Below are 57,229 nucleotides of genomic sequence, written 5' to 3' on the forward strand. Positions count from 1 at the left end.
CAGAAGGAGTCAAGCTATTTACTTCTATGCTTCAAATTTTTGACGCCACACCCGATTTAGACGGATTTAATTTAAGTAGCAAAACAAATAAAAGTCAATTTACAAAAAAAGCCGATACTACTACAGTATTAGGCAAGAAAGTTAAATTAGATTCTGAGCGTCCTGTAATTGATTGTTACTTTTACTCTGCCGTTTTGCAATTGCCACTCTTGAAAAAGCCTATTCCATTAGTTACGCGAAATGTAATAGTTTACAAATAAATTGCTTGTTTTAATGAAGGAAACACTAATTTTTATGGTGTTTATTTGGCATTTTACTTACGGAACTACAGTCGGAGCTACAGTGGAAAAGTAACTTTAGGTTAAAAATGCTTGTCACTATTCTGTCTAAAAGAGTAGACTAGAATAAAAGTAGCAAGCTTATTAGAAAGTTCATGACTCAGAATACTGAAGTTAGTATCGGCGGTGATGTTATTACTGGCAACGTCAGGTTGCAAACCGAGGTTAACGAATTTACTAAAAATTATCTAAGGATTGAAGCAATACGACAAAACGTAACAATGGGGCAGTTACTAGACAAAATTATAAAACGGTTGTGTGAGGAAAGCGAACTGCAAGCGTATCAGAAAGCAACTCTTAATTGATACGGCAAATTTTTTAAATTTAACCTCGACTTTATCAGGGTTTTAGTTATTTTAATTTGGAGGTTTATTTGATACGAGCGATTGCTTACTGCCGGGTATCGACAGACGATCAGAATTGCGATCGGCAAGAACGGGATTTAAGAGAGTTTGCTTATCGCGCTGGCTATGAAATTACCGAAGTAGTTCGCGAGACTGCCAGCGGCGCAAAAGCCGATCGCCCGGAGCGAAAAAAAATCATGGCGGCGGCACAAGCTCGGAAAATGTCGGCGGTGCTCGTAACCGAAGCTAGCCGATGGAGTCGGAGTACGATGGATTTGCTCGGCACGCTGCAAGATTTGAACGCCTGGGGGATTAGCTTAGTCACTTTATCGGGGATTAGCTTAGACCTCAACACACCCCAGGGTAAGTTGATGGCGGCTATACTTTCGGCAATTGCTGAGTTTGAACGCGACTTGATTCGGGAGCGGGTAAAGTCGGGCATTGCATCTGCAAAGGCTAAAGGCCGAAAATTTGGACGACCGCGATTATCCGAAAGTGCGATCGTCCTTGTGCATCAATTGCGGACACAAGGCAAAAGCTATTCACAGATTGCAACACTTTCTGGAGTTAGTCGCACTAAAGTAGCGACACTTTGTCGCCAAAATTCTAATTAAGAAATTAATCAAATGACACAACATCAGTTAATTTTTACAATGGGTTTAGCTCAATCTTCAGAGCTAATTTATGGAAATTTGCAGCTAGTTTACCCAGACGGTCGGGCGATCGACTATGTAGCTACTTCTGGCTGCGCGGATTATCAGCGACCCGGTGATCAATGGGTAAGGGGGAAAGGGCCTATTCCTGCGGGCGAGTATGAAATACCCAGCGAGCCGTATTATCTCGAAACTCGCGGTGTAGAGGGCGATTTTTTCCATATCACGCCCGACCCGGTAGTGTCTGAGCATGGCAATGGCATCCGTGCTGAACTAGGGCTGCACTTTGATGCCAATTATCCCGGTAGCGCGGGGTGTGTAGTTTTGCGAAACTGGGAAGGCTGGCGGCGTTTTTGCGATCGAATGGCATCGATCGCAGAATTGGGCGTAAAATCTTTGTCGCTGACTGTAAAGTATTGAAACAAGCGCTATATGTGGTGTTGATGCAGCTTCCTTGCCACACTACATATAGTTTTAATCCCTAATAGGGTTTTATGTGGGGTAGTCTCAAAGTAGAATTATGCAGTTTTTACGGTTTCAATCCCTGGTAGGGATGGGGGAGGCTAGCATCCCGCGTGCTGTGTGCAGCGCTTGTTGCTAGCCACCAAAATAATATCATTTATCGTTGGGGATTCAATCTAGATATTTTCCCGGTTGTTTTAAAGAACAAAATATGAATGTCCCTGTTGTCAGAAAGTAGGTAATAGAAGACCTCGGGGTCAGAGAGCTAATTTCTCCCTATAGTTGTCATCTTTCTTCTGGGCGAGTGACTCCCGCTCCAGCGCTTTACGAGCGCGAAAGCGGTAGGATGAAACGGGGGGAAGGGATACGGCTGTATAATCGATCGCCTCTGGTTGTGTTTGTGAACCGGGTTGTTGATGGAAACTAAGCAATTCCACTCCCATTGCTGGGGTGAAGTTAGCACGCGCCTTTGTTTTCTGAGCTGATTCGCCTAATGGCACGTCCTTAACCCAAATAAAAATGTTTAACCCTTAACGACAGAACAGGGGACTAGCTACGCATCCGCTTGGTGTCATTACTCAAAAAACCTAGACATCAAAGGTCTCAGGCTGGTCAACTGAAAATGAAGTTTTAGGCCCCAAGCCCACTCACTTCCGTGCTGGGTCGTTGACTACTTTCAACAATCTTATTCCAGTATAATATTAATATATAATTTGTTAACTTGTACTTAACACTATCCGGGTAAATGAGCAATCCAACTCAACTCACCCCCGATTTCACGATCGGACATCTGCCGTGTCACGACTTCCAAGTGAGCGCTGCAACTCTAGGACAGGTAGTGGCTGAAAGATTTGAGCAAGAACCAGACCTGCCGGGAGTCATTATTACTCATGAATCACAGGTATTGGGCATGATTTCTCGCGTCAAATTTCGAGAGCAAATGAGTTTTCCCGATCGCGTAGAGCTTTACGGATCACACCCGATTCGAGCCTTGTTAGATTTTATTAGAATTCCGCCTTTGCTGCTTTCGGAAAACTGGAAAGTTGACGATGCTGTCCAAGCCTCTTTCAACAGGCACAAAGACTTGATTTATGAACCCATTATTGTGGTAATGGAAAACCAAAACCACCGCCTTTTGGACGTTCATACTCTGGTGATTGCCCAGTCGAAGCTGTTAGCGCAAGCTAACAAAGTTATCCAAAAATATCGAATAGAAAGACACAAGTATTTGGCACTACTTCAACAAGAACAGGCTAATGTTCACGAATGTAAGGAGCTTTTAAAAATCCAACAACGTCAAACAGAAAAGTTGCAGATTAATCCCAGTTCCCAGCAAATGGCACTGGTTAAACAAGCTGAAGAAATTGCTCAAATGAATCAGCGATTTGTGAGGATTGCGAAACTGATTTCTTCCGAAGGTCGCCAAGCATTTCAAGCTACTTTTCAAGGTGCTAATTCTATTTGCAACAATACAGATAAAATTTTGGGCGTGGGCAAAGCAATAGCTAATGATTTAGAAACGGTTAACCGCACTTCCCGAACCATCCGGGAGGCGATCGAACAAGTCAGGCATTTAGCAGTACAGGTGGCTGTAGTTACCAATCAAATGGGAAGTCAGCCCAGCGGTCTGAGCAAAGTGAGTCTAGAAATTGGCAGACTGGCAAGTAAAACTTTTGAATTGGGGACTCAAATGGAGCAAATTGCCAGCCGGTTTAAACTTCGAGTTCACGAACTCACGGAGGCAGCAAGAGCGGGTGCTAATGTGGCTAAATCCGTGACTATCAAGATCGATCGCGCAGAAATGGCCCTGTTAGAGTTGGAGGAATTAATAGCGGAAAAAGATTTCACTTCACAGACCGTTATCAAAGAACCTTTGGGAGTTATAAACAGTGTTACCGCTGATTCTTTAGTTAAAGAGATAGAACAGGCTGAAGTCGCGGTTTCCGAGTTGGAAGACTTGGTTAAGCATCAAGATTCATCGCAATATCTGATTCAAAAAATTCAGCAGGCGCTGAAGTCCAAAAAGCCCTAAGATTCCAGGAATAATCCGGTAAAACATAGGGAGAGGTTAAAAAAAACAAATAATAATTTACCCTTTCACTATTTCCCGAATACTATTTGTTAGACTTAGGGTGGGAAAAATTAAAATTAACTAGGATTAAGCCTATTTAACCATCCCAATAATTCGATAACAAGTCACAAATAGAGCTTAAATAACAGGTTACGCTTATGAAAATTCTCCTGGTAGAAGATGACACAGTTACAGTCAGTTTGCTGACTCAAGCGCTGAACTCTCACAATTACAATGTGAATGCGGCTGCCGACGGTGAAACAGCGTTGCATTTGGTGCAGGCATACGATTACGACCTGATTGTTTTGGATGTGCTGATTCCTAAACTCGACGGCATTAGTTTGTGTCGGAAATTGCGATCGTCCGGCTGCCAAATGCCGATTTTACTGCTGACAGCGCTAGATAGCAGCAACGATCGAGTCCAAGGTTTAGAGGCTGGTGCAGACGATTATGTGGTCAAACCCTTTAATCTCGAAGAATTAATCGCTCGAATTCGGGCTTTGCTGCGCCGGGGTAAGGCAACTTTGTCGAGTACAAATTTAACATGGGAAAAACTGCAAGTCAACCCGGACACTACGGAAGTAACTTATGCCGAAAAAGTGCTGCACTTGACTCCCAAAGAGTACAATTTGCTAGAACTTTTCCTGAGAAATCCTCGGCGCATTTTCAGTCGCAGCGCCATCCTCGATCGCATTTGGTCGGCCGGCGAATTTCCTCAAGAAGAAGCCGTTACCGCTCACATCAAGGGGCTGCGGCAGAAGCTGAAAGCAGCCGGGATGACAGTAGATTTAGTGGAAACAGTGTACGGATTGGGCTATCGGCTCAAAAGTCTGCCGGAGGAGATTGAGAGCCAACAAGTTGGGCAGGAAACGGCAGAAACTGCTAAGACTCAAGAGACTTTATCTCCTGAATCCAGCGAGTCGAGCCAGGAATTAAACAAAGACGAGCGCCGTCTCAAAGTCTTGAATGCGATTGCCCAAATGCGGGAAAATTTAAAAGCTAATTTTATAGAAAAGGTGGCGATATTCGATCGCGCGATCGCTCAACTGAAAAACGGAAGCTTGGAGGGCGAAGTGCGCGAGGAAGCCCAGGCTCAAGCTCACAAATTAGTCGGTTCTTTGGGAACGTTAGGGCTGCCGAAAGGTTCGGAAGTTGCGCGCCAGATAGAACATTTGTTCAAGCCTGAAAACATCTGGAAACCGGATACGGCTCAGCAGATTGAAGGCTTTCTGCATCAGATCAAACAGATATTCGATCGCCCGTCGCCCGAACCAGAAGGCGATTTGGTTCCTGCGGTTTCCCAAAAGCGCCGAATGCTGATTGTTGAGGATGATAATTTTGGGAGCGATCGACTCAAAACAGTAGCATCCGGTTCCGGCTTCCAGATAGAAGTCGCCAACTCTCCGCAAGCGGCAAGAAATGCGATTTCTCAACAGCCTCCCGACGCGATTTTGCTGGATTTGACATTTTCCAAAGCTCAGGAAAACGGACTTTCTCTCCTAGCCGAACTCCTCCGTGAAAAACCCGAAATTCCGGTGATGGTTTTTAGCGGGCACAATCAATTGAGCGATCGAATAGAAGTTGCTCGTTTGGGAGCTTCGGGCTTTTTACACAAATCTATGCCCCCAGCAGATATACTCAAAGCAGTCGCCCAAGTTCTCGACCAGACCGGCCCTGCTGAAGCTAAAGTTATGGTGGTAGACGATGACGTGCATCTATTGGCTGCACTGCAAGTGATTCTAAAACCTTGGGGATTTCAAGTAACAACATTGGACGATCCCGAAAAGTTCTGGGAGGTACTCGAAACGACTTGTCCCGATTTGCTAATTTTAGATGTGGAGATGCCCGGTTACAGCGGTATCGAGCTGTGTTTGGCAGTTCGCAACGATTTGCGCTGGAGCAAGCTCCCCGTGCTATTTTTGACAGCTCATTCCGAATCGGAAATAGTGCGCCAAATGTTTGTCGCAGGTGCTGACGACTACGTGAACAAGCCGATCGTGAAACCGGAATTGATTGCTCGCCTCCTGAATCGTTTGGAGCGGACTCAACTGAGAAACAGACTGGCTCAGGCACAGCGCTAATCCCATTTTAGATTTAAAAAATTAAAGAATTAAAGAATTGAAGAAGTGGGAATGACTGATGAGATATGGGTTTCGATCGCGTACCTACACTTGTATTCTTTTTTTTTAATGGGATAACTAGGAGCAAATATGCAGTGCGTGTCCGAAACAACTCAGGAAGCCTTAGCCAAGACTGGGGATTGTTAGATTGTGTGATTGCGACGCGGTGCTGTTGATTGATGCTTGCCCGCCGATCGAGAACACAGGCTAATTTAGAGAAGTATTAATCAGATGAAAGCAATGGTATTGTCCTCAGACACAGGCACTCTCAATAACAGCGACTGCGAACTAATTTACGCCCCGGGTTCCATTCAACCTCACGGCATCCTTTTGGTGCTGGAATCTCCGGCGTTGAAAATTTTGCAAGTTAGCAACAATACTTTTGAGGCGATGGGCCTTTACCCCGAACAACTTTTGGATAAATTTTTAGAGGAATTTGTCGAGACTGAGGAAATTGAGGCTATTGAAAAAGCTTTATTTGAAAACGACCAACAACGTAACGGTATCAGATTATCATTCAAAAGTCAAGACCGCCAGTCTTTTTTTGAGGGGACGCTACATCAATCAAATTCAGCATTAATTGTTGAACTAGAGTCGGTGGTTTCCCCAAAAACGAGCGATTGTTTCAATTGTTATAATTTAGTCCAAGAGCCGATCGACAAAATCCACAAAACACCAAACCTGCAAGTGCTGTGTCAGACAGCAGTTGAAGAAGTGCGGAGGATCATCGGTTTCGATCGAGCGATCGTCTATCAATTTGATGCCACCGGGGCGGGACAAGTTGTAGCCGAAGACAAAGTAGAAAGTTTGGCTCCTTTATTGGGACTGCACTATCCGGCTACCGATATCCCCGCCCAGGCAAGAAACCTCTTCCACATGAATTTAATTCGGTTTATTCCCGATATTAACTGTCAGCCTGTAGAACTAATTCCTCACTGCAATCCGCTGACGGGTCGCCCTTTAGATATGGGTGGCTCTTTGTTGAGAACAGTTTCGCCTTGCCACGTTCAATATCTCAAAAATATGAACGTTGCCGCTAGCATGACAGTGACATTAATCAAAGATAAAAAACTCTGGGGATTGATCGCCTGTCACCACCCAACACGAAAGTATGTCAACTACGAAACAAGAACCGCTTGCGAACTGCTAGCCAAGTTTGTAAATCTAGAACTCAGCTACAAAAAAGATAGCGAAGACCGGGAATATGCAATTTATTTAAAAGCACTTTGCCAAAAATTTATTACGGAAATTTATCAAAAAAACTGCTTTGTAGAAGGTTTACTAACATACCGAGATGAATTGCTGGCTTTAGTGGGTGCTACTGGTGGAGTTGTGTGTGCAAATGAAAGTTTAACAACCATCGGGCAAACCCCGGAATTGGTAGAAATCGAAAACTTAATTGCTTGGATAAAAACTCAAATAAATAATGAGGTTTTTTATACAGATTCTCTCTCAAAACTGTATCCGCCCGCCGAGAAGTTTAAAGAAGTTGCTAGCGGTTTGCTGGTACTTGCCATGTCCGAGATGCAAAATTATTACATTTTGTGGTTCCGTCCCGAAGCACTTCAAACTGTCAACTGGGCAGGTCCACCAGAGGGGCAAATTGAACTTAAAGCGGATGGCAGCCGATTGATGTCTCCTCGCATTTCCTTTGAGTTGTGGCAAGAAACTGTGAGGTCAAAATCTTTGCCTTGGCAGCCGTGCGAAATCGAAATAGCCCGAGAACTTCGAGTTGCTATTACTAGCATTGAGTTGCGGAAAACCAATGAGCAACTCAGCTTAGCTTTGTCGGCTACCAAAATTGGATTTTGGGACTGGGACGTGCAGAAAAATCGCATAGTTTGGTCGAGGGAACACGAAGAGTTGTTTGGGTTGATCCCGGGCACTTTTGCCGGAACTTATCAAAGTTTTGCAGCTTGCGTTCACCCAGAAGATTTAAAAAGTATGGAGAATGCTATAAATCAGGCGATCGCCCACCGAGGAGATTTCTGTCACGAAATCCGCGTGGTTTGGCCCGACGGCAGCATTCACTGGATGGAGGGGAAAGGTAAGTTTTTTTACAACGAAGCCGGCGATGCAGTGCGGATGGTGGGAACAGTTACAGAAATTACCGATCGCAAAGCTAGAGAATTACAGTTGCGCCTGTTGGAATTAGTAGTCACCACCACTAACGACGCCGTGTTAATTACCGAAGCTGAACCGATTGAGGAACCGGGCCCGCGAATTCTTTATGTCAACCCAGCTTTCACGCGGATGACCGGCTATACGCTAGAAGAAGTTGTGGGCAAAACGCCGCGCATCTTGCAAGGACAAAAAACAGATCGCGCCAGTCTCCATCGAGTTCGGACAGCTTTGAAAACCTGGCAGCCGGTGCGGGTTGACTCGATCAATTACCGCAAAGACGGGACGGAATTTTGGGTAGAAATGAGCATTGTCCCCATAGCGGACAAAAATGGTGAGTTTACCCACTGGGTATCAGTGCACCGGGATATTAGCGATCGCAAATTTGCTGAAGCCGCCCTCCAACAGCTCAACGAACAGTTAGAAATGCGAGTTTTGCAGCGAACCAGAGAACTAGAAAGCTCTCAAGCAGAACTCCGGGAAAGCGAAGCTTTATTTCGCTCTCTGAGCGAGAGTTCCCCCGTGGGTATTTTCAAAATCGATACTGAGGGGAAATGTACCTATACAAATCCTCGCTGTCAAGCAATTGGTGGCTTCACACCGGCAGCAGCTTTAGGAAACGGCTGGATGCGGTTTGTTCACCGCGAAGACCTCAAACTAATTCTGTCTAAGTGGCCCCAATCGCGATCGCTAGATGGGGAATTTTCCTGCGAATTCCGCCACATCCAGCGAGACGGAACCATCCGGTTTTGTCGGCTTAAAACAGCTCCGATTTTTTCCGACAGAGATCAACTAATTGGTCACGTCGGCACAGTCACAGATATCACAGAAAGTCGGGCAATTGAAAAAATGAAAAATGAGTTTATTTCGATTGTCAGCCACGAACTGAGAACGCCGCTTGCCTCGATTCGCGGTTCTTTAGGTTTGCTGGCGGCTGGGGTACTAAAAAATAAACCGGAAACTGCCAAACAGATGTTAGAAATCGCTTCGAGCGATACCGAACGGTTAGTGCGTTTGGTAAACGATATTCTAGACTTAGAGCGGCTCGAATCAAGCCAAGTTATCCTCGTCAAGCAGTGGTGCGATGCCCAGGTTTTGATGCGGAAGTCTGCAGAATCTGTACTTTCTTTGGCTGCTGAAAATAACATTGATTTGTCGATTTTGCCCCAAACAGCAAAAATTTGGGCTGACCCCGACAGAATCGTTCAACTCCTGGTAAATTTGTTGAGCAATGCGATTAAATTCTCGGCTCCAGGGAGTACAGTAACTGTCAGGGTTGAAGATTTGGGCGATTCCCTACGGGATAGCTACGCTTCACGGGTTTTATTTGAAGTCAAAGATCGAGGGCGGGGGATTCCTGCTGATAAACTAGAAACTATCTTTGGACGGTTTCAACAGGTGGATGCTTCTGACTCCCGCCAAAAAGGAGGTACGGGTTTGGGTTTGGCTATCTGTCGCAGCATAGTACAGCAGCACGGGGGCAGAATTTGGGTCGAAAGTGTTCTCTCAGAAGGAAGCAGTTTCTATTTCACAGTGCCCGCACAGTTGGAAGGCGAAGGGGGAAAAAGTTTGGAGTTTTGAGATTGCTTTCATAAGACATCGCGAAAGCTAACGTTCCTCGCAACGCACGCGGGGAGAATGAGTTTGCAAGGGCTATATATCGATTTTTCTGTTCTCGGTTTAAGTAGGTGAGCGGCATAATATAGCAACCGCGCCCGACGATTAGGACGTTTTTAAGTGCTGAAACTGTTAATTTTATTGCTTCTTCCTTCTGCTATATCTGTAAAGAAACCCGGTTGATGAGGCAGCGTGCGTAAGTTTTTTTTCGGTTTACCATGATTAATTTAAAATTTGAGTTTTAATTATGTCAGCAAAGCGCATTCTGGTAATCGATGATGAAAAAAACCTCTGCAGCGTGATTCAGGCGTGTCTGGAACATTTAGGCGGCTGGACGGTACTAAGCGCGCCCGACGGCAGCCAAGGATTGCTTTTAGCTGAAACTCAACTCCCTGACGCTATTCTGCTAGATGTGATGATGCCGGATATGGACGGACTTACTCTGTTTGGTTTGCTGCAAAACAATGCGGCTACTCGCGGGATTCCGGTGATTTTCCTGACGGCTAAGGTGCAGGCGATGGATTTGAGCGAATTTGCTGATTTGGGGGTAGCGGGGGTGATTGCCAAGCCTTTCGATCCTTTGAGTTTGGCACAGCAAGTGGCGGAAATTCTGGGTTGGGAACCGTTGCTTTAAACTTGGGTAAAATGCGATCGCAGATAGGATATCAAACTCGGCATTTGAAACCGCTACTAGACAAACAAAGTCGGCCCAGCCCGACGGCAGAATCAAAGGGGCATTAAAGCCGGATGACGATCGAAAATCCCCTTTCTCATTCCCTTGATTCTTGCAAAAATCACGCAATTATGTTATTAAACCGGGTTTATGCGTCCAGGAAAGTTCTAGTTTTTCCTGCTATTTTCATAATTTCCTCATTTTTTTGATTTAGCTTTGAGATGGATCGGTGATTGGTTAATTTAAACTCTGATTCCCTAGAAGTTCTAGAGATGATCTCAGGGAGTCGGGGTTTTTTGTTACCTGCAAAGCCGATCGGCTAATACCATATTTACAGGCAGAATAACTCCTCCAGAAGTTACACAGATGGGCCTCAAGAACGATTTTTTTTAATCCGAGATCACAGATGCAGCGAAGTTTTTTGGTAAAAAACCCGGTTTCAGCTTGCTAATCCAAGATTTACGCCGAGTTCCCTCAGAAACCTGGTTTTTTAACCCCGGAGCACAGATGCAGCCAAGTTTTTGGCTAAAAAACCCGGTTTTTGCCTAAGTGTTGTAATCCCTGCTTGAGCAAAAGTATATTTATCAAAAAAAATGATGGTCTTCATAATTTCCTCATATTTTTTAGATAAAGTTTACTCCTAGCTCTGGATCTCAAGGTCGATCGCACTCTCAGCACCATTCCGCTGCCAAAGAGCCAACCTGTTGTCAGGAGAGTTCAGCGCAGTGACGGTACTTTCGATTAACTCGTGCCACAGCACAATTAACCTAAATAAGTCAGGAGTGGCGCACTGCATACCAAACAAACCGGGTTTTTTAACCGGGAAAAACGGGGATTCTGCGGCCGACATCTCAGTGTTGGCAGGATAACTCAATGCTAAAAAAATTAATAACTGAAGAGGTGATTCGCGCTCTCGAATAACACCCCAAAAATAAGTCGGTCGTTTGATCAAGAGCCAAACTCGCAATGGCCACTAACAGGCAAAGCCAAATCTCAGTAAGTTTTTGAAATAGTGTGGAGATTTTTTAAATGTCCGATCAGCTATCTTATAAAGGTAACAACCAGATTCTATGCTATTACGCAAATGTTACCAACCTAGTTCAGGTGGTTCGGATTGGGAACATTCCTAATTGGTACTTTGAAAGAGTGATGTTTCCGGGACAGCGACTGATGTTTGAATCTCCTGCTGAAGCAGTCTTAGAAATTCACACTGGTACGGTGGCAAGTGCTATTTTATCCGACAAGATTCCCTGCTACGTGCTGCGGGTTATAGAAGAGGTAAGTTCCGAGTTCGAGCTGGTGATGACCGAAGACCGATTGGCGGTATTAGCGGGTTAAAATTCATGAGAAATCAGACGAGAGCGAGAACGGCCACAAAAATATTAGTTAACGAGTCTTTGGGGACAGGGAAAATGCAGAAAAATCTTGTCAATATTACCTTAGCTGTAGTCACAGAGGAAGTAGAAATAATCTTGGAGTCTTATCCGAAGCACCCCTACCAACAAGCTTTTTCGTGTTCGGGATTGAGACAAGATTTAATTGCTTATGTGCTCAGCCGAGTTCCTAATAGATATACTGCGATCGACTCCGGCGAGTCTGTGTCCAACCAAACAGTTCAGGTTCGCTGTTCTTCAGAACAGTTGCTGCACATAGAAAATTTGATTCATACTGGCATTCGCGACGTGCTCCACAGCTATCAGAAGATAGATTACCGCGTTCCTGAAGAAGTTAAATTCGATTCCAGAGTTGCTAGTTGGTTGTAATAGTTTCTTGTAATTGAGGGAGACGCCGAGATTCTCGGCTCTCTCGGTTGGGCGAGGTGGAATTGTGTACTGACCGAAAGCATCCAGGATACAAGCCCCCGGATTCATTCCGAAAGCAGACTCAGGACCGGTGAAATAAAAAACCTGTATCCGATAAAGGCGCCCCCGAATTTATCCGTGGGGTCAATGCTTAAATCTAAAATCTAAAATCTAAAATCTAAAATCGATTGACTTGATGGTTCAAGACTTTTGGTAATCGCAGCAGCCGTTGCACGGGCCATTGGGATTGACAGCACAGCGCAGAATTTCCGATCGAGCATTAAAGCGACAGCTAGCATCTCCGATAACCCAGATGCCGCTTACAAAAGTTCTTTCCGTCGGCGGTGTGGCCGACTGCACGTACAGGGCAATTTTTTGCAGTCGGTAGCGGCCGGATTTGAGTTGATAGCGGTGGTGGCGTTCCAAAACAGCGTAGGTTTGTCCCTCTAAATCTACATAGTTCCCCGGTTGTGGCGTCCAATCCAGCCGCAGGCTACCTAAATATTGGCGGGGGTGAGAGAGAATCACCTCTACGGGTAAAGTATTTTGTTCCATGTGGCGGTGCGTTGGCGAACTGAACTAAAGGGGCAAATAGTTGACTCAACCTACATCTTGTTCATCTAGAAAGATAAGTTTTTATAGAGAGAGTAATTTAGGTTTAGGCGCTCAACTTAACTATAGAACCTTTGGCGATCGAGGAATAGGCGACTTATCTTGGGATAGCCGACTCCCTCCACTACGTTCCACCTCACATCTTGCACCATTCTCAATTAGCCTTTTCTTGAGAATGGTGCAAGATGTGAGTTCCACCCAACAGGCGAGGAAATAAACTTCAACTCGCTTGAGGTAACTAAAGTTAAGTTCGATTAGTTTTGATCAAGCAGTACAGGGTGATGGTATCGCAACTCGCAGGTTCGATCGATACGCGGTTGAGATTCCTGAACAGATTTTAACGGTTTGCAGGACTTGGGGTGCTTTGGGTGCGTTTGTACTGAGGACTTGACTGCTCACTACAAACCAAAGGGAATTTTTGGCAATCAAAATTCCCAAAAATATGCCATTCCTTCCATGATTCCCCAAGCGCAAGCATAACCAGCTAAATAATGATTTTCAGTGCCGCATTCGCGATGCCATTCTAAGAGTTCTGACAGAGCATTAGCGACGATTACTCCCCGGACATCCTGTTCAAACATACTGATATCATTGCCAGAATCACCGCAAACTAATGTTGCCTCAGAGGGAATTTGTAGGCGCTTTTGTAAATAAGTAAGGGCATTGCCTTTATTGCTAGTTTGTGGTAAAATATCTACATTACTATTGCTGCTAAAAATGATTTGAGCTGGCAGTCCCGATTCAGTTAACTTTTCCTGCAAAGCCTGGACAGTCGAGCTATTTTCTGCTGCTGGTTCCAGACTATAACTGATTTTCCAAGGATTTTGTTCTTTTGGGGATTGGGGTTTAAGCTGGGAAAACTGCTGCGCTAAAGAGGCGATCGCCATTTTATCCCAGCCTTGAGAAAGATATTCCGCCCAATCTAAATCGAGGATGCCGTCTTTGTAAATTTCGCTGCCTACACCTGCGATCAAATAGTCGGGTGCTAGCAGTTGCTTTTGGGCAATTAATTCGCAAGTTGAAGCATAAGAACGCCCGGTAGCGTAAACCAAACAAATTTGCGATCGCAATTTTGATTGCAAGCGCTGGTTTAAAACTTGAGTTGCTTCGTCATCTCCGACTAGCGTGTTGTCTAAATCTGTAACTAATAAAAACTTCATTTGGGGAATTAGTCAGGAGTCAGTAGTCATCAGTGATTAGTGATTGGGAATCGCTCGCTTCCTAAAATAGTTTTAACTATTTATAAGAATTTGTTAAAAAAAATACATTTATAAGCAAGCTTATCGGTTAAGCTTGGCCAGATTTAATTTTCAACAAGTGGTGTGAGTTTTATGGTGAATAATGCAACCTCGGTTAAAGCTTTTTGGCTGTCTTTCTTGATTTCTGGTGCGGCAGTGCCTTTGGGGCCGATCTCCGCAACAGCTCAAATTCAGGATACCTCAACTCCAGAAGTTGCGCTAGAAGCGAGTGCCGTCCCTACGGCTACCCCAGACGCAGCGCTGGCAGCAGGTAAGATTGAGATACCGCAGTTAGCGGCGATTACCGCAGAGACTAACTCAGCAGTCGATCGTGCTTTACCCGACACAGATGCAGCAACAGTCGATCGTGCTTTACCTCAAACAGATATAGCATGGGTGAATCGTGCTTTACCCGACACAGATGCAGCATGGGTAAATAGCGCTTTACCCCAAACAGATATAGCCACAGTCGATCGCGCTTTACCCCAAACAGATGCAGCAACAGTCGATCGTGCTTTACCTCAAACAGATATAGCATGGGTGAATCGTGCTTTACCCAAACAAGATATAGCCACAGTCGATCGTGCAACAACCACCCCAGAAATAACGGAGGCAATTCGCGAATTGCCTCCACAGAAGTTAGAAATTGCAAACTCTCCTCAGTCTCAACAAGTTGCTGAAGCCAGCAAAGTTGCCGACATCAGCAGCGAGACGGGCACCGCTGATGACCTCAGCATACAAGAAGACGCAGCACAAGTCACTTCTGTTTCCCAACTCTCCGACGTGCGGCCGACAGATTGGGCTTTTCAAGCCTTGCAATCCCTAGTAGAAAGATACGGCTGCATTGCGGGATATCCAGACGGCACATTCCGAGGCAATCGAGCAATGACTCGGTATGAATTCGCCGCCGGATTAAACGCTTGCTTAGACCAAATTACCAAACAACTTGGCGGTTCTACTGGTAATCTAGTCAAGCGAGAAGATTTACTGGCTTTGCAAAGATTGCAAGAAGAATTTGCGGCAGAATTAGCTACATTGCGCGGTCGAGTAGATGCTTTAGAAGCCCGCACTGCCGAATTGGAAGCCAACCAATTTTCAACTACGACTAAACTCAACGGATTTGCTTGGTTTAACCTGAGTGGAGCTTTTGCGGGCAAGGGAGTCAGAGTTGAAGCAACAAATGGAAATGCTGCTCCGCTCGATCGAGTAGCCGGACGCGATCCTGTCACCAACAGACCGATCGTGCAGAGAGTGGACGACCCAGAAATTGCTTTCAGCCACTTAATTTGGTTAACCCTCACTACTTCTTTTACAGGCAAAGACCAATTGGTTACACAGCTAGCTGTAGGTAACGGAAATTCACCAGCAAATCAGTATACTTCTCCGGGTCTTTTTAATACCTTTGGCACTCCTTTTCTCGACCAGACTGCTGGGGTGAATCCCAATGAAGTTATCCTGCGAGAACTTTATTATCAGTTCCCGGTTAGCAACAGGTTGCAATTAGTAATCGGCCCCAGAATTAATTTCTACCGCTACTTTGACAACAATAATTTTAGCTTTTTCGTGGACGGTGCGAGCAGTTTTAATTCTAACAATAGCACTTTGTTAACTGCTACCAAACGCGGCGCAGGTGCTTTGGCTTTGTGGGATATCAGCCGCCGATTGAAACTGCGTTTAGGCTATTTGGGCGAGAGTATGGAATTTTTGCCCAGTTCGGTGTTTAATTCCGCTTCCAATCCGTCTCAAGGCTTGTTTGGTGGGACAAATACGAGTACCGCCGAACTAACATTCAGTCCGAGCGATCGGGCAAATTTGCGGTTTTTGTACAGCCGTTCCAACATCCAGCAAATTGGCGGGCTAATCGGAGCACCGAATGGCAGGCCCCTTAACGGTTTGGCAGATGACGGTTTCGGTGGCCGTCTCGGCAATGCTACTGCCAATACTTATAGCTTTAATTTCGATTGGTCGCTCAGCCGCCGTTTCGGTCTTTTCGGCCGCTACGGCTACGCCGAAACCAATATATTTCCCAAGACTGACCGACCCGACGGCACGATCAAAACTCAATCTTATATGTTAGGATTTGCACTTCCTGATTTATTCAAAAAAGGAGCTGTGTTTACAGCCTCATTTTTAGTACCTTTTGACATTACTGGCGGTCGGAGGTTTCTGGTTTCGGGCGGGGGAAATGGTGGCAACCAGTACGAAATTGAAGCCACTTATTATTTGCCTGTCACCGAGAATATTTCGCTCGTACCGGCATTTTATGCGATCTGGAATGCTAATAATTTCGATAACAACCCGACAATTTTTGTGGGGAATTTGCGGACTCAGTTTAGTTTTTAATTCGACGCATGGCAACCCAGAAATCGGGTTTTTTGACGACAAAAATACTGCGTTGTAGCCCGCACCCAAGGTGAAAAACCCGGTTTCTAAGGAATGAGAATTAAATAACTTCCACTCTTGAAAGTGGGATGGGCGTCCCGCCCGTCCTTTTTGGACGGGCGAGACGCCCATCCCACAATAACAATTAAAATTGTAAGTTATTTAATTCGCGATCCTAAGTATGGGCGGGGCGGGTTTATATAATTTGTTGATAATTGTCAAATATATAGGCGAACCCGGCCCTACACAATTTAACGTCATACAAGTCCGAATCAAACGGACATGACATAAATTTACACACATTCAATAATTAATCCGTGTATTCGTGTTCATCCGTGTAGTGCCTTCCTGATTCCTTCTACTTAATTGGAATTTCGATAATAAATTCACTACCTTTACCGGGTTCTGAGAGGCACTGCAATTTGCCGTTGTGTTTTTCAACGACAATTTGGTGCGAAATTGATAAACCCAAACCTGTGCCTTTACCTACTGGTTTTGTGGTAAAAAATGGGTCAAACAAACGCACAATCTGATCGTCGGGAATGCCCAACCCGTTGTCTTTGATCCGAATTAAAATGCTCTTGTCATCAATCGTTTCAGTTTGAATAGTAATAGTAGGCAAGATAGAATTTGCGGTGTCTTTTGCTTGGCTGCAGCTTTCTTCCAAGGCGTCGATCGCATTTGCCAATACATTCATAAATACCTGATTTAACAGTCCGGGATGACAGTTTATTTGCGGCAGTTCTCCGTATTCTTTAATCACTTTAATGCCCTGCCAGTTGGGTTTGGCTTTCAGCCTGGTGTTCAACATTAACAAGGTACTTTCTAAACCTTCGTGAATGTCGGCAGTTTTGATTTTCGCTTCGTCCGCCCGCGAGAAATTTCGGAGAGTTTGAATAATTTCTACAATGCGCTCGCATCCGGTCTGCATCGAATTGAGCAATTTGGGCAGGTCTTCTGCTAGAAATTCTAAATCTATATCTTCGGCTTGTTGCTGAAGTTTTGCTGGGGGATTTGGGTACTCTTCTTGATAGACTTGCACGATTTCTAACAAGTCGAGAACGTAGCCTCGCACGTGGCAGAGGTTGCCGGCGACAAAGCCAACTGGGTTGTTAATTTCGTGGGCAATTCCTGCTAGCACCTGTCCGAGGGAAGACATTTTTTCGGTTTGTACTAACTGCATTTGAGTTTGCTGCAAGTCGCTCAAAGCGGTTTGCAATTCTTGGGATTTTTGCCGATCGCGATCGGCGGCGGCGGCCCGTTCTTCCTCAACTCCGATCGCCCCGGCAATAATTCCGATCAGCTTGCAGTCGGCTTCTGTGGGCGCGATCGACTCAGTGTTGACAACGCACACCGCACCCACGTAATCGTCGCCCCGCCGCACTGCTTGTCCCAGATAGCTTCGCAGTTGGTAGCGGATGACAGCGGGATCGGTTTGGGCGTAGATCGTGTTCTGCAAATCAGGAATGGCAACAGCCCGATCGCTTCCTTTGCTGCATACGTCGGTGCAGATGTGACCCTCGGCGCGATCGACTAGCGGGTAGTCCGGCGGCGCTTGCCAAGTCCCGATCGCGCGCAGCAGACCGTCACCGACGCGGCTGTAGATGGCGCAGCTTCCGCCCAAAAGCTCGCCGGCTAAGGATGTCAGGCGCTGGATGTTATCAGTGGCGTCGGTGGTGAATCCCAAAAAGCACTCGTTGATTTTGCTGAGGCGGTACTCTGCTTGCCTGCGCGCCGTCATGTCGCGGGAGTTGATCACAATTCCTTTCACAGCGGGGTCTGCTAGCAAGTTGATGCCGACACCTTCGAGAAAACACCAAGAACCGTCAGCGCGCCGGAACCGACCTTCTAGGGCGATCGGATCGCCTGGATTTGCGATCAGTTTTTCGCCGTCGGAAATCACCGAGGGCAGGTCGTCAGGGTGGATCAAATCGAGAGCAATTTGACCGGCGACTTCATCGGGTTCGTAGCCTAAAACTCTTTCTACAGAAGGGCTTTCGTAAACAATGCGACCGCTGGCGTCGAGAATAGTAATGATGTCGGAACTGTTGAGAATTAGCGATCGCCACTTAGCCTCATTTTGAAACAAAGCTGACTCGGCTTGTTTGCGATCGGTAATATCCTCTACCATTTGCAAAATAAACTGTGGCGTTCCCTGACTGCTGTCGATGACAGAGGCGCTGAGGCGTCCCCACCTGATGCTGCCGTCTTGGCGGAGGTAGCGCTTCTCAATTTGGTAAGCTTCGCGCAAGCCCGCGGCCAACTGTTGGCGCAACTCGCGCGACGTTTGTGCGTCTTCCGGGTGCGCGCAGTCGTCGAGGTCGAGACCCCGCAGTTGAGCTTCCGATCGCCCCAGCATAGCTTGAAATGCCGGATTAGTGGCGATCGCAACACCTTCGAGGGTAGCGACTACCATGCCGATCGCAGCGCGTTCAAAAATTGCCCGAAACCGCTGTTCGCTGTCTCGCAAAGCTGCATCCGCTGCCACTTCCTGGGTGATGTCGCGCCCCGCCACTGCCAAACCTTTGCGCGAACCGTCGGGGTTGAACAGTGGCACTTTCCGCACTTCAAACAAATTGCTGCCACCTGTGGGCAAGGGGACAATTTGGCGGCTGGAGGTAAGAGTGCCTGCTTGCCAGGTGGTTTCGTCGGTTTCCTGCCAAGTTAGCAGGATTTCTCTGACTCTCGGATCGGCGGCGGCAGCGAGTTCGGCAGTAGTTTTACCCTGGTAGTCTGCGGTTTCCCAGCCCAAAAGTTGGAGGGCGCAGTCGTTGGCAATCAGCCAGCGCCCCTCGCTGTCTGTGAGGTTGATCGCGTCGGGCACGGCGTCGATCGCGGTTTTCAGCCAGTATTCTTGATTTCGCAGGGCTGCTTCGGCTTTTTTGCGGGCGGCGATTTCGGCGACGGTTCCTTCGTAGTAAAGGATCTCGCCATCTTCGTCGCGGACTTCGCGCACGTTTTCCGAGATCCAGGTAGTGCTGCCGTCTTGGCGGCGGACGCAGGACTCAAACTCTTTCAGGGAGCCGTTTTTGCTGATTTCTGCCATGAAGGAAGCGCGGCGGGTGCGATCGGTGTAAAGGTTTTTTGCCGAACATTTTGCGATCAGTTCTGACGGGGAATCGTAGCCGTACATTCGGGCGAGTGCCTGGTTGGCGCTGAGGTAGCGCCCGTCTGGGGCGGTTTGAAATATGCCTTCGGTGGCGTTTTCAAAGATGCTGCGGTATTTTGCCTCGGCTTGTTTGAGGGCTTCTTCTGCTTGTTTACGATCGGTGATATCAGATTGGACGCCGATGAAGTGGGTAACGAGTCCGCTGCTGTCGCGAACCGGCGAGATGGTGAGTTCGTTCCAGAAGGCGGTGCCGTCTTTGCGGTAGTTTTTCAGAACTACTTTGCAGTCATGCTGTTCTTTCAGGGCCACGCGGATTTGATCGACTGCAGCGCTATCGGTATCTGGGCCTTGCAGGAAGCGGCAATTCTGCCCGATTATTTCGCTGCGATTGTAGCCTGTAATCCGCTCGAAAGCCCCGTTGCAGTAGACTATAGGCTTATCCGGCTGGGTAGCGTCCGCGATCGCGATGCCGTTGCTGGTAGCTGCCAGGGCGCGATCGTACAGCCTCCAGACTTCTTCTATTAAATTCGGTGTGCCACCAGTACGAGTCGGCGATAGCGTTTCAGAAGGAATGCTTATATCTCTCTGCATGAGTTTCTATAAATTGAGTTTATTGTAGATACCGACTGCCAGCACACCCTAGAGTTTAACAAAATTGTCTGTTTTCTGAAGGTTGAAGTTAAAAGGCTATCATGCAGAATTTGGGCGGTAAATTATACCTAAAGAAAATCTGGCTTCCCTCGTTTTTTTTCCTTCTGCCTTCTGCCTTGTGCCTTCTACCTTCAAAGGAATCCTAGTTGTTAATTTATAATAGTTGTTCCCACCATAACTCTATCTCTGGTATAGTTTACTTGGCAGAGTTTGGGCGGCTTACAAGTTCGGTCATTTATTTTTTAACTTAAATAAAAAATACATCATCCGGCTCTCGTAAAAAAAATAATTAAATACTTTATAGTTAAATGATTCAAACTATTCTCATAAAAAACCAGGAAAAATTAATTTTGAACGAACACAGCCAGTTCTGAAATATCGTCGATCGCGAAAGTCGGTTCGAGGGCGAGACACTGAGCGCGATCGCCATATCCGTAAGCCGCCCAACAAACATCTATCCCAGCATTTTTAGCAAACAGCAAATCAATCGCTGTATCGCCAACCATTAAAATTTGACTGTTATCCAACTCCGGGAACAGCGGTTTAATAATCGAGTGAAAAACTGCCGGGTTTGGTTTCATAATTATTTCTCCGTTGTCACCTAAAATTAAATCAAACAAACTGTGAATTTTCAGTTTTTGCAGTAACAAATCCACAAAACTAACGTGTTTATTGCTGAAAACTCCCAGGCTCAATCCCGACTGACGCGCCAACTGCAGCACTTGCTTTGTCCCGGTAAATAACTCTACCTGCTTTTCACCTTCCGTCCGATAATAAGAGCGGTAAGTTTCAACCCATTCAGGAATTGCGCTTTCCGCGATCGCCGGATGGAGGATTTTAAAACTATTTGGTAAATTGATGCCGATCGTACTTATAATAGTATCAGCAGCAGGCGGGGTAATATTGAAAATTTCAAAAGTTTTGGTAAAGCAAAATACAATAGCTTTGTGAGTAATTGCCAAAGTGCCGTCGAAGTCAAAAATAATTAACTTGTACTGACTCATATTATTTAAAATATTCTATATAGCAATGGGAGGTTTTCCACGATATAATAGCATAATTAATCTCTCCTCCACCAATTATAAGTATAATTTTTCAACATTCAAGAGGTCAACATGAGTGTCACCGAAAAACCAGAAATTCTAGCCTCAGATTTCCCAGACCACACTCAATTACCAGACTCCGACGGTACTTTTGTGAAAAACTTTCAAGAACATCCTCAAAGCATCCTGTTAACAACATCAATTAGACCGATTTTAGACCAAGTTCATCCCGACGGGCAATACTGCATCGGTCAAGATTCCGGTATTTATTGGCGGGTAGCCCAACCCCCGGAACCGCCAGAAAGAGGAGCGGAAGCACCTGATTGGTTTTACGTGCCAGACGTGCCGCCAACTCTTGACGGAAATCTGCGCCGTTCCTATGTAATGTGGCGGGAATTAATTCCGCCTCTGATTGTACTTGAATTTGTTTCTGGTGATGGCAGTGAAGAAAGAGATAGGACTCCTCGCCAGGGCAAATTCTGGATTTACGAGCGGATAATTCGGCCTGCTTTTTACGGCATTTATGAAGTCACCAAAGCACAAGTTGAAGTGTATCATTTGGTAGAGGATCGCTTCGAGTTAGTCCCACAAAATCAGCGCGGACATTACGCGATCGCACAAATAGGAGTGGAATTAGGCATTTGGCAAGGGGTTTATCAGGGCGTAGAACTGCCTTGGCTGCGCTGGTGGGATGCCTCCGGGAATTTGCTGCCGGCGGCCGAGGAACGGGCAGAACAAGCAGAATTAGTGGCAGAACGAGAACGGCAAAGGCGAATAGAAGCAGAGCTGCGAATTCAAGCTTTGGAAGCGCGTTTGCGAGAGTTAGAAGGAGGCTAATTCGACTTTAGATTTTAGATTTTAGATTTTAGATTGGGGATGACTGATGATTATCGGGGTTGGGATCTTCATAAGTCATTGGCAATTCTTCAATTCTTTAATCAAAAATCTAAATTCCCATCAGTCGCAGGTTTAGGTAGGGACACGGGTATTCACTGTCCCTAGGAACATCATGTGCTGTAAAAACCCGATCGCCTAGCAGCCTCCTCAGAAACAATATAAACATTCATCGGTTATTATCAAAAATTTGCGTATATTAGCTTAAGTATTGCATCACTTTTTGTGTAAGTCCTATGGCACTAATTGTTCAGAAATATGGCGGCACCTCGGTTGGTACAGTCGATCGCATTTTGGAAGTAGCCAGACGAGTTGTAAAAACAGCACAGCTCGGCAACTCTCTCGTTGTCGTACTTTCGGCGATGGGCAAAACCACCGACGGTTTAGTTAAACTCGCCAAGGAAATTTCCGCAAATCCCAACAAGCGGGAAATGGATATGTTGCTCTCCACTGGGGAACAAGTCTCGATCGCACTTTTGAGCATGGCATTGCAGGAAATGGGACAGCCCGCCATTTCCCTCACCGGCGCCCAAGTCGGCATTGTCACCGAAGCCGCCCACACCCGCGCCCGAATTTTGCGAATCGATCCGAATCGGCTTGAAAGCCAGTTAAAAAGCGGTAAAGTCGTTGTGGTTGCGGGTTTCCAAGGCATCGCCGATGCCGGAGAATTGGAAATTACCACCTTGGGCCGTGGCGGTTCCGACACCACAGCAGTTGCCCTCGCTGCAGCGCTGCGGGCCGACAGATGCGAAATTTATACCGACGTGCCCGGAATTCTGACTACAGATCCGCGCTTGGTTGCCGACGCGCAATTGATGGACGAAATCACTTGCGACGAAATGCTGGAATTGGCGAGTTTGGGCGCAAAAGTCCTCCACCCGCGCGCGGTAGAAATTGCCAAGAATTACGGCGTGCCGCTGGTAGTGCTTTCTAGCTGGAGTGACGCCCCCGGTACCCGTGTCGTATCCCCACCCCCGCAACCCCGGCCTTTGGAGGGCTTGGAGCTCGCAAAAGCCGTCGATGCGGTGGAATTTGACTTAGATCAGGCGGGGGTGTCGCTACTGCGTTTGCCCGATCGCCCGGGAGTAGCAGCGCGGTTGTTTGGTGCGATCGCCCAACAAAACCTCGATGTAGACTTAATTATCCAGTCAATTCATGAAGGAAATACTAACGATATTGCCTTCACCGTGACGCGAAAATCTCTCCAACAAGCTACTGCGGTTGCAGATGCTATTATCCCCACCCTCGGCAAGAATTCTCGCCCAGAATTGGGAGAACCGGAAGTGAAAGCAGAAGAGCGGCCAATAGCTAAAGTTAGCATTGCGGGTGCGGGAATGATCGGTCGTCCGAGGGTAGCGGCGCAGATGTTTAAGACTTTAGCGGATGCAGGAATTAACATTCAAATGATTTCTACATCCGAGGTGAAAGTTAGTTGTGCGATCGATGCTGAAGATTGCGATCGGGCCGTTGCCGAACTCTGCAAAGCATTTGATGTCGCCAACTCCCCTATTGGGCTGCATTCATCATCCCACAAACCGCCCGCAGTCCGCGCCGTTGCGTTGGATCTCAATCAAGCACGTCTAGCAATTCGCCAATTGCCCGATCGACCCGGAGTAGCCGCAAAACTGTTCGGACTTTTAGCCGAGGAAAATATCAGCGTAGATACAATCATTCAGTCGCAGCGCTGCCACAATATCGACGGCATATTAACTCGCGACATTGCATTTACCGTAGCACAAATTGACGCCGAAGCTGCTAAAATAGTCCTCGAAAAAGCCGCCCCCGAATTTGGATGGGGCGAAGTAGCAGTCGATACACAAATAGCCAAAGTTAGCGTTGTCGGTTCCGGGATGGTAGCGCATCCGGGAGTAGCGGCAAAGATGTTTGAAGCGCTTTCCCGCCAGCAAATCAACATTCAAATGATTGCAACTTCCGAGATTAAAATTAGCTGCGTTGTGGATGAGGAACAAGGTGTAACTGCCTTGAAAGCAATTCACGCAGCCTTTGAACTTGCCGGCACCGAAAAAATCCAAGTTCCCGCCTAATTATTGTTTGCAGTCGGGAATTAAGATTGCGTCCGATCGGTTTTTGTATGGCGGTTTTCGGTAGGGATACGGCACTGCCGTGTCCTTGCAAATATCGCGGACACAGCAGTGCTGTATCCCTACAAATATATTCGGATTTGGACACGGCAGTGCCGTGTTCATACAAATATCGATCGACAGTCAACGATCGGAGTTTTGAGTGCAAATTTCACAGGATGAGGCTGTGTTAAAATGAAACTGGCGATCGCCTAAAAGGGATTGAATCTTATGACGGTAGCGAAAGAACAGATTACTGATAGCAGTAGCAATAGCGGTTTATTGAATTTCCGAATCACTGTCGAACGTCTGATCGAGCTTTTAGATTTAGAAGAAGAGGATGAGTACGGAATTTTGAGACCGACTGAATATGCTTTCAGGACAGCTATGAAGTTAGTTGTAGAAGCCTACGATAGCATGGGAAACAGTTTTCCAAAAGCCTCAACAGGTACAGATGACAGAGGCAGTATTACACTAGATTGGACAAGCTTAGAACCAGAGCGTACAGTTCGCCTATTTTGTCCATTCAGTGCAGAGCAACCAGTTGACATTTATCACCATGCAAACAATGAAAATGCGGTCGAAGATATCGTTTCATCATCAACATTAGTTGACTGGTTGCAGTGGTTTAACAAAATATGATAGAACAATCTTCAGCGAGTGCATCAATCGATTTTAGCTTTTAGATTTTAGATTTTAGATTTTAAATTGACCCCACTGATAAATGCGGGGGCTTGAGGATTTTAGATTTGAGATTTTGGATTGATTCCACGGATAAATCACGTGGCGGGTACCACCTTTGAAATTCTTGGTCAGAGTTTGAAACATTACCGGATCGTACACTTGTTTACCGAGCTCTCCGAAAAGGATGGATAGATCGGGATAGATCGATCGTCAAATCGGACACTATTTGCGGAAAAATATAAACGAACAGGGTATTTCTGTCAATTTTTCCATAGAGCAATCTTTGAGTGCATTGAGAAACTGTGAAGGAGTCGCTAGCCTTAATGTAGGGGGAATTCGAGAACTAGGTCTAAAGGTAGTACGTGACTCTTCATCTCATGGGAGTGTTATAGGCTTGCCCTATCGTGAAGATAACCGTCCAAGGGCTGATGAGCTTGCACTTTTATTGGCAAGACAGTCTCGAATTGTATGGGAATCTTCGTCAAGATAGTAAAATAAGTTGTCAGATTAAGTAATAGTGTTAGCTAGAGTTTTGACTTCTTCAAGAAATCGAGATTCTGGGTGTCTTTGTGGTTCCTTCGTTTCATTTGACAATAAATTTTGACTTAATATTTCTTGGGCGATCGCCTCCACCACCGGTACACAAACCGAATTCCCAATTTGCTTGTAACTTTCCCCCGCACTCGGATAACTCTTAAAATCTTCAGGAAAACCCATAAGACGGTAACATTCCTTCAGCGTCAATTTTCTCACCATATCTTGCTCAGGAATGTAGATAAAAAACCTGCCAGAGGTTTCTTGCGAAGGAATAGTCGGATGCACTCCATCTACCGAATAAATGCGATTAGGCTGTCTGTGAACTCTCGATAAATGTTCTGTATTGGGCCTCACGCCAGTTTTCCAAGTACCTTTATTTCTGTAACCTACAAACAAAAGTCCCGAATCTTGCTTTCTCGGAGACTCAATTAGAGTATACTCTGATTTGTCCAATATTTCAAAATCCCCTGTCTCGTCTAGAAATTCCCTGAGTTGCGGAGGAAACTTGCTTTTAAGTCGAGAAAAATTAAATTCTTTACCTTTAGTTGCAATGATAAATATTCTTTCACGATGTTGAGCAATTCCAAAGTCTTTAGCATTCAGCATTTTGTAATTCACGCTGTACCCCAACTCTCTAAGGCTAGCAATAATTACTTTTAAGGTATTTCCCTTGTCGTGATGGATTAAGTGCTTGACATTTTCGAGAACAACTACTTGAGGTTGCTTTATTTTGATAATTTTACAAATATCAAAAAATAGCGTCCCTCTAGTATCTTCAAAACCTAGCTTTTTGCCACAGATGCTAAAAGGTTGGCACGGAAACCCGGCGACTAAAACATCAAAGTCTTCTAACTCAACGGGATTAATTTTACTGATATCTCCAAAAGGAACCTCACCGAAGTTCTCCGTGTAAACTTGTCGGCATTTGCTGTTAATTTCGCATGAAAAAACGCATTCAAAACCCATTTTTTCAAAACCTTGTCTGAAACCTCCAATTCCTGAAAATAAATCTATAAATTTCATTTATAATTAAATCCCAAAATTACTCACCCCAATGATAACTCACCGAAGAGCACTATTCTCAAGAACAGGCAAGATGCCTGTTCCACAAAGAGTGAATTTCTGGTGGTGGGCAGGACAACCCGGTCTTGAAAAGCTGATTGCAAATGGTGCAATATCTCAGTGATAACATATTTTGTTTCTCTCTCTTATTTCACTCTGCGTTTTCTGCGTTCTCTGCGGTTCATTCTATCAAGTTCAACAAGTCTTGTGACAGTCCTCAATCTTATACCACTCATTAAAAGTCGCAGCAGCCACCGCCGGACACGGCAATGCCCTGTCCCCACAGATATCGCGTAGAATGTCGATCGCCCGAAACTTCCCCCCGCATTCAACCAACCAATGTCCCAAACTTGTCCCACAGCCGACTAAACTAGAAATAGCAAAAAAAATATAGCTATTCTTTACTTCCTTTCACCAACCATGAGTCAAACATTGGAAAACCTCACCGCAATCGATGACAAGCTATCCAAACGCCACATCGACCTCGATCCAGGCGGCTACTTCATCATTTATCTCGATCGCGAAACTAGCTTAATCTGTGCCAAACATTTCACCAACATCATCGACGATCGAGGCCTCGCCGTCGATCCCGAAACTGGTAAACCCATCCCCGCCCGCGGCAAGGTAGAACGCACTCAGTCCACACTTTTTACCGGCCGAACCGCCAAAGAACTTTGTGTCAAAATTCTAGAAGAAACCCGCCCCAGTCCGGTGACACTGTTAGATCACGCGGCTTATTTGGGACGGGAATTTGTACGGGCAGAAATTGCTTTGTTGAGCGATCGAGAATACGTTCAAGATTAGTGCAGTCCTGCCTTAATTTCTGGACAAAACCACAACAGATCGAATTTATCAGCACCCGATCACGAAAAACCTTGATACCAGAAATAAGTCACCATCGGAATTACTGTCGCCAACACCAACAGCACAACCACAACAACTGTGGCATTGCCTTGATCTGTTTCTTCAGCTTTTTTAAACGTGCCTTCAACTTGAATGTTGTCAACAACTTCAGGAGCACCCGGATCGGGTTCGCCCGACAAAACAGTTGCTATGCGCGTAGTTGCAGCCGCAAATGCCTCGTTGTACTTATTGGCTTCCCGCAGCGGCACTTGCACGGTTTCCCCAGCTACACTCTGGGCAATTTCATCGGTTAGCAGGGACTTAACCCCTTCGCCGGTGCGAATTGCCGCGCTGTTGGTAACAGTGTCGAGAACGAGTAAAATTTGATTAGTCTGGTCTTCTTTTGCGGGAAACCACTGTTCAAACAGTTGGTCGGTGAAAGTGGCTGCCGTTTCGCCGTAGTCTAAGCGGTGGATGGTGACAAACCTGACTTGTTTCCCTGTTTTGTTTTCCAGGTTGTCGAGCACGCTGCTGATATTGCTTTCGCTGCTGCGGCTGAGCACGTCGCCTTTGTCGAACACCCAAGTTCGATCGCCCGCCGACAACAGTGGGATTTCGTATACCCCCGTCGCCAATGCCGGCAATACCGCCATCTGGGATGCGATTAGGACGATCGCGATCGTCGCGGCCAAAGGTTGGAGATATTTTCTCCAATTAAATAATTGCTTCAGGAGTCTAGTCATGAGGTTAACCGTAAAACTGACTTTTTTCCAAAAATACTATAGAAACCCCCGTAAAATTCATTTTATGCAGGGCAATATTTACAATTAGCTAGCCAGTGGAACTCCCCGCCCGATTATTTTAGGATTCTAACTATGGAACCAGCAGACACTTATAAAGGTTGGATTATTCAATCCCAGAAAGTCTTCTACGTCGAGGTTTGGGATAGCCGCGGCAACCGCCACGTCGCTGTCCAAAATGCCAAGACTGAGGAGGAAGCTTTGGAATTGGCCAAAAAGTGGATAGACAAATATGAGTCAAAACCCGGCAGAATGCCGATCGACGTACCCCATCCTTTCGGAGACATGATCGATATGCCATTTTAACTCAGTTGACTGTTGACTGTTGACTGTTGACTGTTGACTGTTGACTGTTAACAGTTACATTGCAGCTTGTAGGGTGCTCTGCTAGAGAGAAAGCCTCTTCAAATCGAGAAATTATTGGAACTGACGCACCCAAAGACTATGCCAGTTGCGTCCCGGAGTGCGTTTTTCCTGAGATACAATTACGAAATTCCTCGCAATTTCCGCGTATTTTCTACCAAACTTCGAGCAAATTCGTCGAACCTTTCAGACAGTTTTTCATCCAACAATTTACCATCAGGACTAAAAGCTTTCCAAGCTTGCCCGATCGCAATTTGTTCGGGAATTACCCAAGCGTGCACCCATCTCAAAATCACGCGCAAATCGTTGAGTGCGTTGCTGTTAACTTGCCCTCCCAAAACGCTAATCCCACCTGCAACTTTCCCGTCCAAATGCTCAAAACTCATCAAATCCAGGGCATTCTTGAGAGCACCGCTGACGCTACCGTGATACTCCGGCGTTGCCAAAATCAAGCCGTCGGCTTGCTTAACCGCATTCTGCAGCTTTTCCACATCGGGGTAATCGATATAATCATTCTCACCATTGCAGAATGGCAGATTGAGCGATCGCAAATCGAATATTTCAACTTCCGCGCCCAAAGCCTGCGCCCGCTCTGCTGCCACCTTCAACGCTAACTGGCTGTAGGAGCCAGCCCGCAAACTTCCACCAATGCCAACAATTTTTACCATAAAACTTAAAAACAATAACTGCTTGAGTAAAACGTACTCATTACGACTATGATTAAGATAGCAAGTTCGATCGGCAACTGTCAATCGATTTGAGATTTTCGATTTGAGATTTTAGATTTACGGAGGGGGCCCAGAAACCGGGTTTTTTGAGCAAAATCCTTGGTTATAGCCCGCAGATTAGGTAAAAAACCCGGTTTCTTGAGGAGCCGTGGGTAAGTTCAGTGGAGGGGGCCCAGAAACCGGGTTTTTTGAGCAAAATCCTTGGTTATAGCCTGCAGATTAGGTAAAAAACCCGGTTTATTGAGGAAGCCGTGGATTCAAAACCCCCCCTCTTGAGGGGTCTCTGAAGATGCCCACGAGAGATAAACCCATCCAACACCCGCCATCTTGTTAAAATAAATGAACGTAGCAAACCACAAGCGGTCAATCTTGGCACTCTTCAACCTTGGGCAAAGCAATATGAAAAATTCTTGGAAACACGCATGGCTGGGGCATCTAGCTGTAAACAAAGACAAGTCGAGCCAGAATCCTAAAAAATCAATTCCAGGACGGAATCTTTGGCGCATCCTGGGCAGTTTGGTGATTTCTCAAGGAATATTGCTCTCGACCCCGGTGTTTGCCGACAGCGCGCCAAACACCATGAGTTACAGCCAACTGATCGACAACATAGAAAAAGGGCAAGTCAGTAAAATCGAAGTAGACGAAACTCAAAAAACTGCCAAGGTTAGGCTAAAAAATCAAAAAAGCGATCAAACCCAATCAGTTAGTCTGTTCGACTACAACAACCGAGAACTGTACTCGCAAATCCGCGCCAAAAAGATTGACTTTGAAGTCAAACAAACAGCCGACAACGCCGCCGCAGTCAGTTTAGTAGTAAACTTGCTAGTGATTTTTGCAGTGTTGGCAGTGCTGATGGCAATCCTACGCCGATCGACCCAATCTCAAGGAAATGCCATGAACTTCGGCAAATCCAGAGCCCGTTTCCAAATGGAAGCCAAAACCGGCGTGATGTTCGACGACGTAGCAGGCATCGAAGAAGCTAAAGAAGAGCTGCAAGAAGTCGTAACCTTCCTCAAAAAACCCGAACGCTTCAACGCCATCGGCGCAAAAATTCCCAGAGGAGTTCTGTTAATCGGGCCTCCCGGAACCGGCAAAACAATGCTGGCAAAAGCCATCGCAGGCGAAGCAGCCGTCCCCTTCTTCAGCATCTCCGGTTCCGAATTTGTCGAAATGTTTGTCGGAGTTGGCGCCTCCCGCGTCCGCGACTTGTTCCGCAAAGCTAAAGAAAATGCGCCCTGCATCGTCTTCATCGACGAAATAGACGCCGTAGGAAGGCAGCGCGGCGCTGGTATCGGCGGCGGCAACGACGAACGCGAACAAACTCTCAACCAGTTGCTGACAGAAATGGACGGCTTTGAGGGTAACAGTGGCGTGATTGTGATTGCAGCTACTAACCGGCCCGACGTACTCGATACCGCCCTGCTGCGGCCAGGCAGGTTCGATCGACAAGTAACGGTAGATTTACCCAGTTACAAAGGGCGTTTGGGGATTTTGCAAGTTCACGCGCGCAACAAAAAACTCGACCCAGAAGTTGCCCTAGACACGATCGCCCGTCGCACTCCTGGCTTTTCCGGCGCTGACTTGGCAAACTTGCTCAACGAAGCTGCTATTCTCACAGCGAGGCGTCGCAAAGACACGATTAGTAACTTAGAAGTTCACGACGCGATCGACCGGATCACGATCGGGCTTACCCTTAACCCGCTGCTGGACAGCAAGAAAAAGTGGATGATAGCATACCACGAAATCGGACACGCCCTAGTCGCGACCATGCTCAAAAACGCCGATCCACTTGAAAAAGTAACGATTATTCCGCGTTCCGGCGGCATCGGAGGCTTTGTTACCTTGGTTCTCGACGAGGAAATGCTCGACAGCGAAGGTTTGATGAGTCGGGCTTGGCTGTTAAGCCAGATTACAGTAGCTTTGGGGGGACGGGCGGCAGAGGCTGAAATTTACGGCGATGCTGAAGTAACTATGGGTGCCAGCAGCGATATCAAACAAGTCAGCAATCTCGCTAGGAAGATGGTAACGCTTTACGGAATGTCGGATTTGGGGCCTGTGGCTTTTGAAAGTCCCAACAATGAGGTGTTTTTGGGGCAGAACTGGAATTCGCCATCGGAGTATTCCGAAGAAATGGCAATCAAGATCGATCGCCAAGTCCGGGAAATTGCCTTTGAGTGCTACGAAGAAGCTCGCCGAATAATCCGCGAAAACCGCGCTTTGGTAGACAAACTTGTCGAAGCGCTGTTGGATGAAGAAACGATCGACGGCGACGAATTCCGCCAAATTGTCGAGCGGTACACCGAGTTGACCAAAAAAGAGTTGGCACCAACCTAAAGAGTCATTAGTCATTAGTCATTGGTCATTAGTCATTAGTTATTCAAGTTTGTAGTGAGGACTAAAGTCCTCATTACCGACAAAATAAGGACTTTAGTCCTTACTACAAACCAAGAAAAATGACTACTAACTAATGACTAATGACTAATGACTAATGACTACTAACTAATGACTAATGACAAATTAAGATTGTTGCGCGTACATTTCCCGGAGTACCAAAGCCGGGTCAACCCAGCGGCCGCCGTACTTCAATCCCCAGTGCAAGTGAGGCCCACTCGTGCGGCCGGTCATCCCAACTCTGGCAATTCTCGCACCCGCAGGCACTGTTTGACCTTGCCAAATTTGCAAAGTACCTTCGCGATCGGTATAATAACGCCCTCCATTAGCCGTTAGCACTCGGCCTCTGAGGTGACAGTAGATGTGTTCCCAATTTCCCGATCGCACCACCATACCAGTGCCGCATCGGCCATCTTCCCAAACTTCCACAATTTGCCCGCCCCACCAATTGCGGATATAGCTGCCTTCCGGGGCGGCCAAGTCCAAACCGTAATGAAAATCCCCGCCACGGGGGCCGAAGGGGGAAGTGTATGTTTCAAAGTTTTCGACTGGAAAAGAAGCTTCTTGCCACAAATTACCCGTCGCTACTCTGCTTGGTAAGCCTGACTGAGCTTTGACCACCTGCAGCTGCAAATAAGGGCTAATCAACACAATGCCGATCGAAAGTGCCAGCAGCAGCATCTGTCTGAAACGAAAAAAGCGTTTTGCCGTCAGCGGGCCTCTAGAGTCTTGCAGGATTTTTTTCACGGCTCAAAGTTAAATGTGTGTGGGAGTTTGCGTTGTCTGTTAGCCTCACATCTTGCACCCTTGTCAATAAAGCTTTCAGGGGCGGGCTTTCCGGCCCAGCCCACAAAAAAAATCATCCTTTGTGGAACGGGCCGGAAAGCCCGTTTCGGAGAAGGGTGCAAAATGTAAGTTATGCCAATTCGCTGCAAGATTGGCTTTGAGCTCTACCCGCGATCGCGAATCAGTTTATCAACAACGTGTATCTTACTCCATCCAAAACCCGTGTCAAGGCTTCCGGGTAAATGCCCAGGGGAGATAAAAAAAAGTTGGCAGACTAATTCGTGCTGCGGTTGAATTCGATCGAGCTTTTGCTTGACACTATAGTTAGTTAGTTCCGGGATTTTGGATGTCATCCAAAATCTCAAATTCATAACACATCAAGCAATGCTTACTGAAATTTTTCCCTTTAGTTTTGCCATAGACGCAACTGCGATCGCCGGTTCGTCCTTGTGGTCTTTGGCCCTATACTGGGGCCTGTCGCCCCTCACAGAATGGGTAATCCTGCAACTCAACCGCTGGATGAATTTTGCCGAGAGATCCCTCTACACCTCAGAAGCCGAGTTTGAAAGAACCCGCCAAGCCAGAGAAGCTCAAAATGCCTTTTACGCTTCGCTGTTGAGCATTCTGCCCTTTTTGATTGTGGGCGGATTGTGCAATTGGGGCGTCGAATTGTCTCTGGGTACTGGTTGGGCGGTATCTATGGGTACGATCGCCTGTATTGGTGGCGGCGTGTACGAGCTCGGCCGCCGAGACGGCGAGGAGTCTTAGGGGATTTTGGATTTGGGATTTTGGACAAAACTTACACGCAGGTAGTTAGACACCTGGTTTTTGCGACAATATTTCGTTGTCACCCGCAGATTCGCTAAAAAACCAGGTTTCTGTTTCTTTTCTCGAAGCGCGTAATTCCTGTATGATTGTCGCTCAAAAATGAGGATGTAAAGCTATGAAACTAAAGTGGTTGACACCTGCAATTATCTCATCTTTTTCGATCGTTGTTATTCCTGCGAAAGCGGCTGAAACCAGGTGCGGATGGTTAATAAATCCCACGCCTGCTAATTGGTATCTCAAAGACAAAGATGCTCAGTGGACTATCTCGGCGCAAGGGGGATATCAAGCCGGAGGAATGAACAATATTCCTCCTTTTAACGACGATGAATATGTCAAAACTAATGTTAATTATGGATATGGCTGTGCTTGTTTAAATGTGGTGACAGATAGAAATCGAATGAAAATTACCACGATACAAGGTGGTGAACAATTACCACTCTCGACTTGTCGAAAAGATCCGAATTTGCCAAAAATTCGTTAGTTATGGCGAAACCCTACAAGTTTTTTAACTCAGTCAAATGAACTTTCAACCAGAACCAACATCATTAAATCAAGCCCGCGCCACATTTAAAAAAAATTGGGGATACGACGACTTTCGCCCACCCCAAGGAGAAATCGTCGGTAGTTTATTAGCCGGAAAAGATACAATTATAATTATGCCGACAGGTGGCGGAAAATCCATCTGCTTTCAACTGCCAGCTTTGTTACAAACAGGCTTAACTTTGGTAGTTTCGCCGTTAGTTGCACTGATGGAAAACCAAGTACAAGAATTGCGCGATCGCAATCTTCCCGCTTCCCTCCTCCACAGTCAATTGCCAACAGCGCAGCGCCGACAAACTATGCAGTCGCTGCAACAAAACAAATTAAGATTACTGTACCTATCTCCCGAAACATTACTCAGCAAACCTGTTTGGGAAATTATCAGTCAGCCACACATCCAAATCAACGGTTTAATATTAGATGAAGCTCACTGTTTAGTGCAGTGGGGTGATACTTTTAGACCAGCTTACCGCCGTTTAGGAACAGTGCGGCCGGCTTTGTTGAAAGCTAAACCAGCAAACAGTAAAATTGCGATCGCAGCTTTCACCGCTACAGCCAACCCGGAAGCACAGCAGACAATCAAAAATGTCTTGCAACTGCAAAAACCCGAAGCATTTTTGCTAAGTCCCTACCGTTCTAATCTGCACCTGCAAGTGCAGACAGTCTGGACGCCGAGAGGGCGAAAACAGCAGTTATTGAATTTTATTAAAGCTCGACCAAAACAAGCAGGTTTAGTCTATGTCTGCACTAGAAAAGATAGCGAGAACTTGGCAGATTTGTTGAAAGAAGCAGGTTATAAAACAGCAGCATATCATGCAGGTTTAAGTCCAGAATCACGGCGAAAAATCGAAAACGCTTGGCTGAAAAATGAGCTTAAATTCGTGACTTGTACCTCAGCATTCGGGATGGGAATTAACAAGCCCGATGTCCGGTGGGTTGTTCATTATCAAGCACCTTTGCTATTATCGGAATACATTCAGGAAATTGGTAGAGGCGGACGCGACGGCAAACCAGCGATCGCCCTGACATTGATTAGCGAACCGACGGGTTTGCTTTATCCTGAAGATAAACAAAGAGGGCAATTTTTTCAAGATAAATTGCGATCGCAATACCGAGAAGCTCAGCAATTAGCAAAAAAACTGCCAGTTAAAGGCGATATAGAAGCTGTTTCCCGCGAATTTCCCGAAAGTGCGATCGCCCTTTCAATCTTGCACAGCAGCGGACAATTAACATGGCAAGATCCTTTTAATTATGCGATCAATAAATCTCCCCAGCAAAAAGCGGAAAAATCCAACTTTACAGCCGCTGAGGAAATGGTAAAATATTTGAAAGATCGCGAGTGCAGGTGGCAATTTTTGCTGCAAGCTTTTGGGTTTGCAAATGAGGCGAAATCTATGCAGTGCGGCCACTGCGATAATTGTCGGTGAAACCAGTCTCTTGTATCTTGAAAGATGTAGATTTCGATTTACCGTGTTCGTGGGGGCGGGTTTACGAGATTATTGGTTTTAGGCAATTATTATGGGTGAAACCCGCCCCTACAAGATATGTACTGCATACAAATCGATCGATTTTAAATTAGCGATTACCGATTACCAAAGAAAGTAAATGATAGAAACAGACACTGCGGCACAGATTTACACAGTAGAAAATACAGAGGAATTCGATCGCAGTAATGTCAATCAGCGATTAGATATTTGGCTGTCAAACCAGATACCGGACTTATCCCGATCGCGAATCCAAAGCCTCATATCACAAGGTAACGTCAAAGTCAACGACGAAACCTGCACATCGAAAAAAATATCAGTAAAAACTGGCGATCGCATCCACCTCACTTTACCCGAAACCCAGCCCACAAAGTTGCAGCCTGAAGCAATTCCCCTCGACATCCTCTACGAAGACGACAGCCTAATTATCATCAACAAACCAGCCGGATTAGTCGTCCACCCAGCCGCTGGACACGCAGACGGTACATTAGTCAACGCTTTGTTAGCCCACTGTCCCCTAGCAGAAATAGGCGGAGTTCAGCGGCCGGGAATCGTACACAGATTAGACAAAGATACAACAGGTGCGATCGCGATCGCCAAAACCGACATTGCCCACCAACACCTGCAAGCCCAACTCAAAACCAAAACCGCCCGCCGCGAATATTTAGGCATAGTTTACGGTGCTCCCAACACCGAAACAGGCACAATAGACCTACCCATCGGACGGCATCCCACAGACCGCAAAAAAATGGCGGTAGTACCAGTAGAAAAAGGCGGTCGCCCCGCAGTTACTCACTGGAAAATCAAAGAAAGAATTGGCAACTATTGCTTAATGCACTATCAATTAGAAACAGGCCGCACCCATCAAATTCGCGTGCATACAGCCGAGATAAAACATCCGATTGTGGGCGACCCGATGTACAGTTCCAACCGTTCTATCGGCGTCAATTTAACCGGACAAGCCCTCCACGCATGGCGGCTGACATTGCAGCATCCCGTAACAGGAGAATCAATAGAGGCGATCGCACCTTTACCAGATCAATTCAACACCTTGTTAAAAATATTGCGTCTGCGAGCTAATATTTGATATGTTGGGCAGTTAACACTGGTAATTTCTATGTCTAAATTTGAGGAACTTTGTAAAGCTTACGCCGCATCCCGGCAAGCATACCGCGAATCCTGCGAAGCTTGTCAGGATTTTAGTGACATTTTTATCAAGCAAATGAGCGATTATTTGGAATGCCCGATTCAAAACCAAAATCAGAAGTTTGATGACAATGGCATTCTGTATTTTGATGGTGCGATCGATGTTTGCGAAAATCCCGAAAATCCCCAAAAGGGCGATCGCGAAACAGTCGAAATATCTTTGAGTGTTAACAAAGTTATTGACAATTTCATTGTCACCGTTTATCCTTGGGGTCACGAATTCAAGATTCTCATTGATGAACCCAGACACTTTGAAGAAGCTTTTGAATACATTTTTGATCGACTCCAATCAGCTTATACTGGTGTAAGTCTGTTACCGTCAGAACCAGATCCTTTACCTTTTTAATGACTAAAGTCCTTACTATAAACATTTTTTCCCCTGCCTTTTTTCTTGATTAAACTTCTTGCCTAAATTTTTGATGTAATAGGGAAACCGCAGATGGAATGAGAATTAAATAACTTCCACAAGATTGTGGGATGGGCGTCCCGCCCGTTCTTTTTGGACGGGCGGGACGCCCATCCCACAATAACAATTAAAATTGTAAGTTATTTAATTAGCGATCCGATGAAAGCAGATGCACGCAGATGAACGCAGATACATTTAAAGATAGGAGAGCAAAGAATAGCTTCAATTCAAGTCTAATATTTATGGTTAAATCCTGTAGATTGCTCGTTGCCGAACTTCCTTTTTTCCCCAAAAATTATGAGTCCCGAGTTTTGGATTCCAAGTTTATCAAAAAACTCAAACCTCAAAACTCAAGACTCAAAACTCTCTCAGCCTAAAAGCCGATCGATTCAGTCGATCGCCCGACACAAATAATTGCATCAGGGCAGCATCAATTACCGGCGACGGGGAACCATCGTCTCGATATTGATATTAGCCAGAGCCACGCGCTGCGGCGGAGTAGTAGGAATGGGCATATTGCGCGCCATACCCAAATAGTTGGACGGATCGCCAGCCTTCGCCTGCTGTTCTTGAGGAACAAAACGGCGGACACTTGTTTGCCAGATGATTTGCGGGAAGCCAAGCTGCGAACGGTGGTACTCACCGTAGCGGGGCGTTTTCAAGTTGAAAGGAGTATCTCCTCCAACTCGCTGAGGCAAAATTCGGCGCTGCTGGTAAGGTACGGTATCGTAGCCGAACTTATCGAGGTACTCTTCGCTATTGACCAACTCGTCAATAAAGCCTTGAGGCCCCTTATTTGCTACCACGATCGACCAAGCAATCTTTTCGCGCTCGCTGTACACATCCCGGCCCAAAACGCGCTGCACGCACATTTCCACAAACCGGTAATTGCTGTTAGTTTGATAATTCCGCTCCAAGAAAGGAGAAGAAGTCGCCAAACCGCGAATAAAGTCCCGCACAGTAATTTGGCCGAACTTGAGTTGCGACTCCAAAGACTTTTGGCGGTTGCTCTTGAGGATTTGGTGTTCGCTGTAAATCTGGCGATATCCAGCCCAAATCAAATTTTCCATGTCTCCAGACGAGAGCACATTTTCAGTTGTGAAAATTCTCGGCTGCTCGTCGCTCCCCACTTCAAAACCAGCAACGCGCTGGTTTTGGCTCTTGGGGGCGTAGCTTAATAAAGGAAGCGCCACGTTAAAATCTCCGTTATCTCAAATTTCAGAAATAGTTGACACCGTGAGCTGCCAGCAAAACGGATACAACTAACCAACATACAGATTAGGGGATTCCCGCAATCTAAATCTGATTTTCCTGAATTTTTGCAACAATCTGTAACATTTGTTGACTGTTGTCAGTTGTCAGTTGACTGTTGTCAGTGGGCAGTGGGCAGTGGGCAGTGGGCAGTGGGCAGTGGGCAGTGGGCAGTCAACAGTCAACAGTCAACATCCAACAGCCAAATTACCAACCCAGAGCCGAATAAAACTCGCTGCCGGCCACTTGAGCTGCTGCGGGTTCTGATGTTGCATCCGAGTCTGGTTCGACCCGAATTTCCGTACAAAAAGTCGAAGTGCTGAAACCGCCAAAGCGCTTTACGGTACTCGTCCGCATCCGCACGTTCGGATTAGCAAACCAGAAACGCTCGATCGAACTCATCGTCTCGTATTCGGTAATCAGCAGCAGCCCATCCTCGTCATCCATCTCAAAACGGCCAGCCACCGGCACAATTTCCGCATAGCCCCGTTCCCGCAACATCAAGCCCTGTCGGGGATTTTCAGGATCGGGGACGATCGCGAACACCGTAGACCCTTTATGATTCTCATCATCCTTATCCCACGCCATCGAGCCGTGCCAGGTTACAAAAGCCCCCCCAGCAGCCCGACTCGGATCGACTTCGTGCATCTTGCAAATCTCTGCGACTCTCGCATCATCCGCAGCTAGGGCTGTTACCTGAATATTTGAATCCCCAATCTCCGCTTGGCGGAAAGCGAGGTGGTGAGTGCTGCGCTGCGATCGCCACTCCCCAGCACTGCTTTGAAAAAACTCCATTGCATCCATACAAACTATCTCCTTTGGCTTAGGCTTCCCTGTCTTTACGCCTTTTTATGATAAGGCTCCCCCCACTTAGATGTACTTTTGCTACACAAATTAGTCTCAAAATGTCTACTTTGGACATATTGTCAAGCGAATGTTATGATAGTTTACAATATAGGAGACACAACAAATTCTGCGAAACGTCATTCCGATCAATTTCGCATCAATCTCAGCAAACTGGAGGAGCGATTTATGGATATGCCTACAACCAGCCTCAGCATGGAACAGCAGTTCAAACTTCAAGTGCTGCGCGAAGAAGTCAAAAGGTTAAGCCAAGACCAAGCTCAGGAATACTTGCTCGAAGTTATGCGGCAAAGTATGGTCAAAGAAAACCTGTTCAAGCATTGGATGAAGAATATTTGACACTCTCCGCGCTGAAGCTGCGGGGATTCTTAAGACCATAATTTAAGTCTTAAAGGCGCTGACAAAGCACCCCTACCGATTCCGCTTAGATCGAGTCCAAGCATTATCGCTACTTTTCTACCAATGTTCCCACAACCATTGCAATCTGCATTAATCAACCAACCTTGAGCTGTTCTGTACAAACCACGCTTAACTCGTTTGCCAGTTGGAAGCCACCCTTCGGGTTTTTCGCCGAATGTAGGTAGCGAATCATTATCAACAAACGACGCTTTGGATGAATAAGATTCTTCCGTTTCCACAAATTTCAATCCGTACTGCTCACAAAGTTGAGCAATTCTATCTTTTAATCGGCCCGTAGGGATTTGCACAAACTTTTGATTAGTTGTGTTTCCCATATTGGCAGATTTTTTTTGTCCCTTATTCCAGCCGAATACAATCGTTCCTATCCGATTTTTTAAGCTGTGGTTTATTACCTTCCTTGCTGCCTTGTTGACGGCATCTCGCATTTGGCGGTTACGTTTCTCTGTTAAGCAGGCAAGTCTTTTAGACCAGAATTCATTAGCTTTTCCCTTCATCAGAAATGCCACCCGTTTGTTGTATCCCTGATTGAGCGATTTTAAATGCCTGCCATCAACAATAAAACTTGTACCGACATTGCTCACGCAAGTTAGCCAGTTATCTACGCCGTGGTCAATCATTAAGCACTTAGTCGGGTCTATATCTGCCTGTATTTGGTTTACTTTGTAGACCAATTCTAGGTAGAAACAGCCGTTACGAGGAAGAATGCGATACTCTCGAATCGACTTAAAATCAAGATTAGAGGGTATCGGTAAAAAGAACGCATCTAAGCCGAACCACGCTTTAACCTTGCTTCCAAGGGGGAATCTCAACATTCCTTCTTTGAGTTTTACCGACCTACCTGTAAATGTCACAAGTGCCCTTCCGCCTTGACGATATTTTGGTAGTTTCGGGCGTTCCGTAATTACCCCACTTTTAAAAGCTCTTAGTAATCCCATAAATGACTTAAAAGACTCTGCTACGCCCGTCAATATTTGTTGGGCAGTATCAGAGTAGAACGCTTGATAGTGTCGGTTCCGATTTTCAGTACCCAAAACTTTGTGCAACTGATCACGGCTTGGGATTTTACCAGTTTTAAAGTATAGCTGGCGGCCATAGTAAGTTCCGCAATTAGAAAGCTTGGCAGCTTCGGAACACAGGTATTCAAGAATAGCTTGAACATCTGAATCAGCCCGAATTAAATTTTGTTGACAGCCAAACATGAGTAGTCCTCCTTGTTGTAATATAATACAGCCAAACACCGGAAAAGAGCGTGAACAAACGTTGAAATTTTTTAGATGAAGGAATCTAAATTTGCACTCGTTGAAGATCGCTGCAAATCTGTAGGTAGAACTAAAACTGATGTATTTATAGTCAATCAGGAGCCTCAAGGTTAAGGAAAAGCCGTCCTGAAAGGACGGGGCTTCAGACCCAGTTTTTTGGTGAACTCTTCGAGCATTTCTTCACAAAAATCAGCGGCTTGTATCTGCAAAAAGTGCGATCGACTCACATCTTGCACCATTGTCAAGAACAGGCTTTCCGGCCTGTTCCACAAAGAGTGAATTTTCTTGTGGAACAGGCCGGAAAGCCTGTTCCTAAAAAGCTTATTGAGAATGGTGCAACATCTCAGATCGAGCTTTTAATCATAAAATCCAGAATCCCGCTTTCTCCAAGAAAGCGGGATTCTAAATTCAGAAAAGTTTTACGCGGTTTTTTTGGTCGCTACCAGACTCAGCAAATTAAAGATATTTAGTCTCTTAGAAAGAAACTTCGTTTGTGTAGCGACAGGTTGAAACCTGTCGCGGAATCAACCAAAACGGCCGCTGACATAATCTAAAGTAGACTCTTCCTTTGGACTTTGGAAAATTACCTCAGTCTTGTCACACTCCACAAGATAGCCAAACCGCTTCCCATCGTCAGAAAGTTTAGCATTGAAAAAAGCAGTCAGGTCAGAAACCCGAGAAGCCTGCTGCATATTGTGAGTAACGATCACGATCGTATACTTTTCCTTGAGTTCCCGCATCAACTCCTCAATCTTAATCGTAGAAATCGGGTCAAGAGAAGCGCAAGGTTCATCCATTAACACTACATCAGGATTAATCGCGATCGCCCTAGCAATACACAAACGCTGCTGCTGGCCACCCGAAAGAGAAAAACCGCTTTGCTTCAACTTATCCTTCACCTCATCCCACAAATAAGCTTGGCTGAGCGATTTTTCTACCAGCTCATCCATATCCCCCTTATAATTGTTTACCCTCGCACCGTAAGCAATATTGTCATAAATCGACTTCGGGAAAGGATTCGGCTTTTGGAATACCATCCCAATCTTGCGGCGCACCTCTACAGCATCAATATCAGGAGCGTAAAGATTTTGATCGTAGTAATCAATTCTACCCTCTAAACGAAAACCGTTAACTAAATCGTTGAGGCGGTTAAAACATCGCAGAATTGTACTTTTACCGCAGCCAGACGGCCCAATCAAAGCAGTAATGCGATTTTTAGGAATCTCCATACAAACATTTTTAACCGCGTGAAAAGCGCCGTAAAAAATATTGATATTTTCTGTCCGTAAAATTGTTTCCGTTTGCTTGTCTAAATCCATCATCATACTGCTAATTATCCAATCGAATTTTACAAAATAACAAGAAGGCGAGACTGGGAGACACAGAAAGTAGGAGACGAAAGGAAACACAGTTAAATTCATCCGTGTATCGGTGTCCAAATCCGTGTCGTGCCCTTCTTCCTTCAATAAACTTTTTGGCGAGTAGCCCAGCGAGAAAGAATACTCGTCAGCAAAACCATAATCACCAAAATCAAAGATGCCGCCCAGGCCAATTCTTTCTGTGCCTTAAAAGGAACCGTTGCAAAGTTGTACACCAAAACCGAAAGACTCGGAGTTGGCTTATCAAATCCTGCCGGCCAAAAAGGCGAATTCAGCGCCGTGAAAATCAAAGGAGCAGTTTCTCCAGCAGCGCGAGCAATTGCCAGCGTCACACCCGTTAAAATAGCCGGAATTGCCGCAGGCAAAACCACCTGCAACACCGTTTGATAATTAGAAGCACCCACACCAACCGAGGCCCATCTAATATCTTGCGGGACGATTTGTAGAGCTTCGTCAGTAGTCCGCACAATCGTCGGCAACATCAGCACAGCCAGCGCCGCACCCCCTGCAATTGCCGAAAAACCTCCCATATTTACCACGAACAAACCGTAGGCAAATACCCCTGCAATAATCGAAGGAACGCCGCTGAGGACATTAGTAGCAAAGCGTACCCAGCGAGCTACTTGGCCGCTGCTGAACTCCGACAAATAAACGGCGGCCAATACACCAAAAGGAACAGCAATTAAAGAAGCAATTCCCACCGTCATCAATGTACCGAGAATTGCATTAGCAATACCGCCTCCCGATAGTCCGGGCGGGGGTGGCAACTTGGTAAACAAGTCTAAATTCAGACGATTGAAACCTTGTACGGTGACATAGGAAAGAACTGCAAACAAAGGCAGCAGAGTTATGGCCAGACTAGCTCCAGCCAGTACAGTCATCCCCAGACTAAACAGCGCTTGTGGGCTGTTTTTAACCTTCTTTAAACTGCCTGTTTTCGATACCAAAGGATTCTCATCGGAGACGCTATTTGACATAAACTAAAACTCTGTAGGAAATGGCGGCAAACTTCTAGTTGTACTTCGCTCTTACTTGAGAAACAATCCACTCTGCTAAAATATTAACAATCAGTGTCATAATAAACAGAATTAGCCCAGTGTACATCAGAGCTGCTACTTGCAACCCGGAGGCTTCCGCAAACTGATTTGCCATCAGAGAAGCAATAGTATTTGCCGGAGCTAGCACAGAAAGACTTAACTGATTGGAATTGCCAATTAACAGAGTCGCAGCCATTGTTTCTCCCATCGCGCGACCGAGCCCAAGCATAATTCCGCCGACAATACCGGAAAAAGCCGCCGGTACGAGCACTCTAAAAATTGTTGTCCACCGAGTAGCTCCTAAACCTAGAGATGCTTGCCGCAAATCGGGCGGGAGACTTGCCAAAGAGTCGCGGGAGATGGCAGTAATAATCGGCAAAGTCATAATTCCCAAAATTACTCCTGCTGGTAACATTCCCGGGCCCACTGGCGAGGTGCTAAAAATCGGCAGCCATCCGAAAGTGCCGTTGAGAAACTTGCCGAGAGTGGTAATCATGGGAATCAATACAGCAATTCCCCACAAACCGTAGACTACGCTGGGAATGGCGGCTAAAAGTTCTACTAAAAAAACTAAAGCGGTACGCACTGGCAGCGGCAAAAAATCTTCACTCAAGAAGATGGCAGTCCCTACTCCTAATGGTACTGCAATTAGGAGCGCGATCGCCGAACTGACGATCGTCCCGTAAATCATCGGCAGCGCACCGTACTCTTCTTTAACCGGATTCCAATCACTGCCAAACAGAAAGCCCAAACCGTACTGTTGAATCGCCGGTAAAGCCCGATAAGCAACGGTGAGCGCGATTACCAGCAAAATTACACCAACTCCTATGCCCAAAATCCGCGTCAGCCAGATAAAGCCTTGGTCTAAGGATTTTTCTGCCCCAGAGCGCGATCGGCTCTGTGATTGAGCGCTGTTATTATCTGAAATCATAGAAAAAAAAACCAAATATATAGTAGCCGAAAATAGCCTGTTTCGGAAAAAGCTAGAAGGAAGCAGAAAGAAAGACGATAAATAAAATCACAGAGGGGCGGGTTTATTAATCCCCTGACTTTTCAACAAATATTTCTGGTAAAACCTGACCCTTGTATTTTGAAAGAGGTAGATGGCGATTTACCGTTGGGTGGGGCGGGTTTATCAGATTATTGATTTTAGGCAATTATTGTCGGTGAACCCGCCCCTACAGAAATATCTCTCTTCCTTCTTCCTTTTTTCCCTCTGCCAACTGTCAACTAACAACTGCCAACTGTCAACTGCCCACTGACTTCTCTTACTATTTGGCAACCTCAATCTTGTAGTCTGCGCTGATGCCGTCAGCGGCCGCGGCTACTTTTTCTTTAACGTTTTGGGGCAGAGGAACGTAGCCCAATTCGGAACTAACTTTTTGACCTTCATTCAAGCCGTATTCAACCATTGCCTCGATGGTTTTGGCTTTGTTGGGGTCAGTAACTGTTTTGGGGACGAGCATCCAAGTGTAGGTGACAATTGGATAGGATTGAGCGCCTTCGGGGTCTTCGATAAATGCTCGCAGGTTTTCCGGCATCGGCACAGTTGCTAAAGCTTGAGAAGCTGATTCGTCGGTAGGTGCGACAAAGCTGCCTGCTTTGTTTTCCAAAGATGCAAATTTGACATTGTTGTTTTTGGCATAGCCGTATTCTATGTAGCCGAGGCTGCCTACGGTTTGCAGAATTTGGGCTGTCACGCCTTCGTTGCCTTTTGCGCCTACGCCTACGGGCCACTGTACTGTTTTGCCGTCGCCTACTGCACTTTTCCAGTCGGGGCTGATGGCACTCAGGTGTTTGGTGAAGACGGCGGTGGTACCGCTACCGTCGGAACGGTGGACGATGGTGATGGCTTGGTCTGGCAATTTAGCGCCCGGGTTGGCTGCTGCAATTTTGGGGTCGTTCCACTTGGTAATTTTACCGGCGAAGATATCTGCGTAAACATCCCGTGGCAGTTTCAGTGGTTCGGTTAAGTCTGGCAGGTTGTAGCCGATGACGATGCTGCCGGCTGTCATGGGCAGCAAGATCACGCCTTTGTCTGCTGGAACTTTGGCGATTTCGTCGTCTTTCATGCCGGTGTCGCTGGCCCCAAAGTCTACTGTGCCTTTGGTAAATTGTTCGACTCCGGCGCCGCTGCCTACTGATTGATAGTTAATTTGTACTTTGGGGTTGATTTTGTTGAAGTCTTGAAACCAACGCTGGTACAGGGGGGCGGGGAATGAGGCGCCGGCTGCGGTGATGGCTACGTCTGAGGCTAGGGCGAGTTTGGTGTTTTCCGCTGTGCCGGTGGCTGCAACGGGGGATGCGCCGGGGGATGCTGCGGTGTCGCCGGGGCTGGGGCTGCTGCTTGTGGTTGTGCTGCCACCGCCGCAAGCTGCTACACTGAGGGCGATCGCCATAGCGGAAATTGCAGTAGTCAGACGGTTTGAATTAATCAAGTTGAGACGAAAAAGCATAGGTATAAAAAATCTGCGATCGTTATACGGGTGTCCCGCACCAGCATAGCGCGCAAAAGTAAAGGTTAGGTTAAGAATCTTTACACTTAATGGCAATTTAATATTAATTAATATTATTAATTAATTGATGAGCTTGACAAGGCTGATTTTCTAAGATAAAGGCAAGATAGATTTGTACGGAAACCAGGATTCGATCGCCCGATCGCGAAAAATTCCCCATTAAATTATCACAATATCTAGGCTTGAGAACCAGAAAACCATACAATGGTGGTTATTTTGACAGTGGTGCTACTATTAAGAATTTAAAAACTGGGGGCATTGAAGCTGGCATCGGACAAATACCTTCTGAGGAAGGCCGTTTGATGATATAGCAACCGCCCTGACGGTTAGGACGTTCTTAATTGCACAAACATAAACGGTCGATTGCAACTTCTGTCTTCCTTCTTTCTTCTGCTATAATGCCTGCTCCTATTGAATTAATCTGGGCTGTTATTGGTTTGCTCCTGACGATAGGAGGCACTTTTTTGCCTGCATCTGTCACAATTCCTGTTGGGTTGTGGGACGATCGAGGACTTCAGGCGTACTCTTTAGGTGTTACCTATCAAATTGGAGCCGTTTTGCTAGTAGGCTGCATGGGGGGGAAAAATGCTGCGGCTCTCTCGCAAATTGCCTATTTGGCATTAGGATTAACTTTGTGGCCAGTTTTTTCTCAAGGCGGCGGCATCGGCTATCTCAAAGAAGCGAGTTTTGGGTATTTGCTGGGTTTTGTGCCTGGTGCTTGGGTGTGCGGCTGGGTGGCTTTTAAGGTGGCTTCGCGGCTGGAATCTATGGCTTTTAGCTGTTTGTGCGGTTTGTTCACTGTTCACGCGATCGGCTTAATTTATCTAATTTTTACTTACTGGCTGCCTCCGGCCAAAAAAACACCTTTATTCGATGAGATTCTTAAATATTCGGTTTATCCTCTGCCGGGACAATTGGCGGTAGTTTGTGCGATCGCAGTGCTGTCATTTACTTTACGCCGCTTGATGTTTTATTAATTGGGGAATTGGGAATTGGTAATTGGGAATTGGTAATCGGGGATTGGTAATTGTGCAAAATAAGGTTATACTATCATTGCCCAACGGGAGAGTTATCGCGCTGCGGCTGGGATTGCTTTGACCCACTGCATTCTGCTCGCAATGACAAGTGAGATTGGAGTAAATTCTCTCATGTCCGATGCCCCATTTTCTATTGCTTAATTCATGCGTTTTAAAAGAAATCCCTTGTTCTGGGTAGCTGCTGTTATCAGTTTAGTTTTAGACCACCTGGCTAAGTTTTGGGTGGTGCAAAATTTTGACTTGACGGTTCCTCCGCAGACGCAGGCGGTGTTACCTGGGGTGTTTCACTTCACTTATGTTGTTAATACCGGTGCGGCTTTTAGTCTTTTCAGCAATGGCGGGGCGATTTGGTTGCGCTGGCTGTCTTTGGGCGTTAGTGTCGGATTGATTGTGCTGGCTTGGTTCGGGCCGCGAATTAACCGCTGGGAACAAGCTGGCTACGGTTTGATTTTGGGGGGAGCACTAGGGAATGGGATCGATCGATTTGTTTCGGGCCATGTTGTAGATTTTATCGATTTTCGGATCATTCGGTTCCCCGTATTTAATCTAGCCGATGTGTTTATTAATGCTGGGATTATCTGTTTGCTGATTGCAACTTTTCACAGTGCACCGCCGCCGCCGAGAAGTCAGGACGATCGCGATTCTATTTCAGAGTAAATTTGAAGAAGCAAGAAGGAAGTTCGCCAACAGATTCGCTTTCTTCGGATGTAACGGATGTAACAGCTAACTAACTGTAGGGTGCGTCAGCGGGGATCTCCTTAGTTTGTGGTCGCCACATTCAACCCTGACGCACCCTACAATGACTTTGGAAATGCCTTAAAATGAGATAAGAACAGACCTATTGTTAAAACTAAATTTGCCCGTGAATCCTAATCCCTTTGCCCAAGAACGCTTACTATTTGTCCCAGCAACCCCCGATGCTGATGCTATCCCGACTATTTTTGCTTTTCCCAACGAGTACACGGTGGGTATTACCAGTCTCGGCTATCAGATAGTGTGGGCCACTTTGGCTGTGCGATCGGATATTGAAGTGGGCCGTTTATTTACTGATATCAGCGAACCACTTCCCCGAAATCCAGAATTACTGGGATTTTCGCTTTCTTGGGAACTAGACTATGTAAATATTCTCAATTTATTGGAATCTTTAGAAATTCCGATTTGGGCGTCAAAACGAACTGATAATCATCCGATCGTATTCGGCGGCGGCCCGGTTTTTACTGCTAATCCCGAACCTTTTGCCGATTTTTTTGATGTGATTTTGCTCGGAGATGGCGAACATCTCATAGACAATTTTATTGATGCTTGTAAACAAGTCCGTACCGCCGACAGAAAAACTAAATTGCGGCATTTAGCCCAAGTTCCGGGAGTTTACGTCCCCAGTTTGTACGAGGTAACTTATCTGGATGCAACTGAGGGGATTAAATCGATTCAGCCTGTCGATTCGGGAATTCCCAGTATGGTTGAAAAACAGACTTATCGCGGCAATACTTTATCTGCTTCCACTGTGGTGACAGAAAAAGCGGCTTGGGAAAATATTTACATGGTGGAAGTGGTTCGTAGTTGTCCAGAAATGTGCCGTTTTTGTTTGGCAAGTTATCTGACTTTGCCGTTTAGAACTGCGAGTTTGGAGGGTTCGCTAATTCCGGCGATCGATCGCGGTTTAGCTGTGACTAATCGTTTGGGTTTGTTGGGTGCTTCTGTCACTCAGCACCCGGAATTTGAAGCGTTGCTGGATCATTTGAATCATCCGAAATACGACGGCGTGCGGCTGAGTCTTTCTTCGGTAAGGACGAATACGGTGACAGTTAAGCTAGCAGAAATATTGACCAACAGAGACAGCAAATCTGTGACAATTGCGGTGGAAAGCGGGAGCGATCGCCTCCGCAAAATCGTTAACAAAAAACTCACAAATGACGAAATTATCCAAGCTGCTATTAATGCTAAAGCTGGCGGATTAAAGGGAATTAAACTTTACGGAATGGCGGGAATTCCCGGCGAAGAAATGGAGGATTTAGAGGAGACGGTGGAGATGATGCGGGCGATTAGAAAAGCCGCTCCCGGTTTGCGGTTGACTCTGGGATGCAGCACTTTTGTCCCCAAATCTCACACTCCTTTTCAGTGGTTTGGAGTGAATAAAGATGCGGAGAAGAGGCTGAAGTTTTTAGATAAAGAATTGCGTAAGTTAGGTTTAGAATTTAGACCTGAAAGCTATAACTGGTCTGTGATTCAGGGTTTGTTGTCAAAGGGCGATCGGCGGTTGTCTCGGCTGTTGGAATTAGTGCGGCATTACGGCGATACTTTGGGCAGTTATCGGCGGGCATTTAAGGAGTTGCGCGGACAGTTGCCTGAGATGGATTTTTATGTTTTTCAAGAGTGGGAATTGGATCAGGTTTTGCCTTGGAGTCATTTAAAAGGGCCGCTACCGGAGGCGACTTTGAAGAAGCATTTAGCGGAGGCGATGAGTCATTTTAGGACGAAGGATTTGCAGTTGACGAGTTAAGAAATAGCGGATGCGAAAGTGCGTTAGCGAAGCCCTCGAAGAGGAGCGCATCTTTGCAAGTAAGTAGATTGAAAGCTAACTTAACAAGATAAAATAAGGAGCGACGTACTATAATACAATTATGCCAGAAGTTCAACCCAAGGAAATTCAGCGTTATGTCACATCAGATGGCAGAGTACCTTTCGCTGAGTGGTTTGATTCCTTCAAAGATACAAACACTCAAGCCAAGATTCGATCTAGGCTAAATCGGGTTGTTACTGGTAATTTGGGAGACTATCGTTCAGTTGGAGAAGGAGTTTGCGAACTCAGAATAGACTATGGCCCTGGTTTCCGAATCTATTTTGGGCAAGTTGGAACAACAATTGTGCTTCTCCTCTGCGGTGGAGATAAAAGCACTCAAAACCGAGATATCCTCCAAGCAAAAGAATACTGGACAGATTACAACAGGATTTAAAACAATGGCTAAAAGTATTCCCGATCATCCGTTTTTGATTGAATCTCTGAGAAAAAACCCGGCATTGTCAGCCGCCTATATAACGGCGACTATAGAGGAAATCGACCCGGAACCTGAATTGCTGAAACTTGCTCTGGGCGATGTAGCAGAAGCTTTGGGTCTACCAAAAATGACTCCAGAACAATATGAATTGCACTTAAAAAAACTGGATGAATTGCTGTCGCAGCAAGGAAGTGATGCGATTTACAATCTGGGAACTTGGCTGAATGCTTTGGGATTGAAACTAACAGTTGCTGTTTGTACTGATACAGAGGATAATACTGCAAATGCTGAAACGCGATCGGAAATAACTGTTTAACTTGATCTACAAAATGCCTAATTTTCGATATTCATCCTTAATTAATGCCACCGTTGAAGCAGTCTGGAACTTTCACGAAAGGCCGGGCATTCGGCAACTTTTGACCCCGCCTTGGCAACCGGTTCAAGATAAGACGAGGAGCGACATACTATAATACAATTATGGCAGAAGTCCAACGAGAGTGAAATTCAGCGTTATGTTGCCTCAGACGGTCAAGTGCCGTTTGATAACTGGTATGATTCGCTCCGAGATAGCAAAATTTCAACAATTATCAATAAAAGACTTAACCGAGTTATTTTGGGGAATTTGGGAGATTGTCAATCAGTTGGAAATGGAGTCTTTGAATTAAGGATAGACTATGGCCCTGGTTTCAGAATCTATTTTGGGCAAGTAGGAACAACAATTATACTTCTTCTGTGCGGAGGAGATAAAAGCACTCAAGACCGAGACATTCGCCAAGCAATAGAATACTGGACAGATTATAGGAGTTAAAAAAATGCCTAAAAGTTTACCGTATCATGACTTTTTGATGGCACGGCTAAAAAACCCCAGTTATGCGGCAGTCTATCTCGAAACTCATTTTGAATTAGATGAAGGCGAAGAACCTGACGAAGCATTGCTGAAACGAGCTCTGGGCGATGTAGCTGAAGCTCTAGGTCTACCAAAAATGACTCCAGAACAATATGAATTGCACTTAAAAGAACTGGATGAATTGCTATCGCAGCAAGGAAGCAATACAATTTACAATCTGGGAACTTGGCTGAATGCTTTGGGATTGAAACTAACAGTTGCTGTTTGTACTGAGACAGAGGATAATACTGCAAATGCTGAAATTCCCGCACAATTAAGTGTTTAGCAAAATTCAAAAAATGCCCAATTTTAAATACTCGTCGCTGATTAATGCCACCGTTGAAACAGTCTGGAACTTTCACGAAAGACCCGACATTCTGCAACTTTTGACTCCGCCTTGGCAACCGGTGAAAATCATTCGCCGCGAAGGGGGACTCGATGTGGGTGCTGTATCAGAATTTCGCCTGTTATTGGGGCCAATTCCTGTAAAATGGGTGGCGACTCACACTGAGTGCGAACAATATCGCTTGTTTGTTGATGAACAAACTGAGGGGCCAATGGCACGTTGGGTTCACCGACACGAGTTTACCTCAGAAAATGGCCAGACTAGATTGACAGATGCGATCGCATTTTCGATACCGGGCGGCCCGATTGTCGATTTGCTGTTAGGTTGGTGGGTGGAAATGCGGTTAACAGATATGTTTCGCTACCGCCACGAAGTCACAAAAAGAGAGTGCGAGAAAGATGCAAACAACGGCTGAATATTACTGTGCTTTCTGCGGCGAACCGAGTACAACTTTTGTTGATATCAGCGGTGGTATGGAGCAATCTTATATCGAAGATTGTCAGGTTTGCTGTCGCCCGAATGTTCTTTATGTCAGAATAGATGAAGATACCCTGGATATTGAAATAGATACTGACTATCAAGAATAAGTGACTATAAAAATGTCGGAATTGCCTTTGATGCTGACGTGGTAGAATTTATCAATCTTGAAGCGGCTGCTTCTACGAAAGCCCGAAAAATTCGAGAGTTTACCGAACAGTTTGGCGACATTTCTGGGTGCCATTGAATTGCTATCATCCAAGGGTGATAGCAGTGCTCCATTGCTTCTACCAAAGTGTCAGGTGCATCGGCTACTATTTGCCAATCGGATGTTACCTTTCGCACTGCTTGATGATGCCAGGAAACAACTGTTGTTGAAGTTTTTCCCATAATTTTTGCTAGCCGACTGGTGGGCTCAATTTCAATGGTATGCTCGATCGCACGCGGGGGAATTCCCGATCCGTGATTAACCTCATCTCCGTAAGCATCCGGTACGTGAATCACCAAACTGCCGCCGCTGGCTACGTTCAACATTTGCATTCCCCGGCAAATCCCCAACACAGGTATGTCAGCCTTCAAAGCTAGCTTTGCTAAGCTTAATTCAAAATTGTCGCGTTCTGCATTAACCGAGTAAACTGTGCGATCGACATAACCGCCATACAGTTCTGGGTTAATATCTCCGCCCCCGGAAAAAATCAAACCATCTACTGCATCCAAAATACTAGCCGGATCTAATTGATTGGGCGGCAGTAAAATCGGAATGCCACCAGCCGCCTGCACTGCATCAATATAAGTTCCATTTAAACGATATTCGCCTGCTGGACAGCGGTTGTATGTTGTGATGCCAACAATCGGAAATTTTTTCATTTGCTAGAGGTTGGGAGATAATTATTTAGATTAATACTCAGATTTGGCACTATTTGTAATCAGTGTTTCATGGGCGGGCTACTAGGAGCAACGACCCACAATAAAACTTACTTATTGTTGTGAAACAGGCATCTTGCCTGTTTCTTGTCTGATTACTTGTGATGGATTTCTAGATTAAACTGAAAATTACCAGCACTGCTGTCTAATTTGTAACAGTTTTACTATTAGTTTCCGGCAGGGGTTTGCGCGTGCACAGATAAGCCAGCGGCCCGAACAGCGGCACTAATGTTACTGCCCAAAATGCTGTAGAGTTCTGCATTCCTCGGCGCGCCATCTCGTCTCCTAATAAGGCAGGAAATAGCAGGCAAAGCATACAAAAATCTAAACTCATTACATGGATAAAGCGGCTAGTCTGCCACTGCTGAATAAAATCAGACCAATCGCCGTTTGTCAAGCCAAAGGCAACTAAACCAACAGCAGCTAATGTTAAGAAAAATCCAGTAAAACGGGAGTCTAATATCTTTAAAAAGATATTTTTTTGACCGGGAAATTCTGGATTAGGTTCGCGCAGGGCTAAATAAGGCAGCAAGGCAACGGCGCCGACGCCAAAGGATAAAGTGGCAAATAACCATGCAGGTATTTTCTGGCCCCTGCCGTCAGCAAATAAGACGCAACTGTAGATGAGCGGCCAGACTCCCATGAGGTTGAATAACGCTACAATTAAAGGGTTGATGTCTGCTATTTTGCCTGTGGAAATATTGGTAATTAGTGTGATGGTTTTTTCTGGGCTGTCGGGTGGTGCAAATACAAAGGCGTAGGTGATAAATGCAATCCAAAGCAGCCAAAATCCAATTTTTCTGAACATAGTTAGTTTTTCTGACTTCTGATATTACTATAGCAAGCTTCAAGGGTTTTTGAATAAGACTTTTTTTATTTACCGCAGAGGACGCAGAGGACGCAGAGGAAGAGAGGAGAATATTTGAATGTCTTGCTATTTGGTATTGCGGGTTTTGGGTAGATTGCTAAATTTTTGCATAAATTGGCGATCGATCCAATCTTTCCAGTACCACAACAACCCTGATTCCCACATGAAAGATCCGCGAGATGCGATCGCCCTTTTATTCCCAGTACCAATTAACCCTAGGTATTGTTCCTGCGGTGCAAAGGGTTTCAGCGGTTTTTCCAATAAAAACTGCTGCAAATTATCAAACAGCGGTTTGCCCTGACGCACGGCAAACACGCCTGCTTTGGGACGGGGATAATTAACCATCGCAGCGATATCGCCAGCCCCAAATACGTTGGGGTGAGAGACTGATTGCAGGCAATCGTTGACTTGCATAAAGCCGTTTGAGTCGGCTGCTAAACCGGATTCTCTTATCCAATTGGCTGCCGATGCTTGTGTCACCCAAAAAATGATCTCGCACTCTAATTCTAAACCTGATTTACAGGAAATTTTGGCATTGGGCATTGGGCATTGGGCATTGGGCATCGGGCATTCTTGATTATCTTCTATGTCACTCGTTTCTGGCTTTTCTATAGCACTAACTTTTTCCATTAAATGCAGTTTAATCCCACGACTAATCAGAATTTCTTTCAGGCGGCGACGCACCCGTTTGTTATGTCCCGGCATTAATTCAGCACCGCTATGAAACAAATGAATTTCTGATGATGAATTTTCTAAATTTTCTTCCCTGGGACGACTTCCATCGGACTTCCCCAATCGAGATTGCATATTTAATGCTAATTCTACGCCGCCTGCACCGCCCCCTACAATGGCGATCCGCAGCGGTTTTTGGAGAGAGTTTTGCCTTTCGGAAATTAACTGATTCCAGCTAGCTAAAAACTCCGGTACGGGTTTAGCTGCAATTGCATATTTAGCGGCACCCGGTACAGATAAAGTCGCAGGAGTGCTGCCGATATCCACCGAAAGCACATCAAAATTAACGGGAGGAAAAGTTTGACAAATAACTAAAGTTTTGTTAAGGTCGATCGCGATCGCCCGATCGATTAATATTTGACACCCGGCAAATTCAGCGAGCGATCGCAAATCGATGTGACATTCATCATAATCGTAAAACCCGGCAACGTGTCCCGGCAGCATCCCCGAATAAGGCGCGTGCAGCACATCGCTAATCAGAGTCAAACGCACTCCCGGCAGCGGTTTGATACCGAACATTTTTAATACGATAGCATGACTGTGACCGCCGCCAATTAACACTAAATGTTTCACAATTACAGATGTTCGATCGAGATATTCCAGCACCGATATTGTACAGCACTCGCACTCATTGGGCCGCAGAGTCCGGTAAGGAGAGCTGGCAGTGCGTAATTAATGATTTTCCAGCAGTTAGACAGAATGCTGTCACTTACCCTCTGTCTCAGAGATTATACGGAGCTCAGTTGCGATCGCATAACATCAATTCACCCATTTCAGTTAACCGATCCCACATTCAGCGCAAATGGCTGTAGACTGTAGAGCGAGCAAATTTTATCACCAAATTATGCCAGGGTGTGTTTCAATAGCTAACTCACCATTCAAAACTATGACATTACGCATCATTCCGCGCAGTTGGCAGCGATCGATTAAAACTCTTTTCCCGCTTCTGTTTGCCCTCTCATTCATTATAGTATTGCTGGCGAACAACTTCATTCCGGCGATCGCCCAGGAACCCCGCCAGGAAATTCGCGGCGTTTGGATGACGACAAACGACAAAGACATCCTCAGAGATCGTCGCAAACTAGGAGATGCTGTCAGCAAACTAAAACGGTTAAATTTTAACACAATCTATCCCGTTGTCTGGAATTCTGGCTATGCAATGTATCCCAGCGATGTAGCGCAGCAAAAAGACATTCAACCCTTTGTTTACAGAGGGTTAGAGGGACAAGATATGATCGGAGATTTGATAGCTCAATCTCACCGCCAAGGTCTGCTAGTAATTCCTTGGTTTGAGTTTGGTTTCATGGCTCCTCCCACATCAGAATTAGCCTTAAATCATCCCGATTGGCTGACACAAAAACAGGACGGCAGCCAAACATCAATCGGTGCAGGTGGCGAAGTAGTTTGGCTCAATCCATTTCATCCAGAAGTGCAGCAATTCATTACCAAACTCGTACTAGAAATCACCACTAAATATAACGCAGACGGCATCCAATTTGACGATCACATGAGTTTGCCGTCTGAATTTGGATACGATGAGTACACAGTTGCTTTGTATACCAAAGAAACAAAAAAAGCTCCGCCAAAAGATTTTCAAAATCCAGCATGGGTGCGGTGGCGAGCCAATAAAATCACCGCTTTTATGTCGCAGCTAAATCAAGCCGTCAAAGCAGTCAAACCCAATGCAATTTTCTCAATTTCTCCCAATTACTACGAGTTTGCTTACAAACATCACCTACAAGATTGGCTGACTTGGGTGCGTTTGGATATTGCCGACGAGCTAATCGTGCAAGTCTACCGTTCCAATCTAGAATCATTTGTAGACAAGCTTAACCGTCCAGAAATGCAAGAAGCGCAGCAAAAAATTCCCACCGGAGTTGGGATTATGACAGGTTTGAGAAATAACCCAGTACCGATTCAGCAAATTAAATCTCAGGTGCAAGCAGTCCAAGAATACGGCTTAGGCGCCGCTTTCTTCTACTACGAAAGCTTGTGGGAATATGCACCAGAACCTCTAGCAGTTCGACTTTCTCAATTTAGCGGTTTCTTCCCGTCTTCTGCATTCCGAACAGCGCTACAAATACCCAGACGCGCGGCGACTTTCCCTCCGCCTGCGCCACCAAAACCAGACCCCAAAGCTAAGCCAGAGCAACCTACCAAAAACAGCCCACCTTCGCCCTCGCCAACCACGTAAAAGAATTAAAGAGTCATCAGTCATTGGTAATTTAGTAGGGTGTGCCATTTGTCCGACAGTCCGACAGGGGTTTAAACCCCTGTCTCATAGCTGAAGTCGTCTAAAGACGACTGTAGCAATTCTATCAAAGCTGTTTTTGTATAGAGTTAGCGCAGAATATATGTGTAACTCTAATTTTCAAAATTGAAATTACTATTTGAGTCGGTTTTAACCGACTTATGCTATTAGACAGGGACTTGAGTCCCTGGCGGCCCGTGGCAGAATGAAACAGCTATACTGGGGGCTAGGCGATACCGAGTTATGTTCCTATAAAATATCCGTATTACCAACAACTACCATCAATAAAAATGCCAACTAACCAAAAACTTTTACTTCCAAAAATGGGCTGCGGCACTTGGGCTTGGGGCAACAGATTGCTCTGGGGCTACAATGAAAGTATGGACGAGGAATTGCAAGCCGTTTTCAATCTTTGTGTTAGTAACGCCGTCACTTTATTCGATACCGGGGACTCTTACGGAACAGGGAAATTAAATGGCCGCAGCGAGCAGCTTTTGGGGCAGTTTTCTCAACAATATCAAGGTGCAAATAAAGACAGTATTTGTATTGCGACAAAACTAGCTGCTTATCCTTGGAGACTGACGCGACAATCAATGATATCGGCTTGCAAAGCCTCGGCTGCGCGCCTCGGAAAAAATGTAGATTTGGTGCAAATGCACTGGTCTACAGCTAATTACGCTCCTTGGCAAGAGGGGGCTCTTTTAGATGGTTTGGCTGACCTTTACGAGCAAGGATTAGTTAAGGGAGTGGGCTTGTCTAATTACGGGCCGAAACGGCTGAAATGGGTGCATCAAAGATTTAGCGATCGCCAAATTCCTATTGTTACTTTACAAGTGCAATATTCGCTACTTTCCACCTATCCGGTGACAGAACTCGGGTTGAAAGATGTTTGCGATGAATTGGGGATAAAATTGATTGCTTACAGTCCTCTAGCCTTGGGGTTGCTGACGGGTAAATATTCCGAAAACGGCTCTCTTCCTAAAGGTATCCGAGGTTTGGCGTGCAAGCAGCTACTTCCGGGAATGCGATCGCTTTTGGAGTGTTTGCGAGAAATAGCGGCATTCAGAAACAAAACTGTTTCGCAGGTAGCAATCAACTGGTGCATCTGCAAAGAAAC

The 57,229-nt window shown here is 45.8% G+C and carries 58 protein-coding genes and 1 pseudogene (1 of these 59 cut by a window edge); 37 read left to right on the forward strand and 22 right to left on the reverse strand.

What is annotated here, in order from left to right:
• The 4 genes from QUB10_RS18715 to QUB10_RS18730 form a co-directional block, all read left to right on the forward strand.
• Nucleotides 1-260 (forward strand): hypothetical protein (locus QUB10_RS18715; RefSeq protein ID WP_333204447.1); only part of this gene is annotated, 260 nt, incomplete at its 5' end.
• 173 nt (nucleotides 261-433) lie between these two features.
• Nucleotides 434-643: a hypothetical protein gene (locus QUB10_RS18720; RefSeq protein WP_333204448.1), complete on the forward strand. Its 210-nt coding sequence runs from the start codon at nucleotides 434-436 to the stop codon at nucleotides 641-643.
• A 68-nt stretch (nucleotides 644-711) separates the two neighbouring features.
• Nucleotides 712-1,296, forward strand: a complete 585-nt coding sequence (locus tag QUB10_RS18725) for a recombinase family protein (protein ID WP_333204450.1) — start codon at nucleotides 712-714, stop codon at nucleotides 1,294-1,296.
• 12 nt (nucleotides 1,297-1,308) lie between these two features.
• Nucleotides 1,309-1,755: a hypothetical protein gene (locus QUB10_RS18730; RefSeq protein ID WP_333204452.1), complete on the forward strand. Its 447-nt coding sequence runs from the start codon at nucleotides 1,309-1,311 to the stop codon at nucleotides 1,753-1,755.
• Between the two features lie 299 nt (nucleotides 1,756-2,054).
• On the opposite strand, the gene QUB10_RS18735 is transcribed toward QUB10_RS18730, so the two are convergent.
• Nucleotides 2,055-2,297 (reverse strand): hypothetical protein, encoded by a 243-nt coding sequence (locus QUB10_RS18735; protein ID WP_333204454.1) that lies wholly within the window; start codon nucleotides 2,295-2,297, stop codon nucleotides 2,055-2,057.
• 245 nt (nucleotides 2,298-2,542) lie between these two features.
• Between QUB10_RS18735 and QUB10_RS18740 the strand changes: the two genes are divergently transcribed.
• The 4 genes from QUB10_RS18740 to QUB10_RS18755 all read left to right on the forward strand — a co-directional run bounded on the left by QUB10_RS18740 (nucleotide 2,543) and on the right by QUB10_RS18755 (nucleotide 10,360).
• Nucleotides 2,543-3,829, forward strand: coding sequence for a chemotaxis protein (locus tag QUB10_RS18740; protein WP_333204456.1), 1,287 nt, complete (start codon nucleotides 2,543-2,545; stop codon nucleotides 3,827-3,829).
• A 197-nt stretch (nucleotides 3,830-4,026) separates the two neighbouring features.
• Nucleotides 4,027-5,949 (forward strand): response regulator, encoded by a 1,923-nt coding sequence (locus QUB10_RS18745; protein ID WP_333204458.1) that lies wholly within the window; start codon nucleotides 4,027-4,029, stop codon nucleotides 5,947-5,949.
• Nucleotides 5,950-6,219: 270 nt separating this feature from the next.
• Nucleotides 6,220-9,690, forward strand: a complete 3,471-nt coding sequence (locus tag QUB10_RS18750) for a PAS domain S-box protein (RefSeq protein ID WP_333204460.1) — start codon at nucleotides 6,220-6,222, stop codon at nucleotides 9,688-9,690.
• Nucleotides 9,691-9,973: 283 nt separating this feature from the next.
• Nucleotides 9,974-10,360 (forward strand): response regulator, encoded by a 387-nt coding sequence (locus QUB10_RS18755; protein WP_333106528.1) that lies wholly within the window; start codon nucleotides 9,974-9,976, stop codon nucleotides 10,358-10,360.
• Nucleotides 10,361-11,039: 679 nt separating this feature from the next.
• On the opposite strand, the gene QUB10_RS18760 is transcribed toward QUB10_RS18755, so the two are convergent.
• Entirely contained in the window at nucleotides 11,040-11,249 is a 210-nt protein-coding gene (locus QUB10_RS18760) for a hypothetical protein (protein WP_333204462.1), read from the reverse strand.
• A gap of 179 nt (nucleotides 11,250-11,428) precedes the next feature.
• Between QUB10_RS18760 and QUB10_RS18765 the strand changes: the two genes are divergently transcribed.
• Both QUB10_RS18765 and QUB10_RS18770 read left to right on the forward strand, forming a co-directional pair.
• On the forward strand, nucleotides 11,429-11,737 hold the full coding sequence (locus tag QUB10_RS18765) for a DUF1830 domain-containing protein (protein ID WP_333204464.1): 309 nt from the start codon (nucleotides 11,429-11,431) through the stop codon (nucleotides 11,735-11,737).
• A gap of 5 nt (nucleotides 11,738-11,742) precedes the next feature.
• A complete protein-coding gene (locus QUB10_RS18770) occupies nucleotides 11,743-12,162 on the forward strand; it encodes a late competence development ComFB family protein (protein WP_333204466.1) in 420 nt (139 codons plus the stop codon).
• 240 nt (nucleotides 12,163-12,402) lie between these two features.
• On the opposite strand, the gene QUB10_RS18775 is transcribed toward QUB10_RS18770, so the two are convergent.
• Nucleotides 12,403-12,756 carry a DUF6464 family protein gene (locus tag QUB10_RS18775; protein ID WP_333204468.1) on the reverse strand — a complete coding sequence of 118 codons (354 nt, stop codon included), beginning with the start codon at nucleotides 12,754-12,756 and terminating at the stop codon, nucleotides 12,403-12,405.
• Between the two features lie 482 nt (nucleotides 12,757-13,238).
• Nucleotides 13,239-13,973, reverse strand: a complete 735-nt coding sequence (locus tag QUB10_RS18780; protein WP_333204470.1) for a sucrose-phosphate phosphatase — start codon at nucleotides 13,971-13,973, stop codon at nucleotides 13,239-13,241.
• A gap of 171 nt (nucleotides 13,974-14,144) precedes the next feature.
• On the opposite strand from QUB10_RS18780, the gene QUB10_RS18785 reads away from it, so the two are divergent.
• The gene (locus QUB10_RS18785; RefSeq protein ID WP_333204472.1) at nucleotides 14,145-16,394 is read left to right on the forward strand and encodes an iron uptake porin; all 2,250 of its coding nucleotides are present in this window, start codon (nucleotides 14,145-14,147) and stop codon (nucleotides 16,392-16,394) included.
• Nucleotides 16,395-16,791: 397 nt separating this feature from the next.
• Here the strand turns inward: QUB10_RS18785 and QUB10_RS18790 are convergent, their stop codons facing one another.
• On the reverse strand, nucleotides 16,792-20,133 hold the full coding sequence (locus QUB10_RS18790) for a PAS domain S-box protein (protein ID WP_333204474.1): 3,342 nt from the start codon (nucleotides 20,131-20,133) through the stop codon (nucleotides 16,792-16,794).
• Nucleotides 20,134-20,537: 404 nt separating this feature from the next.
• The gene (locus tag QUB10_RS18795; RefSeq protein WP_333204476.1) at nucleotides 20,538-21,197 is read right to left on the reverse strand and encodes an HAD family hydrolase; all 660 of its coding nucleotides are present in this window, start codon (nucleotides 21,195-21,197) and stop codon (nucleotides 20,538-20,540) included.
• A gap of 111 nt (nucleotides 21,198-21,308) precedes the next feature.
• Here QUB10_RS18795 and QUB10_RS18800 point away from each other — a divergent pair, with 111 nt between their 5' ends.
• From QUB10_RS18800 to QUB10_RS18810, 3 genes are all read left to right on the forward strand, one after another.
• Nucleotides 21,309-22,073: a Uma2 family endonuclease gene (locus QUB10_RS18800; RefSeq protein ID WP_333204478.1), complete on the forward strand. Its 765-nt coding sequence runs from the start codon at nucleotides 21,309-21,311 to the stop codon at nucleotides 22,071-22,073.
• Between the two features lie 293 nt (nucleotides 22,074-22,366).
• Entirely contained in the window at nucleotides 22,367-24,175 is a 1,809-nt protein-coding gene (locus QUB10_RS18805; protein ID WP_333204480.1) for an aspartate kinase, read from the forward strand.
• Between the two features lie 267 nt (nucleotides 24,176-24,442).
• Nucleotides 24,443-24,853 carry a hypothetical protein gene (locus QUB10_RS18810; protein WP_333204482.1) on the forward strand — a complete coding sequence of 137 codons (411 nt, stop codon included), beginning with the start codon at nucleotides 24,443-24,445 and terminating at the stop codon, nucleotides 24,851-24,853.
• A 549-nt stretch (nucleotides 24,854-25,402) separates the two neighbouring features.
• On the opposite strand, the gene QUB10_RS18815 is transcribed toward QUB10_RS18810, so the two are convergent.
• Nucleotides 25,403-26,455 (reverse strand): DNA (cytosine-5-)-methyltransferase, encoded by a 1,053-nt coding sequence (locus QUB10_RS18815; protein ID WP_333204484.1) that lies wholly within the window; start codon nucleotides 26,453-26,455, stop codon nucleotides 25,403-25,405.
• A gap of 459 nt (nucleotides 26,456-26,914) precedes the next feature.
• Here QUB10_RS18815 and QUB10_RS18820 point away from each other — a divergent pair, with 459 nt between their 5' ends.
• Nucleotides 26,915-27,298: a DUF4346 domain-containing protein gene (locus QUB10_RS18820; protein ID WP_333152424.1), complete on the forward strand. Its 384-nt coding sequence runs from the start codon at nucleotides 26,915-26,917 to the stop codon at nucleotides 27,296-27,298.
• A 59-nt stretch (nucleotides 27,299-27,357) separates the two neighbouring features.
• On the opposite strand, the gene psb32 is transcribed toward QUB10_RS18820, so the two are convergent.
• Entirely contained in the window at nucleotides 27,358-28,080 is a 723-nt protein-coding gene (gene psb32, locus QUB10_RS18825) for a photosystem II repair protein Psb32 (protein ID WP_333204486.1), read from the reverse strand.
• Nucleotides 28,081-28,212: 132 nt separating this feature from the next.
• Here psb32 and QUB10_RS18830 point away from each other — a divergent pair, with 132 nt between their 5' ends.
• Nucleotides 28,213-28,443, forward strand: coding sequence for a hypothetical protein (locus QUB10_RS18830; RefSeq protein ID WP_006635545.1), 231 nt, complete (start codon nucleotides 28,213-28,215; stop codon nucleotides 28,441-28,443).
• Nucleotides 28,444-28,622: 179 nt separating this feature from the next.
• On the opposite strand, the gene QUB10_RS18835 is transcribed toward QUB10_RS18830, so the two are convergent.
• Nucleotides 28,623-29,252: an NADPH-dependent FMN reductase gene (locus QUB10_RS18835; RefSeq protein ID WP_445300827.1), complete on the reverse strand. Its 630-nt coding sequence runs from the start codon at nucleotides 29,250-29,252 to the stop codon at nucleotides 28,623-28,625.
• A gap of 375 nt (nucleotides 29,253-29,627) precedes the next feature.
• Here QUB10_RS18835 and ftsH point away from each other — a divergent pair, with 375 nt between their 5' ends.
• Nucleotides 29,628-31,562, forward strand: coding sequence for an ATP-dependent zinc metalloprotease FtsH (gene ftsH, locus QUB10_RS18840; protein ID WP_333204488.1), 1,935 nt, complete (start codon nucleotides 29,628-29,630; stop codon nucleotides 31,560-31,562).
• A 183-nt stretch (nucleotides 31,563-31,745) separates the two neighbouring features.
• Here ftsH and QUB10_RS18845 read toward each other — a convergent pair whose 3' ends face one another.
• Entirely contained in the window at nucleotides 31,746-32,366 is a 621-nt protein-coding gene (locus tag QUB10_RS18845; RefSeq protein ID WP_333204490.1) for a M23 family metallopeptidase, read from the reverse strand.
• Between the two features lie 203 nt (nucleotides 32,367-32,569).
• Nucleotides 32,570-32,758: a hypothetical protein gene (locus QUB10_RS18850; protein ID WP_333052221.1), complete on the reverse strand. Its 189-nt coding sequence runs from the start codon at nucleotides 32,756-32,758 to the stop codon at nucleotides 32,570-32,572.
• A 31-nt stretch (nucleotides 32,759-32,789) separates the two neighbouring features.
• Between QUB10_RS18850 and QUB10_RS18855 the strand changes: the two genes are divergently transcribed.
• The 5 genes from QUB10_RS18855 (at nucleotide 32,790) to QUB10_RS18875 (ending at nucleotide 36,809) form a co-directional block, all read left to right on the forward strand.
• Nucleotides 32,790-33,173, forward strand: a complete 384-nt coding sequence (locus tag QUB10_RS18855) for a hypothetical protein (protein WP_333204492.1) — start codon at nucleotides 32,790-32,792, stop codon at nucleotides 33,171-33,173.
• A 175-nt stretch (nucleotides 33,174-33,348) separates the two neighbouring features.
• Nucleotides 33,349-33,714 (forward strand): DUF4087 domain-containing protein, encoded by a 366-nt coding sequence (locus QUB10_RS18860; protein WP_333204494.1) that lies wholly within the window; start codon nucleotides 33,349-33,351, stop codon nucleotides 33,712-33,714.
• Nucleotides 33,715-33,751: 37 nt separating this feature from the next.
• Nucleotides 33,752-35,200, forward strand: coding sequence for a RecQ family ATP-dependent DNA helicase (locus QUB10_RS18865; RefSeq protein ID WP_333204496.1), 1,449 nt, complete (start codon nucleotides 33,752-33,754; stop codon nucleotides 35,198-35,200).
• Between the two features lie 178 nt (nucleotides 35,201-35,378).
• Complete coding sequence (locus QUB10_RS18870) at nucleotides 35,379-36,344, forward strand: RluA family pseudouridine synthase (protein WP_333204498.1); 966 nt, start codon at nucleotides 35,379-35,381, stop codon at nucleotides 36,342-36,344.
• A gap of 30 nt (nucleotides 36,345-36,374) precedes the next feature.
• Nucleotides 36,375-36,809: a hypothetical protein gene (locus QUB10_RS18875; RefSeq protein ID WP_333204500.1), complete on the forward strand. Its 435-nt coding sequence runs from the start codon at nucleotides 36,375-36,377 to the stop codon at nucleotides 36,807-36,809.
• A gap of 494 nt (nucleotides 36,810-37,303) precedes the next feature.
• On the opposite strand, the gene QUB10_RS18880 is transcribed toward QUB10_RS18875, so the two are convergent.
• Together QUB10_RS18880 and QUB10_RS18885 are read right to left on the reverse strand one after the other, a co-directional pair.
• Entirely contained in the window at nucleotides 37,304-38,062 is a 759-nt protein-coding gene (locus QUB10_RS18880; RefSeq protein WP_333204501.1) for a phycobilisome rod-core linker polypeptide, read from the reverse strand.
• 265 nt (nucleotides 38,063-38,327) lie between these two features.
• Entirely contained in the window at nucleotides 38,328-38,924 is a 597-nt protein-coding gene (locus tag QUB10_RS18885; RefSeq protein WP_333204503.1) for a phycobiliprotein lyase, read from the reverse strand.
• 228 nt (nucleotides 38,925-39,152) lie between these two features.
• On the opposite strand from QUB10_RS18885, the gene QUB10_RS18890 reads away from it, so the two are divergent.
• Entirely contained in the window at nucleotides 39,153-39,323 is a 171-nt protein-coding gene (locus tag QUB10_RS18890; RefSeq protein ID WP_333139495.1) for an NblA/ycf18 family protein, read from the forward strand.
• Nucleotides 39,324-39,352: 29 nt separating this feature from the next.
• Here the strand turns inward: QUB10_RS18890 and QUB10_RS18895 are convergent, their stop codons facing one another.
• Complete coding sequence (locus QUB10_RS18895) at nucleotides 39,353-40,603, reverse strand: transposase (protein WP_333204505.1); 1,251 nt, start codon at nucleotides 40,601-40,603, stop codon at nucleotides 39,353-39,355.
• 170 nt (nucleotides 40,604-40,773) lie between these two features.
• Nucleotides 40,774-40,935 carry a hypothetical protein gene (locus QUB10_RS18900; protein ID WP_333204507.1) on the reverse strand — a complete coding sequence of 54 codons (162 nt, stop codon included), beginning with the start codon at nucleotides 40,933-40,935 and terminating at the stop codon, nucleotides 40,774-40,776.
• Between the two features lie 15 nt (nucleotides 40,936-40,950).
• Here QUB10_RS18900 and QUB10_RS18905 point away from each other — a divergent pair, with 15 nt between their 5' ends.
• A complete protein-coding gene (locus QUB10_RS18905; RefSeq protein ID WP_333204509.1) occupies nucleotides 40,951-41,133 on the forward strand; it encodes a hypothetical protein in 183 nt (60 codons plus the stop codon).
• A 54-nt stretch (nucleotides 41,134-41,187) separates the two neighbouring features.
• Here the strand turns inward: QUB10_RS18905 and pstB are convergent, their stop codons facing one another.
• From pstB to pstS, 4 genes are all read right to left on the reverse strand, one after another.
• A complete protein-coding gene (gene pstB / locus QUB10_RS18910; RefSeq protein ID WP_333204511.1) occupies nucleotides 41,188-41,988 on the reverse strand; it encodes a phosphate ABC transporter ATP-binding protein PstB in 801 nt (266 codons plus the stop codon).
• A gap of 137 nt (nucleotides 41,989-42,125) precedes the next feature.
• Entirely contained in the window at nucleotides 42,126-43,019 is an 894-nt protein-coding gene (pstA, locus tag QUB10_RS18915) for a phosphate ABC transporter permease PstA (protein WP_333204513.1), read from the reverse strand.
• A 34-nt stretch (nucleotides 43,020-43,053) separates the two neighbouring features.
• Nucleotides 43,054-44,010, reverse strand: coding sequence for a phosphate ABC transporter permease subunit PstC (gene pstC / locus QUB10_RS18920; RefSeq protein WP_333153601.1), 957 nt, complete (start codon nucleotides 44,008-44,010; stop codon nucleotides 43,054-43,056).
• 340 nt (nucleotides 44,011-44,350) lie between these two features.
• Nucleotides 44,351-45,535, reverse strand: coding sequence for a phosphate ABC transporter substrate-binding protein PstS (gene pstS, locus QUB10_RS18925; RefSeq protein WP_333204547.1), 1,185 nt, complete (start codon nucleotides 45,533-45,535; stop codon nucleotides 44,351-44,353).
• A 458-nt stretch (nucleotides 45,536-45,993) separates the two neighbouring features.
• On the opposite strand from pstS, the gene QUB10_RS18930 reads away from it, so the two are divergent.
• The 10 genes and pseudogenes from QUB10_RS18930 (at nucleotide 45,994) to QUB10_RS18975 (ending at nucleotide 51,447) form a co-directional block, all read left to right on the forward strand.
• The gene (locus tag QUB10_RS18930; RefSeq protein ID WP_333204515.1) at nucleotides 45,994-46,572 is read left to right on the forward strand and encodes a biotin transporter BioY; all 579 of its coding nucleotides are present in this window, start codon (nucleotides 45,994-45,996) and stop codon (nucleotides 46,570-46,572) included.
• Between the two features lie 204 nt (nucleotides 46,573-46,776).
• A complete protein-coding gene (gene lspA, locus QUB10_RS18935) occupies nucleotides 46,777-47,289 on the forward strand; it encodes a signal peptidase II (protein ID WP_333204517.1) in 513 nt (170 codons plus the stop codon).
• A 205-nt stretch (nucleotides 47,290-47,494) separates the two neighbouring features.
• Nucleotides 47,495-49,132 carry a radical SAM protein gene (locus tag QUB10_RS18940; RefSeq protein WP_333204520.1) on the forward strand — a complete coding sequence of 546 codons (1,638 nt, stop codon included), beginning with the start codon at nucleotides 47,495-47,497 and terminating at the stop codon, nucleotides 49,130-49,132.
• A 121-nt stretch (nucleotides 49,133-49,253) separates the two neighbouring features.
• Nucleotides 49,254-49,586: a type II toxin-antitoxin system RelE/ParE family toxin gene (locus QUB10_RS18945; protein ID WP_194008965.1), complete on the forward strand. Its 333-nt coding sequence runs from the start codon at nucleotides 49,254-49,256 to the stop codon at nucleotides 49,584-49,586.
• Between the two features lie 4 nt (nucleotides 49,587-49,590).
• The gene (locus QUB10_RS18950; RefSeq protein WP_333204523.1) at nucleotides 49,591-49,944 is read left to right on the forward strand and encodes a transcriptional regulator; all 354 of its coding nucleotides are present in this window, start codon (nucleotides 49,591-49,593) and stop codon (nucleotides 49,942-49,944) included.
• Nucleotides 49,945-49,957: 13 nt separating this feature from the next.
• A pseudogene (locus QUB10_RS18955) lies at nucleotides 49,958-50,071 on the forward strand (SRPBCC family protein); the annotation flags it as partial.
• A gap of 59 nt (nucleotides 50,072-50,130) precedes the next feature.
• Entirely contained in the window at nucleotides 50,131-50,436 is a 306-nt protein-coding gene (locus tag QUB10_RS18960) for a type II toxin-antitoxin system RelE/ParE family toxin (RefSeq protein ID WP_445251180.1), read from the forward strand.
• Between the two features lie 4 nt (nucleotides 50,437-50,440).
• Nucleotides 50,441-50,800: a transcriptional regulator gene (locus tag QUB10_RS18965; RefSeq protein WP_333204525.1), complete on the forward strand. Its 360-nt coding sequence runs from the start codon at nucleotides 50,441-50,443 to the stop codon at nucleotides 50,798-50,800.
• Between the two features lie 13 nt (nucleotides 50,801-50,813).
• Entirely contained in the window at nucleotides 50,814-51,275 is a 462-nt protein-coding gene (locus QUB10_RS18970) for an SRPBCC family protein (RefSeq protein WP_333204527.1), read from the forward strand.
• On the forward strand, nucleotides 51,259-51,447 hold the full coding sequence (locus QUB10_RS18975) for a CPXCG motif-containing cysteine-rich protein (RefSeq protein ID WP_006635525.1): 189 nt from the start codon (nucleotides 51,259-51,261) through the stop codon (nucleotides 51,445-51,447). Before QUB10_RS18970 ends, QUB10_RS18975 begins: the two co-directional genes overlap by 17 nt.
• 4 nt (nucleotides 51,448-51,451) lie before the next feature.
• Here the strand turns inward: QUB10_RS18975 and QUB10_RS18980 are convergent, their stop codons facing one another.
• The 3 genes from QUB10_RS18980 to QUB10_RS18990 all read right to left on the reverse strand — a co-directional run bounded on the left by QUB10_RS18980 (nucleotide 51,452) and on the right by QUB10_RS18990 (nucleotide 54,434).
• Nucleotides 51,452-52,204: a gamma-glutamyl-gamma-aminobutyrate hydrolase family protein gene (locus QUB10_RS18980; RefSeq protein WP_333204529.1), complete on the reverse strand. Its 753-nt coding sequence runs from the start codon at nucleotides 52,202-52,204 to the stop codon at nucleotides 51,452-51,454.
• 202 nt (nucleotides 52,205-52,406) lie between these two features.
• A complete protein-coding gene (locus QUB10_RS18985; protein ID WP_333204531.1) occupies nucleotides 52,407-53,069 on the reverse strand; it encodes a DUF2834 domain-containing protein in 663 nt (220 codons plus the stop codon).
• Between the two features lie 126 nt (nucleotides 53,070-53,195).
• Entirely contained in the window at nucleotides 53,196-54,434 is a 1,239-nt protein-coding gene (locus tag QUB10_RS18990) for an FAD-dependent oxidoreductase (protein ID WP_333204533.1), read from the reverse strand.
• Nucleotides 54,435-54,442: 8 nt separating this feature from the next.
• Here QUB10_RS18990 and QUB10_RS18995 point away from each other — a divergent pair, with 8 nt between their 5' ends.
• From QUB10_RS18995 to QUB10_RS19005, 3 genes are all read left to right on the forward strand, one after another.
• Nucleotides 54,443-54,673 (forward strand): hypothetical protein, encoded by a 231-nt coding sequence (locus tag QUB10_RS18995; protein ID WP_333204535.1) that lies wholly within the window; start codon nucleotides 54,443-54,445, stop codon nucleotides 54,671-54,673.
• A complete protein-coding gene (locus QUB10_RS19000) occupies nucleotides 54,664-56,055 on the forward strand; it encodes a glycoside hydrolase family 10 protein (RefSeq protein WP_333204537.1) in 1,392 nt (463 codons plus the stop codon). Before QUB10_RS18995 ends, QUB10_RS19000 begins: the two co-directional genes overlap by 10 nt.
• 347 nt (nucleotides 56,056-56,402) lie before the next feature.
• Nucleotides 56,403-57,229: the 5' portion of an aldo/keto reductase gene (locus tag QUB10_RS19005; RefSeq protein ID WP_333139464.1), read on the forward strand. Its footprint extends 154 nt past the window's final position; only the first 827 of its 981 coding nucleotides appear in the window; it begins with the start codon at nucleotides 56,403-56,405; its stop codon lies off the right edge, out of view.

Source organism: Microcoleus sp. B5-D4 (genome assembly GCF_036705145.1).
In the GTDB taxonomy this organism is placed as follows: Bacteria; Cyanobacteriota; Cyanobacteriia; order Cyanobacteriales; family Microcoleaceae; genus Microcoleus.

Bases quoted from the DNA above. Each gene is read 5' to 3' on its own strand.
- QUB10_RS18775 (WP_333204468.1), bottom strand. From the start codon at position 12,756: ATGGAACAAAATACTTTACCCGTAGAGGTGATTCTCTCTCACCCCCGC.
- QUB10_RS18815 (WP_333204484.1), bottom strand. From the start codon at position 26,455: ATGAAATTTATAGATTTATTTTCAGGAATTGGAGGTTTCAGACAAGGT.
- QUB10_RS18970 (WP_333204527.1), top strand. From the start codon at position 50,814: ATGCCCAATTTTAAATACTCGTCGCTGATTAATGCCACCGTTGAAACA.
- QUB10_RS18780 (WP_333204470.1), bottom strand. From the start codon at position 13,973: ATGAAGTTTTTATTAGTTACAGATTTAGACAACACGCTAGTCGGAGAT.
- QUB10_RS18865 (WP_333204496.1), top strand. From the start codon at position 33,752: ATGAACTTTCAACCAGAACCAACATCATTAAATCAAGCCCGCGCCACA.
- QUB10_RS18730 (WP_333204452.1), top strand. From the start codon at position 1,309: ATGACACAACATCAGTTAATTTTTACAATGGGTTTAGCTCAATCTTCA.
- QUB10_RS18750 (WP_333204460.1), top strand. From the start codon at position 6,220: ATGAAAGCAATGGTATTGTCCTCAGACACAGGCACTCTCAATAACAGC.
- QUB10_RS18720 (WP_333204448.1), top strand. From the start codon at position 434: ATGACTCAGAATACTGAAGTTAGTATCGGCGGTGATGTTATTACTGGC.
- QUB10_RS18765 (WP_333204464.1), top strand. From the start codon at position 11,429: ATGTCCGATCAGCTATCTTATAAAGGTAACAACCAGATTCTATGCTAT.
- QUB10_RS18860 (WP_333204494.1), top strand. From the start codon at position 33,349: ATGAAACTAAAGTGGTTGACACCTGCAATTATCTCATCTTTTTCGATC.
- QUB10_RS18820 (WP_333152424.1), top strand. From the start codon at position 26,915: ATGAGTCAAACATTGGAAAACCTCACCGCAATCGATGACAAGCTATCC.
- QUB10_RS18985 (WP_333204531.1), bottom strand. From the start codon at position 53,069: ATGTTCAGAAAAATTGGATTTTGGCTGCTTTGGATTGCATTTATCACC.
- QUB10_RS18800 (WP_333204478.1), top strand. From the start codon at position 21,309: ATGAGTGTCACCGAAAAACCAGAAATTCTAGCCTCAGATTTCCCAGAC.
- lspA (WP_333204517.1), top strand. From the start codon at position 46,777: ATGCGTTTTAAAAGAAATCCCTTGTTCTGGGTAGCTGCTGTTATCAGT.
- QUB10_RS18965 (WP_333204525.1), top strand. From the start codon at position 50,441: ATGCCTAAAAGTTTACCGTATCATGACTTTTTGATGGCACGGCTAAAA.
- QUB10_RS18945 (WP_194008965.1), top strand. From the start codon at position 49,254: ATGCCAGAAGTTCAACCCAAGGAAATTCAGCGTTATGTCACATCAGAT.
- QUB10_RS18890 (WP_333139495.1), top strand. From the start codon at position 39,153: ATGGATATGCCTACAACCAGCCTCAGCATGGAACAGCAGTTCAAACTT.
- QUB10_RS18995 (WP_333204535.1), top strand. From the start codon at position 54,443: ATGTTCGATCGAGATATTCCAGCACCGATATTGTACAGCACTCGCACT.
- QUB10_RS18770 (WP_333204466.1), top strand. From the start codon at position 11,743: ATGAGAAATCAGACGAGAGCGAGAACGGCCACAAAAATATTAGTTAAC.
- QUB10_RS18760 (WP_333204462.1), bottom strand. From the start codon at position 11,249: ATGTCGGCCGCAGAATCCCCGTTTTTCCCGGTTAAAAAACCCGGTTTG.
- QUB10_RS18795 (WP_333204476.1), bottom strand. From the start codon at position 21,197: ATGAGTCAGTACAAGTTAATTATTTTTGACTTCGACGGCACTTTGGCA.
- QUB10_RS18785 (WP_333204472.1), top strand. From the start codon at position 14,145: ATGGTGAATAATGCAACCTCGGTTAAAGCTTTTTGGCTGTCTTTCTTG.
- QUB10_RS18740 (WP_333204456.1), top strand. From the start codon at position 2,543: ATGAGCAATCCAACTCAACTCACCCCCGATTTCACGATCGGACATCTG.
- QUB10_RS18980 (WP_333204529.1), bottom strand. From the start codon at position 52,204: ATGAAAAAATTTCCGATTGTTGGCATCACAACATACAACCGCTGTCCA.
- QUB10_RS18975 (WP_006635525.1), top strand. From the start codon at position 51,259: ATGCAAACAACGGCTGAATATTACTGTGCTTTCTGCGGCGAACCGAGT.
- QUB10_RS18850 (WP_333052221.1), bottom strand. From the start codon at position 32,758: ATGACATCCAAAATCCCGGAACTAACTAACTATAGTGTCAAGCAAAAG.
- QUB10_RS18875 (WP_333204500.1), top strand. From the start codon at position 36,375: ATGTCTAAATTTGAGGAACTTTGTAAAGCTTACGCCGCATCCCGGCAA.
- QUB10_RS19000 (WP_333204537.1), top strand. From the start codon at position 54,664: ATGGCTGTAGACTGTAGAGCGAGCAAATTTTATCACCAAATTATGCCA.
- QUB10_RS18950 (WP_333204523.1), top strand. From the start codon at position 49,591: ATGGCTAAAAGTATTCCCGATCATCCGTTTTTGATTGAATCTCTGAGA.
- pstC (WP_333153601.1), bottom strand. From the start codon at position 44,010: ATGATTTCAGATAATAACAGCGCTCAATCACAGAGCCGATCGCGCTCT.
- ftsH (WP_333204488.1), top strand. From the start codon at position 29,628: ATGAAAAATTCTTGGAAACACGCATGGCTGGGGCATCTAGCTGTAAAC.
- QUB10_RS18745 (WP_333204458.1), top strand. From the start codon at position 4,027: ATGAAAATTCTCCTGGTAGAAGATGACACAGTTACAGTCAGTTTGCTG.
- QUB10_RS18805 (WP_333204480.1), top strand. From the start codon at position 22,367: ATGGCACTAATTGTTCAGAAATATGGCGGCACCTCGGTTGGTACAGTC.
- psb32 (WP_333204486.1), bottom strand. From the start codon at position 28,080: ATGACTAGACTCCTGAAGCAATTATTTAATTGGAGAAAATATCTCCAA.
- pstA (WP_333204513.1), bottom strand. From the start codon at position 43,019: ATGTCAAATAGCGTCTCCGATGAGAATCCTTTGGTATCGAAAACAGGC.
- QUB10_RS18790 (WP_333204474.1), bottom strand. From the start codon at position 20,133: ATGCAGAGAGATATAAGCATTCCTTCTGAAACGCTATCGCCGACTCGT.
- QUB10_RS18930 (WP_333204515.1), top strand. From the start codon at position 45,994: ATGCCTGCTCCTATTGAATTAATCTGGGCTGTTATTGGTTTGCTCCTG.
- pstB (WP_333204511.1), bottom strand. From the start codon at position 41,988: ATGATGATGGATTTAGACAAGCAAACGGAAACAATTTTACGGACAGAA.
- QUB10_RS18895 (WP_333204505.1), bottom strand. From the start codon at position 40,603: ATGTTTGGCTGTCAACAAAATTTAATTCGGGCTGATTCAGATGTTCAA.
- QUB10_RS18755 (WP_333106528.1), top strand. From the start codon at position 9,974: ATGTCAGCAAAGCGCATTCTGGTAATCGATGATGAAAAAAACCTCTGC.
- QUB10_RS18870 (WP_333204498.1), top strand. From the start codon at position 35,379: ATGATAGAAACAGACACTGCGGCACAGATTTACACAGTAGAAAATACA.
- QUB10_RS18855 (WP_333204492.1), top strand. From the start codon at position 32,790: ATGCTTACTGAAATTTTTCCCTTTAGTTTTGCCATAGACGCAACTGCG.
- QUB10_RS18885 (WP_333204503.1), bottom strand. From the start codon at position 38,924: ATGGATGCAATGGAGTTTTTTCAAAGCAGTGCTGGGGAGTGGCGATCG.
- QUB10_RS18830 (WP_006635545.1), top strand. From the start codon at position 28,213: ATGGAACCAGCAGACACTTATAAAGGTTGGATTATTCAATCCCAGAAA.
- pstS (WP_333204547.1), bottom strand. From the start codon at position 45,535: ATGCTTTTTCGTCTCAACTTGATTAATTCAAACCGTCTGACTACTGCA.
- QUB10_RS18810 (WP_333204482.1), top strand. From the start codon at position 24,443: ATGACGGTAGCGAAAGAACAGATTACTGATAGCAGTAGCAATAGCGGT.